We start from the raw sequence: 57,671 nt of genomic DNA, 5'->3' as shown, positions 1-57,671 counted from the left end.
CTTCCTGACCTAAATCATATAGCAATTCGGTTTGGGAAGGAACCAACGAAATAATCCTTTTGGGTGCAGTTTCAAAAGAATGGGAAATTCCGAGTTGATCAATTAAAGTTTTCATGATTTTTGTTTAAAGTTTAAAATGTTTAAAGTTGCTCAACCTGAAACTTCAAACAAATATTAACTTAAAATAGCTGCCATTTCCTGTTGCATTTTCAACGCTTCTTCTCTTGCTTTTTCGGCAAAATCTGTTCCGTTGGATGCATAAATTATTCCACGTGATGAATTAATCAACAATCCCACATTTTCATTCATTCCATATTTACAAACTTCAGAAAGGCTTCCGCCTTGTGCTCCTACTCCTGGAACTAATAGAAAACTATCGGGAACTATTTTACGGATTTCGGTGAAATATTCGGCTTTGGTTGCTCCTACTACATACATTAGGTTTTGGCTATTTTTCCACGTCTTGGAAGTTTCCAATACTTGTTTGTAGAGTTCTTTTCCATCTACATTCAAGGTTTGAAAATCGAATGCACCTTCGTTGGAAGTTAAGGCTAACATAATGGTATGTTTATTTTCGAAAGCAAGAAAAGGTTCTACACTGTCTTTTCCCATGTAAGGAGCAACAGTCACACTATCAAAGTTTAAATCTTCGAAGAAAGCTTTCGCATACATGGAAGAGGTGTTTCCGATATCGCCACGTTTTGCATCGGCAATGGTGAAGATTTCGGGATGGTTTTCGTTGATGTAACTGATGGTTTTTTGTAAAGACATCCAGCCTTTGATTCCGTATGCTTCGTAAAAAGCGGTATTGGGTTTATAGGAAACCGTTAAATCGTGTGTGGTATCAATTATCGCTTTATTGAATTCGAAGATGGGGTCTTCGAGTTCCAATAAATGTTTTGGGATTTTATTTAAATCGACATCGAGACCGATGCAGAGAAATGATTTTTTTTGTTGAATTTGTTGGTGTAGTTGTTGTGTTGTCATTTTTTTTATCAGGCTCTGAGGTTATAAGACACAAAGGTACAAAGAGTTTAGAAGTTTGTATAATTGTTTTTCAAACAGTATTTTGGTATTATGAGTACAATCTTTAAACACTCATAAAAATTTAAATGATTTGTCTTTTAGCCCCGATAGAAGGGAAAATCCTTTTGTGTCGCTTCTTTAGCGGGACAAAAGATTGGAATGATAGCGGGAATAGGATTGATAAACATTCCTGAAATTTCGCTTCCAATCATAAAAAAAGCCTCAATAAATGAGGCTTATGTTTTTAGAAAGTTTCGCTGGCTTCTTTCAATTTCTCCATATTGTTTACCAATTGAAGTTCATCGACAAGTTTTTGAATTTTACCATTCATAACTCCGTCCATATCAAAAATATCCATACCAATTCTATGATCGGTTACACGACCTTGCGCATAATTATAGGTTCTAATTTTTGCAGAACGGTCTCCAGAGCTAACTTGAGAAGTACGTTTTGTAGCATCTTCGGCCTGCTTTTTAGCTAATTCTTGTTCGTATAAACGGGAACGCAAAACGCCAAATGCTTTGTCTTTATTTTTGTGCTGCGATTTTTGATCCTGACATTGCGCCACCAATCCGGTTGGAATGTGCGTTAAACGAACGGCAGATTTCGTTGTATTTACCGATTGTCCACCCGGTCCTGACGAACAGAAAAAGTCGACACGAACGTCGTTCATATCAATTTGTACGTCGAATTCTTCAGCTTCTGGCAATACCATAACGGTTGCTGCGGATGTATGCACACGACCTTGGGTTTCGGTTTGAGGGACACGCTGCACGCGGTGAACGCCTGCCTCGAACTTCAAAGTTCCGTAAACATCTTCGCCGGTAACTTCAAAAATAACCTCTTTGAAACCACCTGAAGTTCCTTCACTCACATCTACAACTGAAGTTCTCCAACCACGATTTTCACAATATTTAGTGTACATCCTGAACAAATCCCCGGCAAAGATACTGGCTTCATCTCCCCCAGTTCCGGCACGAATTTCGACCATCACGTTTTTGGCATCTTCTGCATCTTTTGGAATCAGCATGAATTTGATTTCATCTTCCAATTCCGGCAATCTTTCTTTGGCTTCGTCCAATTGCATTTTGGCCATTTCGGTCATATCTGCATCACTTCCATCGGCTATTATCTCGTTGGCTTCGTCAATATTTGCTAACAAAACCATGTACTCATCGCGTTTTTCAACCAGAGCTTTTATGCTTTTATATTCCTGATTCAGTAAGACATAGCGCTTTTGATCCATGATAACATCGGGCTGAATAATCAAATCCGAAATCTCATCGTAACGCTGTTTTACATATTGAAGTTTATCTAACATATTCTTATTCCTTTATTTGGAGTGCAAATTTACGAAAAAAATACTTTGTTTTTTATTAAAATTATGTGAAGGTATTTTGGAGTTTCTTCGAGTGCTTTATAAACAAAACTGAATGTTATAGTCTGAATTATAAAAAAAGTCCATTCTCTAAATTATTGAATTTCAGTTTTATAAAAAACGCTTTAAATTATTATTCATATTTAATCTAAATAAGTTTTGCGAAATCAAAATTGGATTATATATTTGCATCGTTATTTTTAATTATTCCAAATAAACAATCATGAAAAGTCGAATTACAATATTATTTATTTTATTATTTACCACATTGTATATAAATGCTCAGGAAAACGGTATCGTGGAGGGCAAAATAGTTTCCTCTGACGGATTTCCGCTTTCAGGAATATCGATTAAGTTAGGAAAAGCTTCAAACGTAAATAAAACCAATAATAATGGGGAATTTAGTTTCTTCAATTTTCCAATAGGAAATCACATCATTACTTTAGAGGGAGAAGGTTTAAAAAAACAATCGAAAGAAATAAAAGTTTTAGCCAATGAAACTACCTATGTAGAATTTAAATTAGTAGAAAATATTGAAGCCCTGCAGGAAATAGTCATTGTAATAAAAGACAGTCCCAACAAAAAAAGAGAAACTGTTTTATCCGGTTTGGAAATAAGACCTTTAGACTTACCACAAAGCGTACAAATAATTGGTCATCAAGTAATTGAACAACAACAAACTATTCGATTAAGTGATGTCGTAAAGAATGTAAATGGTGTTTATGTTGGTTCCGCACGTGGTGGAGCACAAGAATCCTTTTGGTCCAGAGGATATGATATGTCGGCGAATAATATGTTTAAAAATGGCTTTCGCTTAAATGGTGGTTCTATGCCTGAAGTTGCTACTTTAGAAAAAATAGAGGTTTTGAAAGGGAGTTCCGCGTTATTGTTTGGAAATGTTGCGCCAGGAGGAATCCTGAATATGGTAACCAAAACACCATCGTTTAAAAAAGGAGGAGAAATAAACATGCAAATAGGAAGTTACTCTTTTTACAAACCTTCAATAGACATTTATGGTCCTTTGAATGATATTATTGCATACCGATTTGTTGGTACTTATGAAAACTCAGAAAGCTTTCGAGATAATGTAACTAAAGAACGTTTTTATGTGAATCCCTCTGTACTTTTCAAAGCGAGTGATAAAACAGAAATTGTATTGCAAGGAGATTATTTAAAAGATAATTGGACACCTGATTTTGGAACCGGAGCCATTGGCAGAGCAGTTGCAGAGGTGCCACGTAATACCTATTTAGGCGCAAATTGGTCAAATGGACTTACTAAACAAGCCTCAGTTTCCGGATTAGTAAAACATAAATTCAATACTAATTGGAAATTAAATTTCAATACCTCTTTTCAAAATTACAATCGTACTTCTGAAGGAACGGAGCGTATTCAACCAGCAGCAAACGGGGACTGGAACAGACCTTTAGGAAAGAACAAAGCGCTTGAACAAATGACAAGCGAGCAGATTAATCTACAAGGAAACTTTGTTACCGGAAAAATAAAACACCAACTGTTTACAGGTATCGATGCTGACAATTCATTTTCACAAGCCTATACATATAAGTTCAATGAGGTAGATGAAAACGGTGATCCTTTATATCCAAACGGAATTTATGATACTATCAATATTTTTGATTTGGATCTCTATCCGCAAAATACCGAAATCCCTGAGGCAACTGCTACTAAAATAGTAAAAACAACCACTAACCGTTTTGGAATATATGCACAGGATTTAATTTCAGTAACAGAAAAATTTAAAGTTCTGGCAGGATTGCGTTGGTCTTGGCAAGAAGCAGAAGCAGTTACTTACATAGCGACAGCGGACCCAACGAAACGTAAAGATGTTGCCTTTTCTCCAAAATTAGGTTTAGTATATCAGCCAACAAAAAGCATGTCTTTGTTTACCAGCTACGCTAACTCTTTTACACCCAACTCAGGAATAACAATTAATAATGAACCTCTTGAAGCTTCAATTATTGACCAATATGAAATTGGAGTTAAGAAAGATTTCTGGAAAGGAATGATCAGCACTAACATCACACTTTATCAGATTGTTAACAGTAATTTATCTCAAACAGCAGAGTTCAATGCTGATGGTACAATTAATACCAATACCAACGTAAAAACTTTAAGCGGAGAAACGACAAGTAAAGGGGTGGAAATTGACATCAATGCAAAACCAATTGAAGGCTTAAGTATCATGGCCGGTTATAGCTACAACAACATGCGTTATACTAAAACTTCAGGATTAAACGGAAGTTTTATAGAAGGTGATCGTTTGGTAAGAACCCCGGAAAATACAGCAAATTTTAGCTTATTTTACACTTTACCTTCAGGCTCATTAAAAGGTTTATCTTTTGGAACAATGGCAAATTATATTGGAGAAAGATTGGCTGGTTGGAATAATACAAATGGGCAAACCATTCCAGACAGAACAATACCTTTGGATGCTTACACCACTATTGATCTTTCTGCAGGATATACTTGGAAACAATTTTCAATCTTATGTAAATTATCAAATGTTACCAATGAATTGAATTACACGGTTCATGAAAATTATAGTGTGAATCCAATTGCGCCAAGACAAGTAATGGCATCCCTAAAATATAAATTCTAAAAATGAAACCCATTAAAGCAAGAAATCTGCACCGTGACTTAGGCTATTTTTATATCGGATTAATTATCTCCTTTGCCTTTTCAGGAATTCTGATGAATCATAGAGAAGATTGGCATCCTGAAAAATACACCATTGAAACTAAAGCAATTGAAGTAAAACTTCCAGCTGAAGATAAAATCAACGAAAAATTCGCAGAAGATTTAGGCAAACAATTGGGTATTGACGATAAATTTCGTCGTCATAATTTGAAGAAAGGAACCTTTAAAATTTCTTTTGAAAAACACGATGTGGAAATTGACATGAAAACCGGAAAAGGTGAAATCGTGGCTTTCAATAAAACCCCATTCATCAGCCAGACCATGAAGTTGCATAAAAACACGTCTAATTGGTGGATCTATTATTCTGACATTTTTGGAATATCATTAATTACAATTGCCATAACCGGGGCTATTATGATTCCGGCAGGAAAGTTCACTTTTAAACGCAGAGGTTGGAAACTGGCTATTGCCGGATTAGTTTTTCCTTTATTGATTTTGTTTTTGTTGGGTTAAAATTCTTATTTTTGTTAGTTATAAAAACGCATCCACTTCACAGGGTTGCGTTTTTTTATTTCAAATTACATGGAATAATTCCTGAACATATAAATCCAAATCATCCTCGACAATCTAATATTCAAACAACTCATAAGAATTATAACTGCTCCAATTATGGGAATAATTCTGGGTTCGAAAGTTTCATCAAAAAAAAGACTTGCAATAGAATACGTCAGAATTCCTTCGGCTACCGTCAAGCCATAATTTACAAACATGGCTCCAAAAAAATAGCCGGGTTCTTTTTCAAATTTAAAATGGCAGTGACCGCAATTTTCATTCATTTTTGGAAATCCGATGCTAAAAAAGAAACTTTTATCCCTAAAAACTTTACCTTTATAACAATTCGGGCATTCATTTTTTAAAATATGATAGATACTGCTTAACATGATTTATTTTTTCACAAAGATAAAAGGTTTAAATTTGAAGAGTATTTTCTAAATTCGCCAATACTAACACAAAAAAGACATTTTGTAAACTGTGAAAAAAAATCCCGTATACGAAATCCAGCATTTTAAGCATCATTCACACCAAAATGAATTGTATGTCAATACGTTTAAAAGCCATCTCAAAGAACATAGTTTTATTGAAGAACCGCATCGGCACAATTTTTATGTCTTAGTATTGTTTACCAAGGGAACCGGAGTTCATGAAATTGATTTTGACACCTTTGAAATTAACGCCGGAAGTCTTTTCATAATACAACCCGGACAAATCCATAATTGGGAACTGTCAACTGATATTGAAGGTTATATTATTTTCTACTCTCAGGAAATTTACAATCTCTATTTCGGAAGTAAAAAAATTGAAGATTATCCTTTTTATCAGTCTGTTAAAAATAAACCCGAGATTCAATTGAATGAAATAGAGCTCCATCAAATCAAATCCTATTTCGATTTAATGATAGCAGAAAATCAGGGCAATAATCTCAAAAAAGAAGATAAATTATTGAATCTACTGGACATCATTCATATTGAGATTTCAAGAAAATATCTTTCCGAAAATGACCATGCGATTCCTACTTACAATTACAAAATAAAACAGTTTGAAAAGTTCTTGGAGCAACATTACAAATTGGAAAAATCACCGTCATTTTATGCTACCAAAATGAATATCACGCTCAAACATCTCAACCGGATTTGCAAAAATATCCTGAACGAAACCGCTACCGAAATGATTACCAAAAGAATCATTCTGGAAGCCAAAAGAATGCTAATCGACAAAAACAAAACGGTAAGTGAAATAGCCGATGAGTTGGGTTATATCAACTATTCCTATTTTGCCAAACTATTCAAAAAGTATAGTGGGCTTACTCCTACTGAGTTTCGAAGTAATTTAAAATAGACCCTAAATTTACCTTAATTAATTATCTTTATAAAAACTATTAACTTTACCATTTATGAAAAAAACAATTCCTTTATTATATACAGTTGCTTTGACCACAGCTTTTATTTCTTGCCAGAAAAAAGAAAACACAGAAACCAATACACAGGAACCGACTCCAAAAACTTTTGTCCTAATAGAAAAAGCCAGTTGGCTCATTGGAGAATGGGGAAATACTTCTAAAGAAGGCGTTTTAACCGAAACTTGGATGAAAGAAAATGACAGTACTTTTCATGGGAAAACGTATTTTATCACTGGAAAAGATACTGCTTTTACAGAATCTATCCAATTGATGCAAAAGAACGGACAATTGCTCTATATTCCTACCGTTAGTGACCAAAATGAAGGGAAGTCTGTTTCTTTCATATTAACAACCTCCACTGAGAATCAATTGGTTTTTGAGAACAAAGAACATGATTTTCCTCAAAAAATAACTTACAATAAGATTTCCACTGATAGTATCGTTGCTGAAATTTATGGAATTAAAGACGAAATAGAAAGCAAGGAAACTTATCCGATGAAGAAAAAGTAATTTTTTCAAAAAAAAACCTCGTTTATCGCTAAACGAGGTTTTTTTATATCAAAATTATAAATTTCTATTTCTTTACCGGAATATTTTTCAAGATTTCCAATACAAAGTTCCAGAATTTTTGAGAAGAGGAAATACTCGCTCTTTCGTCTGGAGAGTGCGCTCCGTGAATGGTTGGACCAAAAGAAATCATATCCATATCCGGATAATTTGTCCCTAGGATTCCACATTCTAAACCAGCGTGACAAGCCACAACTTTTGGTTTTTCTCCATTTTGTTTCTCATAAACAGAAACTAAAATATCTAAAATTTCCGACTTTACATTTGGTGTCCAACCAGGATAGGAACCTGAAAGGGTTACTTCGCAGCCGCTTAATTCAAAAGCCGAACGCAAGGCATTCGCCAAATCCATTTTAGACGTTTCCACTGAAGAACGTGTCAGACATCCAACAGATATTTCACCATCTTTGATGATTACACGAGCCACATTATTAGACGTTTCGACTAAATCTTCCATGTCAGCACTCATGCGATACACGCCGTTATGTGCTGTATAAATCGAACGAATAATCCCTTCCTGAACGCCTAAATCCATTACTTTTTTCGGCAAATCGCATTTCACGATTTCGATAGTCAGGTTAGGTTCGGTAGTTTTATATTCAGTTTTGATATCGTTGATGATTTCCTGCATATCAAAAATATAGGCCTCATCAAACATTTCCGCAATAATCACGGTTGCCACACTTTCTCTCGGAATAGCGTTACGTAAACTTCCTCCATTGATTTCCGCCACTTGCAAACCGAAGTTCTCAAATCCGTCAAACAACAAACGGTTCATGATTTTATTGGCATTCCCTAATCCTTTGTGGATATCCATTCCTGAATGGCCACCTTTTAATCCTTTTACGGTAATCCTATGTCCAACGGAACCTTCGGGAACTTCTTCTTCATTGTAGCTTCTTGTAGCAGTTACATCGATTCCACCTGCACAACCGATATCTATTTCATCGTCTTCTTCCGTGTCCATATTCAAAAGGATTTCTCCTTTCAGAATACCGCCTTTTAGGTTTAGAGCACCAGTCATACCTGTTTCTTCGTCAATAGTAAATAATGCTTCAATGACAGGATGTGCAATGTCTTTTGACTCTAAAATAGCCATCATCATAGCAACTCCAAGTCCGTTATCGGCGCCAAGTGTTGTACCTCTGGCACGAACCCAATCCCCATCAACATACATATCAATTCCTTGTTTATCGAAATCGAAATTGGTATCAGCATTTTTTTGGTGTACCATATCCAAATGACCTTGCAAAACAATTGCTTTGCGGTTTTCCATTCCCGGAGTAGCTGGTTTACGGATGATTACATTACGGATATCGTCTTCAAAAGTTTCAAGTCCTAAATTGTTTCCGAAGTTTTTCATAAATTCAATGACACGATCTTCCTTTTTTGAAGGACGAGGTACTGCATTTAAATCGGCAAATTTGTTCCAAAGTGGCTTTGGTTCAAGGTTTCTTATTTCCTGGCTCATATTTTTTTGTTATGTTTTAACAAAGGTACATTTTTATGAAAAATAAATGACTTAAATTTGTTACTTTACTATTCCATAAATAAAAAATGAAACGGAAATTTATTCTTCCAATTTTACTCCTGCTTCAAATTATTGTTCTGAAAATCATTTCGTTTTTTCCAGAATCAGTGGAACAATTTTATAGTAATGGTTTGTATGTCTGGATTTCCAAATTATCGAGAATCACCTTTGGTTTTATTACCTTTTCTATCGGAGACGTTATTTATTTTATAGTCATCTTTCTTATTTTGAAATGGCTTTGGAAAACCTTCAATTTGCAAAAATCATCAGGACTCTCTTGGAAAACTGAATGGAAATCGAATGTATTACGAATTTTAAGTTTTGCCTCGGTATTCTATTTTTTGTTTCATTTGCTTTGGGCGATGAATTATCACCGCGTTCCTTTATTCGAAAAAATGAATATTGAAAGGGAATATTCTGATGCTGATTTATTAAATTTTACCAAAAAATTAATCATAAAAACGAATGCTGTTCACCATCAGATTGAAAAAAACGACAGTTTAAAAATTGTGTTTCCTTACACACAAGAGCAGGTTTTTGAAATGAATTTAAAAGGGTATCAATCCCTGTCCAAACAATATCCTTTCTTTGAATATGAAAACTCAAGCATTAAAAAATCATTGATTAGCTTGCCTTTGACCTATATGGGATTTGGCGGTTATCTGAATCCGTTTACCAATGAAGCGCAGGTAAATTATATGGGACCGATGTATAATTTTCCAATGACTACGTGCCACGAGATGGCGCACCAGTTGGGCTATGCCTCCGAGAGTGAAGCGAATTTTATTGGTTTTTTAGCTTCCATCAAAAATGAGGATTTGTACTTTCAATATTCGGGTTACAGTCAGGCATTACGGTATTGTTTGCGCAATTGGCAAATTCGTGATGAAAAGGTTTTGGACGAATTACTAAAAACTGTTCATCCAGGAATATTAGCCAATTATAAAGAAAGCAAGGATTTCTGGAAACAATATGAAACTTTTATTGAAACGGGCTTCAAGATATTTTATGACAATTTCCTGAAATTCAACCAGCAGAAAGACGGATTGGAAAGTTATAGTAAGTTTGTGGATTTGATGGTGAATTATTATAAGGAGAGGGAATTGTAAATAATTAAGAAAGTGGCTGCATACACCAAATAAAAACTCCTAGAAATCTCAAAATTTTTAGGAGTTTTTATTTGGTAAACACTTTTAATTTAAATTTAGTATTTACTTAATTTCGGTTACAATTACTGTAAAAGGCGTTGTGCCCGTATTTGTTGTTTTGTGTGTTACGGCATCTGACCAACCCGCTTGACCCGCTTTTAATTCAACAATAGTAGCATCCTTTCCTTTTACTTCTGATTTCATTTTTACATTGGTTACTGCATAAACTGAGTACGATGGATGAGAGTGCCAATCAGCAACAGCTCCCGGAGCAAATGTCACTTCCGACACATTAACCTTACTATTGTCGGTCAAAACTTTGATGGTAACTCCAGGCCATTCTTCCTTTGTCTCTTGTGCATTTACGGATTGTGCGTTTACAAAAAACGTAAACGAAACCACTGATAGCAACATCAGAATTGAATTTTTCATTTTGTTTAAATTTAAATTTCGCCTACTCTATATGGTTTTCGGCTTCCCATTAACTTTTAATAAAATCAAATGTTTGTAGGCTATTTAAATTCGTTTAATCGCTAAATGATATCACAAAGCGTCCTTCTTTGGGAGTTAAAGGAAATGTATGCTTGAATTTAATTTATTAAACGAGATTAAAGTTACAAAAAAAATAAAAGCCCAAGTAATTGATTTTAAGTTTTTTAGTATTTTATTTTTATGACTTATTCTTATTTATCTCTAACTAAATCTCATCACTTGTAAACGATGTAAAACTTTTCTTTTTATAAGGTCGAATAATCAAACGTCCTTCACGGTCAAAACGGATGTAGTTGTATACCCAATTCAGAAAAACTACGGCTTTATTTTTGAATCCGATAAGTGAAAATAAATGCACAAACATCCAAACGAACCACGCAAAAACGCCATTGAAATGAAATCTTGGTAAATCGACCACGGCTTTGTTTCTTCCGATGGTCGCCATAGATCCTTTATCGTTGTAAACAAAGGGCTCCATTTCCTTATTGTTAATTTTTTTGATAATATTTTCTCCTAAAAGCCAGCCTTGTTGTAGTGCGGCCTGTGCTAACATAGGATGTCCGAGAGGATTGTTTTCATCTATCATACAAGCAACATCGCCAACAGCGAAAATGTTTTCAAAACCTTCAACTTGATTGTATTGATTGACTTTGAAACGCTCCACTTTGTCTATAAGGGAGTTGGAATCCAACCCTGGAATCGTAGCGCCTTGAACGCCTGCGGTCCAGATTACAGTTGCGGTATCGAATGTTAAGTCTGTATTAGTGGTGATTATTTTTCCGTCATAACCGGTAACGCGAACATTTTTGTTGACTTTTACGCCTAATTTGGTTAGGAATTCTTCTGCTTTTTGAGAAGATTTTTCACTCATCGTGTTGAGGATTCTGTCGCCGCTTTGGATAAGATTAATTTCCATTTTGTTGATGTCGAGATCGGGATAATCTTTTTGCAGAATGGCGTTTTTCATTTCAGCCAAAGCACCGGCAAGCTCCACTCCTGTTGGTCCGCCACCTACAAGGCAAAAATTTGTTAGACTATGGCGTTCATTCGCATCATTGGTCAATAAGGCTTGTTCGAAATTCTCGAGAATCAGGCTTCGGATATTGAGCGATTGCGGGATGGTTTTCATCGACATGCTATTGTGCTCAATCTCTTTGTTGCCAAAATAATTGGTTTTGGAACCGGTGGCGATAATTAAATAATCATAGGTTAATTCGCCGATATCGGACAGAATTTTATTGTTTTTGGTATCCAATTCCGTAACACGACCCAGACGAAAATAGAAATCATTGAATTCCTGAACTACTTTACGGATAGGATAAGCGATTGATCCGGCTTCGAGGCCGCCAGTAGCCACTTGGTATAATAAGGGTTGAAAAGTGTGGTAGTTGTGTTTGTCAATCAGGACTACTTGAGCTCCCTTGTTTTTTAGTTTTTTTGCTAATGCAATTCCGGCAAAACCACCGCCAATTATTACTATTCTGGGTAAACTCGAATTGGGAATATTCATATTTTTTTCAGGTTCAAAGTTGCAAAGTTTCAAAGATACAAAGGTTTGGTATTTAAAGTTCAAAAGTTTTTTTACATAATTCCTTGACAAGCACTGCCATTTGTCCTTTAGCCCTGATGGAAGTGGCATCCTTTTTCTTGTGATTCCGACAAAGGAGGAATTACAAGAAAAAGATATAGCGGACAGCAGGAACGGCATTTAAAAAAATGCGGGAATTGTTGCTTCAGGAAAATAAAAAAGTGGTATTTTGTAACATAATTAAGTTTAGGCACACTACTCTTTTATGGGCGAAGATTTAGAACAATCATTTGTACAGCAGTTGGGGGAAAACCAGAATATCATCCACAAGATTTGTAGGCTGTATACTTCTGGCGCTGATGCGCATAAGGATTTGTTTCAGGAAATCACGATTCAGTTGTGGAGGGCTTTTCCGAAGTTTCGTGGCGAGGCAAAATTTTCGACCTGGGCCTATCGGGTGGCCCTGAATACGGCGATAACTTTATATCGCAAAAGTACCCGGTCGGTTTCTACGGTAGATTATGAAAAACATCAGTTTTTTATCAGTCAGGAAGAATATAATTTTGAGGAAGAAGAGCAGTTAAAATTGATGTATCAGGCGGTTTATCAACTGAATGATATTGAAAAAGCATTGATTTTTATGTATCTTGAAGATAAGGATTATCGGGAGATTTCGGAAACTTTGGGAATTAGCGAAGTGAATGCAAGGGTGAAAATGAACCGAATTAAAGGGAAATTAAAAAAAATATTAAATCCTTAATGATTATGAAAGAGCTGGATTTATTGAAAAAAGACTGGAAAAAGAATACGAATTCTTTTGAGCAGGTTTCGGAAACGGAAATTTATAAAATGATACATAAAAAATCGTCTTCGATTGTGAAGTGGCTTTTTATTATTAGTATTATTGAGTTTTTGTTTTGGACTGTGATTTATGTCTATCAAAATGATGCGAAATATCACGCGAAATTACAAAAATATGGTGTTGAGGAATTGATGTTTTGGATAAATGTATTTAATTACGTGGTCCTCATTGCGTTTATTTATTTGTTTTACAAAAATCATAAAACCATTTCCACTACGGACACGATACACCAATTGATGGAAAACATTCTGAAGACGAGAAGAACAGTAAAATATTATATCTGGTACAATTACGCCATGTTATTTGTTAGTTACGCGATTACCATTGTGATTGTTATGAAGTTCAGCAACGAAGATGTAAAAGTGAAAAATATAATGACTCTTTTAATGAAATTTATGCTGTGGTCATTGGCATTTTGGGTATTTTACCGAATTGTTTATGGTATTTTATTAAAGAAACTTTACAAGAACCATAGGGAATTAGAGAAGATTGAATTGTAAAGTTTTTATATTACGATAACGTAAGTTTAGCATCTAAAAAAACTTAAACTAATATTCCCATTTTCTCAAACGGTTTAATTCTTTTTGAACTTCGATTTCTTCGGCAGGGATCACTTTTAAAAACGAAGCATGTTGCTCGATGGCATATTCTACTTTTTCAACAATTTGCTCTATGGTATCATTATCATAATCGATTTCAAGCGGTGCTTTGATGATGAACGATTGCAGAATACCTTTCTTTTTCATCCGTAATCCTTTTTTATCAAACGAACGGCGGAAACCATCAATTACGATTGGAACTACAATAGGCCGGTGCTCTTTGATGATATGCGCTGTTCCTTTACGAACGGGTTTGAATGATTTTGTAGTTCCTTGAGGAAAAGTAATAACCCAGCCATCTTTAAGTGCAATTCGAATATTTTCGGTATCGTTTGGATTCACATCCCTTTTTTCAGTTACGTCTTTTCCTTTGGCTCGCCAGGTTCTTTCTACAGTTATGGCACCGGCGTAAGCTAAAATTCTTGGTAATAATCCGGCTCGCATGGTTTCTTTGGCCGCTACATAATAGATATTTAACTTGGGATTCCAGAGATACAAAACATTTTTGATATTGTCTTCACGGCCTTTTAAACTGGCGTTAAAAACGTGAAACATCGCCACTACATCCGCAAAATAAGTCTGATGATTGGAGATAAAAAGTACATTGGTATCAGGAAGTGCTCTGATGATTTCGGAACCTTCGATGTGTAATTCGTTAAAACCTCTATAACGTCTATGTGTAATACCTCCAAAAATTCGGATTAACCATTTTTTTATAAAAAGTATATGACCAAAAGGATTTCTTTTGAATAAACCCATAGTAAGCTTGTTAGGAAAAGTAAAGCGCAAATTTACAAAAAGTTACAAATTAAAGGACTCTTTTCAACACTTCTTTCAATTCGCTCATCATCATGGCAGTGGCTCCCCAAACATAATGCTCGTTGATTTTAAAAGCAGGAACCTCAATATCAGTAGCATAAGACGTATTCATCCGTTTCATTACGATATTCTCCTCATTCAGAAAATCCGCAATTGGTAGTTCAATAATTCCGGCGACTTCATCTAATTGTTGGGTAAAAGTCAATTCGGAATGAGATATTCCCATAAAGGGTGCTACCAGGAAATTACTTGGTGGAATATAAATCTCTGTAAAAGCTTTAATTACCTGAATTTTTTCGGGATGAATTCCTATTTCTTCATGGGTTTCACGCAAAGCGGTATGCTTAAGCGACGGGTCTTCGATTTCGACTTTCCCGCCAGGAAATGCAATTTGCGAGGAGTGTATACCAGGATAAGAATTTCTGACAATCAGCACCAAATGGGTTTGGTTATTTTTAGGATAAAAAAGCATCATTACTGCGGCTTTTCTTGGATTTTTATAGCTATAATCGGTTTCTTCCAAAGACAAAACACGTTCTAAGGGCGCCATTTTCAGATGTGCGTCCGCTGCCAGAAGTTTTTCTTTTTCTATTTTTGGCACATATTTTATAAATTCGAGAAAATCCATAATCTTAGCTTATTTTTACACTCAAAATAACTATAAATATAGTTCAGAAAATAATCATTTGCAAATTTTTGAAAAATCAATCTAAAATATAATTCTATAAAAAATGTACAGTAAAGAGGAAAACCAACGGTTAAAGAGAGAATTCTGGGTTGCATTTGCTGATAAATATCCTAGAAAATGGGTACTGTATGATACGAAAATCAAGGATTTTTCTTTTAAATTTTATGTAGAAAATACCAAAGCACAAGTGTTAATAGATATTGAAAATAGAAACGAATTAAAGCGAATCCAATATTTTGAAAAACTGGAATCTTTAAAAAACATTCTGGAAGAGGAATTTGTTCCCGGTTTGGTTTTCGAAAAAAACTTTGTTCTGGAAAACGGAAAAACAATCAGCCGCATTTGGGTTGAAAAATTAGGGGTTAGCGTGAGCAACAGAAAATATTGGGATGAAATTTTTGATTTTTTCTTTGAAAAGATGAATGCTTTGGAATTGTTTTATTTGGAGTATGGAGATTACGTTCGTGATTTAGAAATTAACACATAAAATTTTTATTCAATTTCTTACAAATATTTAATAAAAAATCTATATTTGATAAACTTAAATTTGTAATGAAAAAACTACTTCTTATTCTTTTTATTGGATATTTTTCAAAATCCTATTCCCAAACAGACTATGCTTTTGTTTATAATAATGATTCTATAATCCGCAAAGGAAATTCATTTAGTGAAAAAGAAAAATATATCGAAGCCATAAAGGAATTTGAAAAAATTAGCGAAACGGATCCGAAATTTCTTTATGCCCAGCATGAAAAAGCTATAGCACTTTCTTCATTAGAAAAAAAAGAGGAGTTGAAAGCTTTTTTCGAAGATTTATACAAGAAAAACAGAATGCCCGAACTTCCCACATTATATACTCTTTATGGGAGTTTTTTGAGCGATGAAAAGGATTATGTACAATCAGAAAAAATTTTCAAAGAAGGAGAAAAATACCTTTCAAACTCCTCCAATTTCCTATACAACTTTGCTGTTTTATATATTAGAAAAGAAGAAGTTCAAAAAAGCGTTGATATATTAAAACGAATTATTTCAAACAATCCAAACCATGCGACTTCCCATTATTTATTAGGCACACTTGCCTTTGAAAATGGAAACATAACCGAAGGAACCTTGGCTTTATTAAGCTATTTAATTATTGCACCCAATGGACGATTTGCAGAAAAAGCAATCTTAAAACTGAATGCTAAATTCGGACAAAATTATTTAGAGAAAGGCAAACTGGTTTTTTCTACATCAGGTGATAATTTTGAAGAAATTGAAATCATTCTTAGAAATCAATTGCCGTTAAAAAGTGCCTATAAAGTAAGATCAGAAATTGATGATGTCATCATTCGTCAAGTTCAAGCTGTTGCAGAATATTCCGTAGAACATAAAATGGGTACAGGTTTTTTTGAAACTACCTATCTCCCATGGATTAAAGATGTTATTGAAAAGACACAATTTGAAGGTTTCTCCTATTACATTCTATTGGGAATGGAAGATAAAATTGGCAAAAAACTTACTTCACAAAAGAAAAAAATTACCGCTTTCTATAATAATTATATCCTTACTGATTTTTGGGATTCGTTTGCTAAAAGGAACCTAGACCATTTTGGGAATCAGCAAGAAGTTGTTGTGCTTATAAAAAACGGTATTCCATATTTTATCGGTCCGAAAATTAATGGCAAAAAAGAGGGTAAATTCAAATACCTAAATGAATATGGAAATCTGAATGGCGAATTGAACTTCAAAAATGATGAATTAAACGGGTTACAAAAATATTATGATGAAAATGGTGATATAACCGAAGAGAAAACTTTCCTAAATGGAAAAATTGATGGTACAAGAACTACCTACTTTTCTAACGGATTAATAAGTATTATCGAAAATTATAAAGACGGAATTCTAAGTAAAACAAGTGCTTCTTATCATGTAAATGGGGGAAAACAATGTGAAATAAATTTCACTAACGGGGAACGTGACGGAAAATTGATTTGTTTATATTCAAATGGAAGTAAAAAATCAGAAACAAGTTATGTAAACGGAAAATTAAACGGGCCTTATTCAAGCTATAATGAAGCCGGAGATTTAATCGAAGCCTGTAATTATAAGGATGACCTGATTAACGGGAATTACTTTGAATATTATGATGGGAAAACAGTAAAAACGGAAGCTGTTTATATTAACGGAAAAATCCAAGGTACTTTTAAACGTTTCTTTAGCAATAAAGTTTTGGAGAGAGAAACTATTTACGAAGATGGAAAAATAAAAAAATCAATCTATTATTTTGCTAATGGAAAAAAATCTTCTGAATCAATCTATAATGATAAAGAAGAACTTGAAACTTACAGCTATTTTGATATTAAAGAGATTAAATATTTTGAAGAAAAATACAGCTCAGGAGAGTTAAAGTCAGGACTTCAGTACTCGAAAAACAATCCAAAACCTGTTGAAATTAATTTAACGAAAAAATCTTTCGTTATGAATAATTTTGATGGGGATTTAATGGTTACGGGCAATTTTGAAAAAGGCAGGAAAATCAAAGAATGGAATTATAATTATTCATCCGGAATATTAAGATTAAAAGAAATGTATTCGCAAGGAAAACAGAATGGTTTAAGCCATGATTATGACCGAAACGGATTAATCGGTGCCATAAAAAATTATACTAATGATACTATTAATGGCCTTTATGAAGTTTATGAAAACGGTAAATTGGACAGGGTTTTTAGTTATGCAGATGGAAAACAGAATGGACCCTATAAGACATTTTATCCCAGCGGTTCAATAAATACAAAAGGATATATTGTTAATGGGTATGTGAATTTTGAAAAAAATACTTATTGGCAAAATGGTGCAATTTCAAGTACGGATAAATTTATCGCCGATATTACAACTTATGTTGAAACCTATAATTTAAAAGGGGAAAAAGAAAATACCATTGATTATAAAAACAAAACAGGAAAGTTTACGACCAGTTATAATAATGGAACTACTGTTCAGGTTTATGAAATGGTAAATGGGGAATTTAATGGTAAATTTATTGCAAAAGACAAATTGGGGAATCCGGTTTCCGAATCCGAATATATTAATGGCGTAAGACACAATTCGTATAAAGGATATAGCCCTCTGGGAACAGTTTATACCGAATACAGCTATTATTCAGGGAAATTAAATGGTATAGGAAAACATTATGATTTAGTTGGTAATTTAAAGTTATTGGATGAAAGTGCTTTTGGTGATGAACATGGAAAAACAACCCGTTTCTATTATAATAAATCAAAAATGCTTGATTACAACAAATTAAACGGATCAATTGACGGCGAATACAACTATTTTAATCAAAAAGGAGAATCCATTTTAACCATTGGATATCAAAATAACAGTATTAAATATTATATCCGAAAAAATAAAACTGGTGAACTAAACGAAAAAGTAGAAATAACTGGGGAAACTGCTGAAATCGCCTCATACTATCCTAACGGAAAAACTGCTATAAAATTAAATTTTGTAAAAGGAAGTCTGGAAGGAAAATTGATCATCAATAATATGGAAGGAAAGCCGGAATTTGAATCCAATTACACGAAAAACTTATTAGACGGTGAGCGTATAGAATACTATGCCAACGGAAACGTTTATAAAAGAGAAAAATTAATAAATGGGAATTATGAAGGAATCCAGGAATATTTTAAAGAAGACAAAAAACCTTGGATTACAGCAGAATATAAAAATGATCAATTACACGGAAATACATTAATTTACAATAACGGTACTTTAATACTCACAAAAAAATATGATTCATATGAATTGGTTGGCATCGTCAAATAAACTTGTTTATTGTATCGCTTTTTTTTGGTTTTGTTCCACTATTGGTAGCGCTCAAAATCTACTTCAGGAGTATAGAAAAGCATATCCGGACATTAATGAACTAATCCTGAATGATTTTCAATCGTATGATTTTTCCATCCAAAATAAAAAAATAAAAGTCATTCAGGACAATCATTATGAATCCATAATTCTTTCGGAAAATGGGATTCAAAACAATCAGGAATCCTTCTCCTATTCTGAATTGGTGCAATTAAAAAGCTATGACGCTTATTCTGTTGTCAATGACAACAATGGTAAGGAAAAGAAGATAAAAGTTACGCAATCCAATGAAAAACAATCCAGAGAAAGTGCCATTTTTTATAATGATGTAAAAGAACGTCAACTTATTTTTCCAAATCTGGAAGCAGGAGCGAAAAAAGTGTATGAGTATCAAACCGAGTTTTTAGACCCCTATTTGCTGCACAAATTTATCTTTGGGAATAGTCTGCCTATGAAGAATTCAACCTTAGAAATCAAAACAGAAAAAAACATCAACATTGGGTATAAAATTTTTAATGACCCTAAGAATGCCATTGAATTTTCAAAAACAGAAAGAAAAGGAAAATGGATTTATAAATGGACCCTACGAGATGTTAAACCTTTAAAATTCGAAGCAAATTCCCCTGGTTTTTTATATAGTATTCCACATATAGATGTTTACATTAAGGACTACAGCATTAATGATGAAAAAATTGAAGTATTGGACGATGTCAATAAATTGTTCAACTATTATAAAGGGTTTGTCAAAAATTTAAATACAAAAGAAGATGCTGATTTAAAAGCAATAACCCAAGAAATTGTTGCAAACCAAACTAGTGATGCCGATAAAATTAAAAGCATTTTCTATTGGGTAAAAGATAATATCAAATATATTGCTTTCGAAAATGGGTACGAAGGTTTTATTCCCCGTGAAGCCAGTTTTGTATTCGAAAGAAAATTTGGTGATTGCAAAGACATGGCAAGTATAATCACAGCGATGGCTAAATATGCCAATATCGACAATGTTTTCATTTCATGGATAGGTAGCCGGAGCATTCCTTATACGTATAGCGAATTATCGACTCCATCTGTAGACAATCACATGATTGCCGTTTTTAAAACCGGGGAGAATTATATCTTCCTGGATGCGACAGATAAAGAAACCCGTTACGGGATTCCTACTGCTTTTATCCAAGGAAAGGAAGCGCTCTTTAATGAAAATGACACTTATAAGATTATTAAAGTTCCTATTATTGCTGCTGAAAAAAATGAAGTTAGAGAAGAAGTCAAATTAGCAATTGTAAAAGATAAACTGACCGGTTCCGGAAAAATTCAGTTTAACGGATTTAACAGAAGTCACTATTTATCACAAATTGGAGACGCAACCAATAAAACTAGATTTGAAATGATCAAAAGCCTTGTTTTAAAAGGCAATAACAAATTTAATTTAAAAGATTATACCGAAGAAAATCTGAAAGACAGAGACAAACCCTACATAGTGAACTTCAATTTCGATTTAGACAATTATATTGTGAAAATGGAAAAAGAAATTTATGTTAATTTATTTTTAGATAAATATTATGAAAAACTTAGTATCGAAAAAGACAGGCTTTCCAAATTTGAATTTGATTTTTTAACTTTTACAAACACACAGTACGAATTAGATATTCCACAGAATTATACGGTTAAATATCTGCCCAAGAATTTTATTTTAGATAATGATTTAGTAAAAGCTAATTTTATTTATGAAGTAAAAAACAATAAATTATACTTGAATATTCAAATAAAGCAAAAGAAACTAATTCTTGATAATACCGATTTCGAACTTTGGAATGAAACTATCAAAAAACTAAAAAACAACTATACCGAAACCATAATTTTATTAGAAAAATAATGAAAAACAAACTCTTAAAAAAAATCTTAACTTTTACGGCAATCCTTCATTCCTCTTTATTTTTTGCTCAGGATTATTCTTTTAAAAATTATGACTGGAAGGAAAAAGAAACAACTGTTGAAATTCCGGAGCAATATAAAAATCAAAACGAGGTAATCTTAGATCGTACCATAAAAATTGAAGTTTTACTTGTTGGTAACGTCGCAAAGCAGTATTATTTATTACATGAAAAAATTTATATTAATGCCGATGATGCCATCGAAAGAAATAATAAAATTTACATTCCTTTTAATCAAAATGAAACAATTCTTACTAATAAAGTCAGAGTGATTTTAAAAAATGGAAAAATCATAAAATTAGATAAAAAAGACATTAAAGAAGAAATTGACGAGGAGAAAGGAGTCAAATTCAACTACTTTGCTATCAACGGACTTGAAAAAGGCGCTGTAATAGAGCGAATTTTGGTAGTAGAAGAAGGACCTGAATTAGATGGCAAAACATTTAAAATGCAAGACGTACATCCCATTGCGAACCTTAATTTTGAATTAATTTATCCTGAGCACCTAATTTTCAAAACTAAATCTTACAATGGATTGGTCGAACCTACAATTGATTCTGAAAAACTAGACAAAAAAGTTATTCTAGCTCTTTCTGAGAAAAACATCCCTGCTTTAGACAATGATGAAAAATACTCTAATTGGGATGTTAAATTAAAAATATTTCGATACAAACTGGACACAAATTTAATTAGTGGCGCGAAAAATTTATACAACTTTAAAGAATTTTCAACAAATTTTTACGAACGCATTAATCCGGAACTTGACAAAAAACAACTAAAAGCAATTGATGATTTTTGCAAATTGATTCCAAAATCAAATGATTCACAAGAGCAAATTTGGAACATTGAAAATAAAATAAAAAAAACCATTACCTATAATAGATATATAGATTCTAAAGAAACATTATCCGATATAATTAAAACAAAACAAGCCAATCAAGGTGATATTTTGAAATTATATTTAGCCATCTTCAAAAACTTCCAGATTGAAAATAATGTGGTTTTTACTTCCAGTAGATACAAAATTCCATTTGATAAGGATTTCGAGAGTTATGAAAATCTGAATGATCTGTTATTTTATTTCCCGACAATCAAAAAGTATTTAACACCTACAGAAATAGAATATCGCATTCCATTAATTCCCGCAAATTTAGCAGACAATAATGGATTATTTATTAAAGGAAAAATGTTTGCCGGAGTGGCTATGGGAATTGGAGAAATTAATTTTATAGAAATCCCGGGAAAAGAGATTACACATGATTTAATGGATATAACCGTTGATTTCACAAAAGACATAGAAAACCCAACCATTACAAACAAAATGACTTTTGGCGGTTATTCTGCTATAAATTTCCAACCCCTCAAAGATTTTGCTTCTGCCGAAGAATATAAAACTATTTTGAAGAGTGTTGCCGAAAATTACACTGTTGATACAGAATATAAAACTTTAAGGACGGAAAACGACGGAACAGAATTTATTGGTAAAAAACCATTTATCATGGAGGTAACTTTTGAAGGAAAAGATCTAATTCAAAAAGCGGGTGACACTTATTTATTTTCAATTGGTCAAACCATTGGAAAACAAATGGAACTTTACCAAGAAAACAAAAGAACGTTACCCGTAGAAATTGATAATCCCCATTCCTATTTACGTAAAATTAAAATTTTATTGCCAAAAGGATATTCCGTAAAAAACCTTGAAAAATTTGTAATGGATTATAAAACGCAATTAAATGGTAAAACCGAAGCTGCATTTACCAGCAATTACAATAAAAACGACACTGAAATCACGATTGAAAATACCGAATATTATAATATTATAAACTATCCTCTGGAGAAATTTGATGAATATAAAGCGGTAATTAATGCCGCCGCCGATTTTAACAAAATCGTCATTATTCTCAACAAAAACAATATTTAATAAATCGAAGTCCGCTGAAATGCCAGACTTTTTCTTTAAATAAAATTATTTAGAAAATACCGAAACACAAGTATTGATTGACATCGAATACCAAAACGAATTAAAGCGAATCCAATATTTTGAAAAACTGGAATCTTTAAAAAATATTCTGGAAGAAGAATTTGTGCCGGGTTTGCTTTGACAAATTAGGGGTTAGCGTGAGCAACAGAAAATATTGGGATGAAATTTTTGATTTTTTCTTTGAAAAGATGAATGCATTGGAATTGTTTTATTTGGAATATGACGGGTATGTTAAAGACATTGGGTAAAAAACTTAGACCTGATTTTTAGATTTGATTAATTAATTTCTCAACCAAACAAAAAAAAGCTCCTGTCTAACAGACAAGAGCTTTAAGGACATTACATAAAAATAAAACTATAATTAATTATACCACTATTTTTCTTAGCACCAAACCAGACTATGCAATGTCTTTACTATATTTTTAAGGTGTATTATTATTAAATATTGCTTACTGTTTATTAAAATAAAAACGCTCTTTTTAAATTTTATATCAAGAAAAAAGAACCCAGAATAGCAATCAAAATCAAATAGGTACAACAATTAATGTACACTCTTTGCGGATGTTCATAATATCCTTTTTCTCCTCCGGAAAAATTACCAAGAAAACTTGAAAATTTATTTTGTCCTTTATCCGGTGTAATATGCATTGTTCCTTCCAAAACATAATTGAAAAAACCCAAACCGGCAGATTTTGAAACCCCGTGCTGCAATTGATCCAATCTTGGTTCAACATCTTCATAAATCATATTTTGAGTTTCTCTTACAAAACCTCTATCCTCATTTTTCTCATCCTCATTATTTTTTATTAATAAGAACCATGTGGCACACAAAGTACTTATAAGTATAAAATACATGGCGAAATCAGTTCCTAAATAACTATTGATTCCCAGAAAACTATCGATACTAAATCTGTAAAGGAAAAATCCCAGATTTGAGAATAACAAAGATTTATAAGGCGTATTACTTTTTTTACCCATAAAAAAACTCAAAACAACAATTGTTAAAGCCAAATAGGACAAAAAAGTAAAATTTTGTAGGTTTAAAAAAATTTGTTCCATGATTTGTAGGTTTACTTACTATAAATTTTTCGGGCGGTGATTACTGAAATTCGCGGGCAGACTCGAAATTCAGGAACTTTTAGTACCGTAATATTTACTAGAACAATTAGGCATCTTTCTGATTTCTATTGGATGATTAATTAATTTCTTAATCGAAAATAAAAAATCTCTTATAATCAAATTATAGAATCTTTTAAAAGCACCATTTTAAGCTATGAAAGCATCCTTTTGGTTTTTTTTAAAATAAAAAAGCTCCTGTCAAAACAGACAGGAGCTTTTTTACAGACAGAAAAAAACATTACACCTTCAAACGGATTGTGACTGTGGTTCCTATATTTTTATCATGGAAAATCGTAATTGGATTAACTATCGGATCTTGTAAAAGCGATAAACGCTCTTTCGTTAATTCAATACCTTTGGACTTATGTCCGATTGAATGCTTTGCATCGTTCATTCCTTTTCCATTGTCAATAATTTTACATTGTAAAAGGTTTTCTGAAATCATATTAAAAGAGACAATCAACTTTGGTGATTGATGTGAAGCATCAAAAGCATGCACAAAAACATTCTCTACAAAGGGTTGTAACAGCATTGTAGGGATTTCATGAAAATCCGTATCCACTTCGGGTGAAATTTGGAATTCACAATCAATTCGATTGTCAAAACGCATATTTTCAATGGTAATGTAGGTTTTCAAATAGTCTATTTCCTCATTAATGGTAATGGTTTGTCTAGACGAATTTTCTAAAGTTTTTCGCATCAGTTTGGCAAATTCACCAATATAAAATAACGAATTATCAATGTCATTACTGATGATATAATATTGTATGGCGTTCATCGCATTAAAAATAAAATGCGGATTCATCTGGCTTAATAAGGCTTCCAGTTTGGTTTCAGCGATACGTTTTTGAATATCAGCTTTCTCTTTTGCTCTCTTTTTTTCAGCCAGAATAAAGTGAAAAGAAGTGCCCAATATTCCTAAAATTAAAATGGAAACAAACCACAGGCTCAGCCAAAAAGGGGGCTTAATAGTGATTTTCAACAACTTAAAAACAGTTGTTTTTCCGGCATTCAAATCAGATACTTCTACCTCAACATCATACTTCCCATAGGGCAAATACGGTAAAAATAAATTGGTTTTTTCACTATAAGGACTCCAACGATTGGTGTTTTTTAATCGGTAACGGAATTTCAGTTTGTTAGCAATTGCATGCCCTGTTGGAACAAAATCAATTGAAAATGAATTGTGTTTATAATCGAAAATCAGCTCTTTTAATGTAAACCTAAACCAATTGAAATTCGCCTTTTTTATTGGAATATTATTCACAGCGATGTTACTGATTTCTAACTTTGAAACGGTGATTGGCTCCTGAACCAATTGTTTTAAATCAATTGTATAATAACCTTTTTTGGTCCCCAACCACAATTCATTATCAAAAATTTGGGAGGTGGTTATGACACAATCTTTTAAGCCTTGCTCCTTGTCTATCAATCTTATTTTCCCGTTTTTATAGATATTGATTCCCTTTTCAGTTCCAATGAAAATAAAATCTTTATAAGCTTCGAGAAATAAAATGGTATTTCCAATAATTTCTTTTTTAGAAATAGTTTTTAAAACTTTAAACGAATTCGAATCATCTATTATAAATACATCACCAAATTCGGCGGATAAAATAAGTTGTCCTTTCTGGTTAACCGTGATGTTTTTAAATTTATTTTCTTTCCAAATGCCATCAGCTAAGTAGGATTGAAATTGGTTGTTTTTATGCACATACAATCCATTAAAAACAGACAAAAGATAAGTTTTATCCTTATGATTGAGAATTTTTACAATGTCTTGAGGTGTATGTTTTTCAAACTTTGAATAATGTTTTCCTTTTAAATGATACACATCGTCATAGACATAAACACCAGCGTATGGAATGGTTTCTATAAATTGATTCTTAGCTGTAAAGCCAATTTTGAGACTATGTTTTGGAACATAATTAATGATTTTCCCTTGACTATTAATTTCAAATATTCCAATATTGCTGCCTATCCAGAAAGAATTTTGGTTTTTCACCATTTCATAAAACTCAATTCCGCTGGCAGGTATATTAAAATTGAGTTCAAAATCTTTTGATTCACGATATTGAGCAGCAATTTTATTCTTGTTTTTGTTTAAAAAATCGGTTTCAACGTTTTTAAAATCAGATAAGGAAATGCTTTTCAAAACCGTTTTGTTTGGATTTAAAATAGAAATTCCTTTATTATGCAATACCAATTTATTTTTTCCTAAACTCTCAAAATCTATGATGTATTTACTATCAAACAAATCATAATCAATCATTTTATCTAAACGAACTTCATAAATACCTTTGTCATTGGAACCTACATAAAGAATATCTTTATTTTTGTCATAGACTACATTTAATAAAATTTTAGACTCAATTCCGAAATATTCAGAAACATCAATCATTTTATCATTTTCTATGCGATACAATCCTCCATCAGGATTGTAGATTCCCCAAGCTGCGGCAAAAATGGTGTTTCTTTTGTCTCTTGCATATTGCCAAACAATAGATTGTCCAAATTTTGAAGAAGAAAAATCCCCTTTCTTTATATTTGAAATATCGAATTTATCAATAAAACCTTCGTTACTGCTGTAAAGTGTCGAGCCAAAAAGTCCCAAACTATAAGTATTCTTATGCATTACTACAGGTATAACTTTAGGAACAATACCAGATTCATCTATTTTGAATAAACCTTCAAAAATTGTAGTAAAATAGACTTCTCCCAGGTATTCAAAAAGAGAAATAGCAATAAAATCATCTTTGTGTGGGGGAACTTTAGGCGAAACAATTTTATTCGTGTTGATATCGATAATGGAAACCCCTTGTTCGGTACCTACATATATTTTATTTTTATATGGAAATACTTTTCGGGTTCTATCGGCAAGCAAACCATTTTTTGTTGTAAAAACTGTAAATTTTTTACCGTCAAATTTACTCACCCCGCCGCCATAACTGCCAAACCACATGTTTCCGTTTGTATCTTGAGATATGTCCCAACAACTGTTATGACCTAATCCATCCAATTCATTAAAATTAGAAAACGTACCGTTTTCCATTCTTGAGACACCATTTTCAGTGCCAATCCATAATATGTTTTTTGAATTAAGAAATAATGCTCGAACCGCATTATTAGGCAAACCATCTGTAGTAGTGTAATTTTTAGAAGGCAAATATTGCCCGAATAAGGAACCCGTGAAAAAAAATAAAAAATAAAGAAAAAGACTATTTCGTAATCGCATCAATCAATTTCTTTTTAGTAAATGATTTATCTGAAACGAGAACCTTAGCATCAGTAATCATTTCTAGAGTATAATCTACTGAATTAAAGCTTTTTATATAATTAACATTTACCAAATAACTTTTGTGGACTTTAATAAAAGTGGGTTCTACAAGTAGCTCACATATTTCTTTAAATGATTTGGAAGATAGTAAATCATCTTCTATTGTATAAATATTAGTGTAGGATTCTTCTGCCTTACAGTAAACAATAGTATTGGCTTGGATAACTTTAAAACCATTTTTTGTCGAAAAAATTATCCGTTGTTTGTCTGCAAATTGGTTATTGATATTCTCTGATAATAATTTAAATCGATCTATACCTATATTAGTATTTGTTTTAGAATTATATTTATGGATAGCATTCTTAAAATCATCAACACCAATAGGTTTAACTAAAAAATCCAGTGCACTGCACTTAATTGCCTCTAATGCATGATCTTTATATGCGGTGGTAAAAATAATCTCAAAAGGAATCCCGTCAAAATAGTCAAGCAAGTGAAATCCATTTTCATTAGGCATTTGAATATCTAAAAATACCAAATCCGGCTTATATTTCCTAATTGAAACAACCGCACTTTCAACCGAAATGCATTCATCTACTACCTCAATGCGATCTATATAATAACGTTCGCAAAGTTTTCTTAAAAAACTTCTGGCGTGCAACTCATCATCAACAATAATAACTTTCAATTTCATCTAAGGTCAAATATTTAACGCTAAAGTACAATAAAAGATTTAGAATATTTTAACATTACAGCATCTCTGAAAGTTGAAATATTAAAAAACTTCTGCTTATTTTTTTCAAATTAACAACTTTTACATTAGCGTTGAATTTTTACTTTAAAATGAAATGAATTTAAAAAATAAAAACCCTAAAAATCACACGATTAAAAGGGTTTTTATTTTTTTTTAGTATATCCAAGATTAGGTTAACCCATATTTGGCAGTTATAGCTTAGTGGATTTACCTACAGTTAAATAGATGCGGCTATTTGGATATAGGAATTCCATTTTTGTGTGCTGTTTGTTTACTTTCATCTCAATTTGGCCTGACTTATTTTCTAAAGTATAGCGCGTGTAATCAGGATCGGAAGAAAGGACACCAGAGCTAACAATTTTATATTCCAATCTCGTATCAGTGAGAAACAATACTACATCATTCTTTTTGGTATCTAAGAACACGAAAGAATATTCATTTCCTAATATATCACATTCTCCTTTCTTAAAAGGGATTTCGTCCACGCAATAACGCTGAACGTTAAATACTTGTTCCTGAGCATACGCACTGCCAGTTAGCAATAGCATTAAAATCAATTTTTTCATACTTTTTGGCTCTTTTATATTATAAGATATTGAAACGCTACTTTCTACAATACAAAAGATAAGCCAAAGATGATGTCAAATTGAAAAGATTCAATTTTAGATAAAGTTCCTATATTAAATGACGTCTTGCTTTGTATAATTTCTTGACGTTTTTTAATTATTTTAAAGCCAATCTCATCTTTATCTGCTAGTAATGATACTTTCATCATGTATAATAATGATTAAATTAACTATCTTTATTGTAATAAATTACACTAATAATTCATTCATAATGAAATGATTAAAGTCATCTTTAATAGGCAATTCTATTGCGCAAGAGGAGACTTTAATCCCAGACCCACTTCCAGAACTCGAAACAGCATAAGTAGTTTGAGATAAAGCTGAACAATTAGTATCTACCAATGCAATAAACTTTAAAACATGCAAAGAATGAAAGCAACAATGAAAGGTCTTGTATATGGAGGGCCGGGAAAAATTGAATTGAAAGAAATACCTGTGCCGAGTATTGAAAAACCAACAGATGCTTTGGTCAGAATTTTAAAGACCACGATTTGTGGAACTGACTTAGGTATTTTGCACGGAAAGACACCTTCCTGCAAACCAGGAACCACACTGGGACATGAAGGAGTGGGCGTTATTGAAGAAGTAGGCGAAGGCGTTAGAAGTTTTAAAAAAGGAGATCATGTGATTATTTCCTGTATTACATCAGATGGCACCTGCGAATATTGCAAAAAACAAATGTATTCCCATTGTGAAGACGGTGGCTGGATATTAGGCCATTTAATTAATGGTACTCAAGCAGAATATGTACGTATTCCGCATGCAGACAACAGTCTCCATCATATTCCTGCCGGATCAGATGAGGAAGCATTAGTAATGTTAAGCGATATTTTACCAACAGGACATGAAATTGGCGTACAAAACGGACAGGTTAAACCCGGAGACACCATTGCTATTGTAGGCGCAGGACCTATCGGTATGTCAGTATTGCTGACCGCTCAATTTTATTCACCCGCAAAAATATATGTGATTGATCTGGATGAAAACAGACTGGAATTAGCTAAGAAATTCGGCGCTACAGATACCATCAATTCCGAAAAAGAAGATGCCGTAAAAAGGATTATGTCAGAAACAAAAGACGGTGTAGATGTAGCCATTGAAGCAGTGGGAATGCCGGCTACTTTTGATATTTGTCAGAAAATCATACGCCCAGGCGGACATATTGCCAACATTGGCGTGCACGGTAAAAGTGTGGATTTACAAATTCAAAACCTCTGGATTCAAAATATTACAATAACCACCGGTCTGGTCAATACCAATACCACACCCATGTTGTTGAAAACAGTTACTTCTAAAAAAATAGATCCAAATAAGCTGATAACGCATCATTTTAAACTCGATGAAATTTTGCAGGCATATGAAGTATTTGGAAATGCGTCCAAAGAAAAAGCCATGAAAGTGATTATTGAACCATAAATATCTCTTTACATTCTATTTTATGATGTTACAAAACCCGTCTTATTGCAATATGAGACGGGTTTTGTATGTTTTTAAAGTTGTGGGCCAATTGAACTAAAAGAAGTTCGACTCCAAATAAAGTTTATTGTTTTATAAACTCACAATCTGCTTTTATCTTTACAAAATCACTTAGCATGGCCTCAGTAAAACCGGAGCCAATACCAAAATCACTGCGTTTTAAAGTTCCTGAAATCTGAAAACCCGAAATCATAGCCTTTGACTGTGGATTTTCAACAGTTCCCCTATACCAAAGAGTCAGGTTTACCATTTTAGTAATTCCGTGCATGGTAAGATTACCTCTCAATTTGTATCTGTTTTTAGATTTCTTTTTTATTAAGGTGCTTTTAAAGGTCATTTTCGGATATTTTTCAACATCAAAAAAATCGGCACTTCTTAAATGCTTATCTCGCTGTTCTACCTGAGTATTAATGGAAGCCACTTCTGTAGAAAGTTCAAAAACAGCATCACTGAAATCCGCTTTGGTAGTAGTTGCTGAAGCGGTAAACGTATTAAATAATCCGTCAATGTCGGAAATGCCCATGTGCGTAATGCTAAAGGATAAATTGGAATGCATTGGATCAGCGTTCCAGGTAGTTTGTGCAAATAAAGTCGCATTACATAAAACTACAATCAAAAGGAAAAATAATTTTTTCATAATTTAAATTTTTAATGAATAATTCTTCAGTAATATATGAAATATTTAGTTAAAACGTATTATTTGTAATGCTGCGACATTACAATTAAAACAATTGCTATTAAAGCCAGAAAAAGACCTATATAATTCATTTTGGTCAGTTTCTCTTTAAAAATGAAGATACCTGTCAGGCTTCCTATAATAATTACGCCCATATTCATCCCGGCAAAAACGGTTGAAGGGTTATCGGCAAATTCCTGATGTGCTTTCAGGTAGAAAAGAATATTTCCAAAGTTGAAAATCCCGACCAAAGCTCCAAAAAGAATGCTTCTGATGTTTAATGGTTGTTTACTGATGAGCACTTCATAGACAACGACTCCAATCATAATCACCAATGCAATACCAAAAACCACAAATAATGAGGTCGTATAAGGCAGACTTGTATAGGTGGCAATTTGTTTAAAAAGAACATCAATAACACCATAACCAAGTAAAACTGCTGCAGGATAGCCCCATCTATTTTTAGTACTTTCGGTGTATTTGGAGAGAATAAGCACCAGTGCCGGTAATGCTACCATAAAGGCCGTAATTTTAAGAATATTGAATTCTTCTCTAAAGATCAACCACGCGGCCAAAATAGGAATAAACAGGGAAAGGCGCTGAGCGGCATCTGTTTTTACAATACCCATGTGTTTTATAGAGGCAGCCATAATAAGAAATACAGCGGGTAACAAAACACCTATCGCTATATAAATACTCCAAGGTGCCTCAGCTCCTATTGAGTTAACATCTGGCGGAAATGACAGATAACAAAGTATAAGGGCAAACACATAATTTGAAGCAACAATTTGTATGTTGCTGATAGTATATTGGCGTGCGGCTTTAAAGATTGCCCCCACGGTTACACTGCATAGAATGCTCAAAATTAGAAATAGCATAGGTATTTATTTACAGTGTAAATTTACTATTTATATGTTTTTGAAACTGTTCTATTCCCAAAATATGAATAAAGTATTTTTTAAGAAGAAATCAAATAAAAAGAGATTGCACAAAAACAATTGTACAATCTCTTTAAAAATAAACGTTATTGTTTATAACTTATTAACTTATAGATTTATAACATCTAATGTAACCGTAGCACCCGCAACAACTACAACATTTAATTGAGTAACAGGAAGCAATGGTAATGCTGGTGTAACAGTAAAAGTGTAAGTTCCTGATGGAAGTCCTGAAATTTGAAATTGACCAAGTTCATTTACATTACTGGTATATACAACACCAGTGGATGAAGTTGCACTTACTGCAGCCACTGTTCCTGCTGGAGTGATATTTCCTTTAATGTTTCCACTTATAGCAGTAACCACTGTTCTTAAAACCGGTTTTAATTTATAAGTTCCATTTCCAGTTTCAACAATTGAAGTATTAGCATCAAAATCAATAAGAATTTCATTTTGAATATCTGCTTGAAGTGTTTGATTTACTAATAATTTTAAACCTGACTGATCAGCACTTGGCGTGCTCAAAGGATAACTTATTCCATCAATAACAACTGTGTTGTTAGTTCCAAGAATCAATCTGATTTGTGCCACTGTGGCATCATGTAAAGTACTCGTAGCAATTAAAGCGCTTAAACCGTTAGATAAATCTATAAGATTATAAATTCCAGCTGTAGTGTTTAAAGTAACCATTTCTCCATTAGAACCAGTAACTTCAACTCCTTGCAAATCAATATTAACCTCATCATAAGGTCCCGGAGCATCTGTCATTCTAACTTTATAAGGATAATTAGAATTTGAATCACTATCATTACAAGAGTTCAACGTAATTGCAAATACAACAACAGATACAATAAAAATTAACTTTTTCATATGAATATAATTTAGATTGCGAATGAATTTTCACAACGAGACAAAGTTCTATAATCTTTTGTACTAGATTGTTACAAAATTTTATATATAAGTTACATAATTACCATTAAGTATTTAATTATCAGTGGGGAAATAATATGACTCAGCATATCAAAGTCGGAAACCAAAGTATAAATAAATCGTCTTCGGTTTTTTACTGCATTTTTCACAGACCATTAAACGAGTAGAAATGGTGAAGTATTCAAACCATCATTTACTTTTCTTCAACGCAGTCATCAATTCTACCATATCCACCACGCCATAAGTAGAGGAATAGTCTGATACGGCATAAGGTAATATCAGGCTGTTGTTGTGAATAATCGAGCCGCAAGAATACACTACATTCGGCACATAACCTTCTCGTTCGCCTTCCAGTGGTTAAAGCAAGGGCTCTTTAAGCCTTCCAATTTCCTTCGAAGGATCTTCAAGATCAAATAGCGATGCGCCCAGGCAATATCGCCTCATGGCACCTACCCCGTGCGTAATAACCAACCAGCCTTCTTCGGTCCAAAGTGGTGATCCACAGTTTCCAATTTGTGTAAATTCCCAAGGATAACGAGGTTCCTGAATCATAACTGGATTATTCCATTGTGTTGGCCTGTCGGAATACATAAGGTAATTGTTAACACCATCAATTCTGGCAAGCATGGCATACTTACCTTTTATTTTTCTGGGAAATAATGCCAGATTTTTATTTTGAGCACCTGCACCATGTAAAGGCATTACACGGAAAGTATAAAAGTCTTCGGTAGAAATCAATTTTGGAAGAATGGTATGACCATTATAAGCTGTATAAGTCGCGATTATTCTGTCTGAGTTATCTTCATCATCAACAAAGCGAACAAAACGGGCATCTTCAATACCACGACTTTCAGAATCGGAAATCGGAAATATAACTCGTTCAGTAATATCTGAATCGTGTTTGAATTGCAAATCATAAAAGGAATCCGCCAACCAGATCACTTCTTCGAGTGCAGTTCTCCGCTCCTGGCTGATGGTTTGATCTTTTAAAGCTTTACATATTACATCCTTTAATGCGGAATACTCAAATTCTTCAGGCAGATCCTGCATAATACTAGTGGAGTATTTATCTGAAGTATGCATTTCTGTCAATTTCAGGACAAATCTTTTTTTGTTGTAAAATTTTTTGTGTACAATCTCTGCTTTATCAATGTTATCACCGATTTTCATCACGTGAAGATCGTTATTCTTATCCAGGATTCCCCTTCTAAAAACGATTGATGAGATATGACCTTCCCCGGTGGCACGGAAAGAAATGATGACACGCTTCTCTCCGATTTCGAGATCCGATTGGTCGAAATCTTCCACAATGGAAGGGTTAAAAAAAGCAGCAGATTCTATTGCATATTCCATTGTACAGTAAGAACCGATAAGCATTTTTCGTTCATTTGACAGGCCATCATAGTTAATTTGCATGCCTTCAATTAAACCCCTGATTTTTTCACAATGCTTAAAAAATATATGTGAAATATTTCGATGTCGTCTGGCAAACTCACGAAGTGTATGTTCTAAAGTGTCTGTAACTTGTTTTTCATCCAATATCATTATACGGCTTACCATTTTTTGGGTTCGCTGATCACCATTCATAAAATACCGGGCAACAACCCTGCTGCAATCAGGGCTAAATATTGTATTTTTTCGGATTACAGGAACTCGCATAGATTTATTTTTAAATTATAATAAAATAAGTGCGTTTTTTAAATGTTTAGATAAAAGTCGTTTAGCATTATTATAGGTCCTTCTGATTTTAGATAAAATCCCAAAAGAATCTTCTGCTGAAACGCATCCATAATTATTTTTCTGGCTCGAGCTGCTTCTATCTCTAAACCTGTCTAGAGAGTGTTGATGCCCAAGCCAAGTGGATAATGAAGAAGATTGAATTATTGAAATGCTAACGTAAAAACTTTATTTTTATGTTCTAAATTTATTTTGCTGACGTTTTAAGTGTCAACCGGTTTCAGAACGTATCACTTTAAGAAGTCGATAATTTTTGAAGCTCAGACTTCAATTCAGTAATAATATCAAAATTACAAAAAAATATTTACAATGAGTATAAATGTTTGGTTTTCAGAACAAAAGATAATTTTTAAAAAAAAATATGATGATTAAATTTTAAACAATCGTAAAACTGATTTTTAATATCTAAATCACATTGCTATATTAGTTCAGCAAGAAATTATGTAGGTTTAGAAAATGAATTGAAGGTTATTGCATTAGATTTGCATTGAAAATAATAATGCAATCTTTGTAGACCACGAATTGCAAATCGCTATCGGGGAATCTAAAAAATGATATAATTGAAGAATTATGAATAAAATCGTAAATTTTATCGACTTACATAACGGTGAGGAGGACAAGAATAAGGTATTAGATAATGTAAAATCCAATATTTCTTTCAGAGGTTCTAATTTATGGATTTTGGCTTGTGCTATTGTAGTGGCATCGGTTGGGTTGAATGTAAATTCAACGGCTGTAATTATTGGTGCAATGCTTATTTCGCCTTTGATGGGTCCTATTATTGGAGCTGGTTTTGGATTGGGGATTTATGATTTTAATTTGCTGAAAAAATCGTTAAAAAATCTTTTCATTGCTACAATTGTTAGTTTACTGGTTTCTACAATTTACTTTTTTTTAAGTCCTTTTAAAGATGTTCAATCGGAACTGTTATCCAGAACTTCACCAAATATATATGATATTTTTATTGCTTTTTTTGGTGGACTTGTTGGTGTAATTGCCACCACAAGAGTTGAGAAAGGGAATCCTATTCCAGGAGTTGCTATTGCAACAGCACTGATGCCACCATTGTGTACCGCGGGATATGGATTGGCCATGGGTAATTTTAAATTCTTTTTTGGCGCCATGTATTTGTATACCATCAATTGTGTTTTTATTTGCATCGCAACTTTTATTATTGTGAAATATTTGAAATATCCTATTACCAGACAAACCAATCTCAAAAGAGAAAAGCAAGTTAAATATGCGATCACATTTTTAACTATAATTTTGATTGTACCCAGTATCTATTTTGCTTTTCAATTAGTTGAAGAAAAAAAATACAAACAAAAAGTAGAACTTTTTTTAAAATTAGAGTTTATTGAAAAAGGCTACACTATCCTGTATAAAAAAACGCAATTTACTTCAAGTCCAAAAAAAATAGATATTGCTTTTTTGAGAAAGAGACTTGATCGTAATGAAATTAAATCACTTAACGAAAAATTAAAAACGTATGAATTGAAAAATACGGTACTAAATATTATTCAAGATACCACCGACCTGAAACAGGATATTTTGAATGAAATTAGTTTTAATACCAAAACGATGAGTGAAAAAGATTTGGTTATCGCCAAATTACAAAGTCAAATTACAGCCTTAAAATTTGATAACAAAGTCATATTGGCCGAAACAAAAATACTCTTTCCTGAGATAAAAAATATTGCTATTGCCAATCATGCATTTACCGAAAATAAAGAAAGTAAAAAAGTAGTTACTGTCATACTCTATGAAAGTAAAAATGATCTGAATTCTTCCGAAAAGCAGAAATTAATATTATGGATAAAAAGTAAATTTAAGTCTGATGCGGTAGAAATTTATAAAAGAGAGTAAATAAATTATACCCTTTTTTTCCAATCTTGAATAAATTAGCATTTACCATTTGATTCCGTTTGAAACATTATAATTCAATTAACACCGAAGAACATAAGCTTTTGGCGTAAATGATTAATTTTACTCAAAATCTGAAATTTACAATGGCAAACAATATTCCAATTTCCATATTAGAATTAGCAATAATCACCCAAGGCAGCAATGCTGGCGAAACATTGCAAAAAACGAAAGAAATTGCCCAACTTGCCGACAGTTTGGGTTATAACCGATTTTGGTTGGCCGAACATCATAATATGGCTCATGTTGCTAGTACTGCAACAGTGGTTCTGATTGGTTATATTGTTAGTCAAACTCAAAATATCCGAGTAGGTTCTGGCGGAATCATGTTGCCGAATCATTCGCCCCTTATTATTGCGGAACAATTTGGAACCTTGGAAATCCTTTATCCCAATCGAATTGATTTAGGCTTAGGAAGAGCGCCTGGAACCGACTCGCTAACGGCACAAGCCATACGTAAAGACTTCTATGAACAGTCACAACAATTTCCACAAAATGTGTCTGCTCTTCAGGACTATTTTTCTGTCGAGAATGCTACTGCAAAAGTGCGTGCCTTTCCGGCAGAAGGAACAAAAGTTCCCATCTGGATTTTAGGTTCGAGTATGGACAGCGCTGCTTTGGCTGCTTCCAAAGGTTTGCCCTATGCCTTTGCCGGACATTTTGCACCCAAGCAGATGTTACAGGCATTTGAATTTTATCGTGATAATTTTCAACCTTCAGAATTTTTAGAACAACCCAAAACTATGGCATGCGTAAATGTAATAGCGGCCGACACTAATAAAGAAGCTGAAATACTTTCCACAAGTTTGTTCCAAATGTTTCTAAATTTAATTCGAAACGACAGAAAACCATTACAACCACCCGTGGATTCTTTGGAAGGTCTTATGAGCGAAGAAGAACGTTTTCATGTAAATCAAATGACAGCTGGTTCGTTTGTAGGAAACAAAGAAAAATTATCAATCGAATTGAAAAAATTTATCGATTATACCAAAATAGATGAGTTGATGATTACCAGTCCAATTTTTAATCATCAGGATAAACTCAAAAGTTTAAGAATTATAAAACATATGATAGACGCCATGAAATAGGATAATTGGCTTATTCCATTTTGAGGAAAGGTAGAAGGAACAACTGATTGAGAAGATTCCTGGTTGATTGTGTTTTAACATAGAATCTGCTTTCGGTCATTATGCTTGCAGATGACAGCGGGAGTTCAATCCAAAAAAAACGGAAACAACTTTTAAAAGTCATTTCCGAATTTACACTCAACCCCCAAAGATTCAGCATTTTATCTATAAGAAAAAGAAATTAAGCCCTGGTATACACCATAATTACACCATTAGCATCTTTTAACTTTAATTCTGTAAGCGTAAGGTTAACAATGTCCTGAACTTTAGTTACACCATCTCTAACAGTTGTTAAATCGTTATGAGACCTGGAATAAACTCCCGTGTTAGTATCCAATGCACATGGACTAGTACTTGAATCATAATCTCCATCTGTCAGCGTATTATCAAGCTTTAGGTCCAGATAATCTTTTTCGCAGCCGTCTTCATTTTGTGGGGGATCAACCAAAAATTCTTGTCCACTAACTGTGGTACCTACTTTGGTAATATTCCATTTTCCGGCTAAAGGAGCTAGGGTTTCTCCTCCATTATCATCATTACTACAAGAAGTTGTAAATAATCCGATGCTTAATACTAAGGCGAGTAATATACTTCGATTTTTCATTTTGATATATTTAAGATTGTTAGATGCGAAATTAGGGGTAATGCTCTAGGGAGGTCTTACATAATTATTGATTTTATTTACATAATTATTTATTATTTAGTGTAGATTGGGTCTTTTGTGCACTAGAAATCTTAAAAGTAATAGAACTGTTACAACAAGGTAATCCTTGTAAATAAGAGGCTTTCGCAATTTAATTTTACTATATCTGATGTAATGTAAAAGATGATTTTGGTATATTTTTAAGTGTTTATAATAATTACAATAAATCACTAAAAACTTCATAGACCCCTTAAAACACAAGTGAATTCATTACTTTACAAATGAGTTAATTATTTTACATACTTTTGTATAGATGTTTAAGAAATCGTTAGTCATATCATTTCTTTTTTTGGCTTGCTTCCTCCAACTAGGGCACAGCCTGTTTCCGCATACCCATATTAAAGAACATAATCATAACGGAAAACATCACCATCATCACGAAGAGCATTCTGATGAAAATAGCTTATTCTTTTTATTCTCTCATTTTAATCATACTTCTGATGCTTTTTCAAACAGTCATATAGAAGATATTGTTAAAATCGTCAAAGCAGTTTCTAATCAAATAGTTGTTTTAGAAAACAATTTGTCTTATTCGAAAGCGATAGGTTTTTATAATAAAAAAGAATTAGTGAGGAATAAAGAACCACTAATTTTTATTTCTCCTCATTTACACTCCTTACAGTTTCGAGGGCCTCCCACACTATTTAGCTAAACTATTCAATCTTTGAATTACAGGACGTTTATTGCCTTATTTGGGCTATAAGTTATTTTCATATATACTAATTTAAAAACAAAATCAATGAAAAAATTATTGCTTTCGCTGGCAGTTGCAGGCATGCTAATTACTGCTTGTAACGATAAAAAATCCGAAGAACACGGACATGACCACAATGATGGAGCACACCAGCACGCAGATTGCGAAGCTCATGCAAACCACGAAAATCATACTGTTACTCAGGAAGAATTTACCGTTGGACAAGATAGTGCCGCTACAAAAGAAACACACGACCACCAGCATGAGGATGGTGAACAACACCAACATTAATATTTTTGATGCCTATAATTGTTAAAAAATTATAGGCATCAAATTAACATTTGCGTTATATGAAAATAATTACGAAATCGTCAGTTAGCCTTTTAGGCTTATGTCAAAAAATACTGCTACTTGGTTTATTCGCTATAGGATTTACAAGTTGCAACAATAAAGAGGAAACAAAAGAAGGTGCTTCGCTTGAACCATTAGCTTACACACTATATACAGAAAATTCAGAATTATTTGTTGAATTTAAGCCCCTGATAGTTGGTGAAACTTCAAAATTTGCTGCGCATTTTACTGTGTTGGGCGAAAATTTTAAAGCATTAACCGATGCTAAAATAACGGTTAGCTTAATTATAGCTGATAAAGGCATCAAACAGTCTGTTGATGCACCAAGTTCTCCTGGAATATTCCGTTTGGCTTTAAACCCAAAAACGGCTGGCACAGGAACTTTAGTATTTGATATTCAAACCAAAAACTTTACTAATAAAATCACGATTGAAAATGTAATAGTTTATCCGGATGAAAAAACGGCTTTGGCAAAACAGCCTGAGCACGCTGAAAGCGGTGATATTTCGTATTTGAAAGAACAAGCCTGGAAAGTAGAATTTGCAAACCAAGCGATAAAAAAGCAGACTTTCAATGATGTTATCAAAACAAGTGGGCAAATCCTTTCTGCTCCAGGGGATGAAATAATTGTTACTGCAAAAGCAAGCGGTGTAGTTGTATTTTCAGGCAAAAATACTATTGTGGGTTCTGCCGTAAATGCAGGAAATTCCCTCTTTACTATTACAGGTGGCGATATGACTGAAAGCAATATAGATGCTTCAGTTAAAGACGCTAAAGCCAATTATTTAAAAGCTAAAGCAGATTATGAGCGTTCCAAATTATTGGTCACTGATAAAATAGTTTCAGAAAAAGACCATCAACAAGTAAAATTACAATTTGATAACGCGAGAAATGCCTATAACACTGTTTCTAAAAATTATAGTTCTAAAGGTCAAAACGTGTTATCTCCAATGTCAGGGTTTGTTAAAAATGTATTGGTAACCGAAGGACAATTTGTACCCTCCGGAACACCATTAGCAACCATTTCAAAAAACAAGAAATTGCTTGTGCAAGCCAATGTATCTCAAAACTATTTTAGCAGATTATCAAGCATTACCTCTGCTAATTTTAAAACGCCCCAAAATGAGGTTGTTTATAATACTGCTGCCTTGAACGGAAGAATTGTTTCCTATGGAAAAAGTGCTTCTGCTTCCACTCCTTTTATCCCTGTCACTTTTGAAATTGATAATGCTGGTCAATTGGTTTCGGGATCGATAATTGAAATTTATCTTAAATCTTCTGCTATTGCTGATGCTTTGGTAGTTCCTGTTTCTGCCCTAATTGAAGAACAAGGTATTTTCTATGTGTATGTGCAAACCGGTGGCGAAAGTTTCCAAAAAAGAGAAGTGAAATTAGGTGCCAGCGATGGCTTGAATGTACAAGTTATTGAAGGTATTTCAGAAAATGAAAGAGTGGTTACCAAAGGTGGTTATCAAATCAAATTATCTAGTGCATCGGGTGCATTGCCTGCTCATGGACACGAACATTAATAGCTGACTTATGCTAAATAAAATAATTAAATTTTCACTGCAAAATCGATTTTTTGTAGTGATAGCATCGGTTTTATTACTGATTTTCGGAAGTGTTGTCGCTTCCAAAATGGAAGTTGATGTGTTCCCCGATTTGACTGCTCCTACTGTTGTTGTACTTACTGAAGCTCACGGAATGGCACCTGAAGAAGTAGAAAAATTGGTTACATTTCCTATCGAAACTTCTGTAAATGGGGCAACCAATGTAAGACGCGTCCGTTCTTCTTCCTCCGCAGGTATTTCTATTGTGTGGGTTGAATTTGAATGGGAAACTGATATTTACAAAGCACGACAAATTGTAAATGAGAAAATTACCGCTGTAGCAGAAAAATTACCGCAAGGTGTTGGAAATCCAACAATGGGCCCACAATCATCTATTATGGGAGAAATTATGTTGGTTAGTGTAACAGCGGATAAGACTTCTCAAATTGATTTGCGAACCATTGCCGATTGGACTATCAGACCCAGATTATTAGCCACCGGTGGTGTATCTCAAGTTGTTGTCATTGGCGGAGAATACAAGCAATATCAAATATTAGCTTCTCCACAAAAGATGAATTATTACAATGTTTCACTCAATGAATTATTAAAAGCTAGTGAAGAGGCCAATGGTAATTCGTCTGGTGGTTTTATGAATGAGTATAATAACGAATATATCGTTAAAGGTATTGGCAGGACTAATGAAATTGAAGCTTTAGGCAAATCTATAATTAAAATGCAGCAAGGAAACCCCATCAAAATAGAAGATGTTGCCGAAATAAAAATTGGCGCTTCTTTAAAAATTGGTGATGGCTCTTTGAATGGGAAACCTGCTGTAATTATGACAGTAATGAAGCAGCCTTCAACCAATACTTTGGAACTTACTGAAACTATTGATGCTTCGATTGCTGATATTCAGAAGAACTTGCCTAAAGATGTTCATATTAATACTAAAATTTTCCGTCAGGCCGATTTTATAAACGCTTCCATCAGTAATATTCAGAAAACTTTATTGGAAGGAACCGCTTTTGTAATTATCATTTTGTTTTTATTCCTGATGAATTGGAGAGCTACATTTATATCCTTATTGGCAATACCTATTTCATTAATTGTTGCAATACTTACTTTAAAATGGCTAGGTTTTACTATCAATACCATGAGTTTAGGAGGTATGGCTATTGCTATTGGTGATTTGGTGGATGATGCCATTATTGATGTGGAAAATGTTTTTAAACGACTTAAAGAAAATGCACTCAAACCCGAAGCGGAGCAAAAAGACAAACTAACCGTTATTTTTGATGGTTCGTTTGAAATCAGAAGTTCGGTTATTAACGCCACCTTTATTATTATAGTTGCCTTTTTGCCCTTATTCTTTTTATCAGGAATGGAAGGTAAATTATTAGCTCCGCTTGGCATCGCTTTTATTGTAGCTTTGTTTGCTTCTTTAATCGTTTCTATTACACTTACGCCTGTATTAGCAAGTTACTTATTGACTAACGACAAAATGCTTTTAAAACAGCATAAAGAAAGTTGGTTGGTGGAACGCCTGCAAAAAGTGTATTCCGATGCTTTGAATAGAGCCATGGAAATGAAAAAAACAGTACTTGTAATTGCAGGGGGATTATTTTTGGTTTCCTTGTTAGTAATGAGCCAATTGGGAAGAAGTTTTTTACCGGAATTTAACGAAGGTTCGTTAGTAATTAGTGCAGTCAGTTTACCCGGAATATCATTAGAGGAAAGTAACAAAATAGGCACACAAGTAGAAAAAGCATTACTAGCTGTACCCGAAATTAAAATTACAACCCGTAGAACAGGAAGAGCTGAACTTGATGAACACGCACAAGGTGTAAATGCTGCTGAAATTGATGCTCCTTTCACTTTAGACGAAAGAAATCGGGAAGAATTTATGGCAGATGTCAGGGAAAAACTGGCAGGGGTTTCAGGAGCCAATATTACTATTGGTCAACCGATAGGTCACCGAATAGACCATATGTTATCGGGAACAAGAGCCAATATTGCCATCAAAATTTTTGGCAACGACCTGAATAAACTGTTTATGCTTTCCAATGAAATCAAAAATGAAATCCAGAATGTAGAAGGATTGGTAGATTTAAGCGTCGAACAACAAGTCGAAATTCCGCAAGTTCAAATAAAAGCCAAACGGGATGTTTTGAACCAATATGGAATTACTATTGGTCAGTTTAATGAATTTGTTGATGTGGCTTTTGCGGGTGAAAAAGTATCAGAAATTTACGAAGGCAACAAGACCTTTGATTTGGTACTTCGTTATGATGATGCCAACAAAGGTAAAATCGAGAACATTAAAAACGCTATGATTGATACACATGATGGTAAAAAAATACCATTGTACTATGTGGCAGATATCGTCAGCACTTCTGGACCAAATACGATCAATCGTGAAAATGTACAACGTAAAACAGTGGTTTCTGCCAATGTATCGGGTCGTGACCAAAAAAGTGTGGTAGCTGATATTCAAAAAATAATCGCTGATAAAGTAAAATTGCCCGAAGAATATCATATTGAATATGGCGGGCAATTTGAAGCTGAAGCAGAAGCCTCCAAAACACTGGTTTTAACTTCACTTATTTCATTATTGGTTATATTCCTAATTCTGTATCAGGAATTCAAAAAGGTCAAAACTGCTTCTATCATTTTGTTAAATCTACCATTAGCTTTGATTGGTGGTGTATTTAGCATTTATTTCACCAGTGGCATTTTAAGTATTCCGGCCATTATTGGTTTTATTACGCTTTTTGGAGTAGCTACCCGAAATGGAATCTTATTGGTTTCACATTATGAAACTTTAGAACAAGAAGGATTATCGCTTTACGAAACAGTTATTCAGGGTTCAAAAGACCGATTAAGTCCTATTTTAATGACGGCTTTAACAGCAGGATTGGCTTTAATTCCATTAGCAATAGCAAGTGATTTGCCAGGGAACGAAATTCAAAGTCCAATGGCTAAAGTTATTTTAGGAGGTCTGTTGACTTCCACATTATTGAACATTTTTATTGTTCCAATAGTATATTATTTATCTAATCGAAAAAAAGCAGCAAATGAAAAATAAGTTATTGATTTGTCTTGCCATTATAACTTTCAGTAATGCTACTGGGCAATCCAACATGGATAAAGTACTTGCTGAAATTGGCAAAAACAATAAAACCATACAGTCGAATAAGCAGTATTGGAATGCACAGAAGATACAATACAATACAGGTAATTCTTTATATAATCCAACGGTTGAGTACGATTATTTAAAAGGAAGTCCTGCCAATGCCGGAAACCAAACAGATATTGTTGTGACGCAATCTTTTGATTTCCCGACTGTTTACGGAAAGAAAAATCAATTGGCCCAGCAACAGATTCTGCAAGCTGATTTATACCTTCAAGCTGCTAATCAAGAACTGCTTTTGGAAGCCAAAAAGATTTGTATTGAATTGGTTTACAGAAACAAATTACAAATTCCATTGGCTAAAAGAAAAGAGGCTACCGAGAAATGGCTGGGTCATTTTAAAAAGAAACTGGAATCTGGTGACGGAACCATTTTGGAAGTCAACAAAGCCGAAATACAATTATTGGAAATCAAGAAGCAGTTTTTAGAAAATGCTTCTTTTATTGTGAAACTCAATGAACAACTTACAAGTTTAAACGGTGGAACTGCTATAGCTTTTAATGATGTTACTTATTTTGATGTGCCTGTTATTCCAAATTTTGAAACATTAGAAAAAGAAATTGAAGCGCAAGATTACATCAGAAAAACATTAGAGCAGGAAAAAGTGATTGCTCAAAAACAAATAGATGTCAGCAAAGCATTAACCTTACCAAAAATGGAAATAGGCTATCATTATCAGGGTATTTTAGGACAAACTTATAATGGGATTCACACCGGTATCACTTTGCCGCTATGGGAAAGTAAAAACACGGTAAAGCTTCAAAACGCTAAAATGAATTTTGCTGAAACAGCTTTAACTGATCATACTAATGAACATTATTATGAAATAAAACAGCTTTATGGTCACTATGAAAGTCTAAAAGGTATTATGGAAGACTACCGAAAAATAAATAATTCGGTTGAACCAATTAAACTTTTGGATAAAGCATTGTCAGCAGGTCAAATTTCGGTATTGGAGTATTTTGTGGAATTGAACTATTATAATGCTGCTTTTAATTCTTATCTGGAAATAGAAAAGGAGTATTTTGATGTTGTAGCAACTCTGTTGAAGTATAAATTATAGTCTATTAATTCTGTGAAAGCATCCATTATTTCAAAACGATTTAATGGGTGTTTTTTTTAGTATTTAAGAGTTTTGAAATAATGAACTTTCTTAGATGTAATCATAAGCTCATGTATATCTCATCTAATTCGTCCTGTCTTACAATAAATATCTTTCCGATGGCTGTAGATAAATGGTTAAAAAGTTCACTAAAATACAACAATGCTTTATGCGTCTAATTATTGTTTGACCATATTTGTTGCCCAAATGTTTTTCTAAGTGAACAGGGACTTTCTCCATTGTTATTAATCTTTTCAGATTGAATGCAAAAAAAATCTATAACAGCCTTATTTTTGGCTTAGTAACCTTTTTCCGGATTAATAAGAAAGTCTGGTCGTGAGATCAGGCTTTCTTTATTTTAACGTCCCCGCAGCTTTGCTCGTTGGGATTAAATACAGATTTATCTTTCGGATTATCACTTTTAATTCAAACACAAGACCAACTTCAAATTTAGCTGAAAACCCAAATCCGAAAAAACCGATGTTGCGCGTTCGTCTTGTTTGTATTTTTCATGTTGGATTATTTTTTTCTACTGCTTCTATAGTTCTTTTCGCAGCAGTCAATCTTATTTGGGTATTTTTTTCTACTAGTTTATTTGTTATCCAATGCTCTAATTTGTGATGTAATGGAATTAAAAGCGCTGCAACAAATACCATCAGGCATAACATCAGTATTGGTGAGTGATGTACAAATTCACCCAAGTATGGATGTAGCAACAAATTGATAAATTCAAATACAATTAATAAAGACAGAATTCCTAAAAAACGGATAATCGACTCATTCACTAATATCGAATGACTCAGTAACAGAAATACAATGATGAAAAGAATTAACGTGGCAGCAATAGCAGAATACTGCAGATTATGCGACCGTTCTTCCTTAAGTTTGACTTCATTTTCAGCGTTTTCTATTTTTTGCAGGCGTTCATCAAATACAAGATTCTGAATAGCGGATTCCTCTTTGTTGCTTTGAATGGTATCTTTGATTACCATAGCAAGTCTTAAATATTTGAGAGTGCTATCCGATTCTTTTAACCGGGTATAATTGTCAGACAGAATTACAGCAGCTTTTTGTGCCTGATGCAGAAATTTATTTTCTGCCAGCATAAGCGCCTTTTTACCATATACAATGCTAGAATCTGTTTGGTGCTCTTTGAGATAAAGTTCTGCCAACGAAACATAATTAAAGCATAACCATCGCGGCTTATCATACTCATTGGCACTTTTCACACCCATGCGGTAATATTCCAAGGCAAGCGGAATATTATTTAACTTATATTGTAAATCTCCCAGACGATTATAGGTAATGGATATACCTTCGTTTTTTGATTTTATATGTTGTTGATAGACCCTTTGCAGGAAATCCATGGCTAAATCGGTTTTGCCAGTCTCCAAATAACATATTCCCAACGTAGATATAATAGGATCGCATGGAATACTTTTATCGGCATCACAAATGTCTTTGGCAAGCAAAAGATTTGTAACAGCGCTTTTGTAAGCACCTTGTCTTCTGTAAATATTGCCTATAATATTGTAAGCCATAACCTGGCCTCTTTTATTCTTTAGTTTTTGAGCTAATTTTAGTGCTTCTAAGGAAGTCTTCAATCCTCTTGAGTAATTGCCAATAACAAATAATGAGAAAGCTAAACTATTCAGACTGCCCATTTCAGCTTCTTTATGGTGATTTTTTTTGGAGAGTAACAAAGCTTCTTCTGCAAAATGGACTGACTTTATCGGATCATGGTCGGTATAGGCGATAGAAATTTTTACCAACAGCGCTAATTTACCAGTATCTGAATTTGCTTGAGAAAGACTTTGTTCAAGATTTTTTATTTTTAGGGATTGTCCGGAAACTGTTCCCATGAAAATAAAGAATAACAGGCTTAGAATATTTCTCATAGGGATTACATTTTATTTTTTTTGACAACTTTTCTACAAGTTGTTGCTTTTAGGTTATCAAATTTGTCCTTGCTCGTATATAATGAGGCACAACTTGCATATATCGCCAAATATATACAAGTTTTTTTAGTTTTTATATTTGGATGATGGTAATTTATTTAATAGCTGTAGTGAAACAATCAGACTGTTTTTCCTGTTTTTCTTTTTCATTAGCTGTTGATGGATACTTTTGAGAATGTGAAAAGAACGCTTTGTGTTTAGCTTTTTTACCCAAAATGAATGTTACGGTTTTTTAAATCTGGTAACATTGTATATAGGAACAGTTTGGATTCTTTTACCTCAATTTAAGTGTCTCCAATCTTGCACTGAAGCTCATTTAGTGGTATCCAAGAGTTATTTGAGGGGTCTGAAAGTGCAGTCAAAACCCATATTTTAGAATAATTGAAAATTAATGTGCAGCTTCCGCTTCAACGGCATCGACATCAATATGCTGTTTTTTGAGAATCCCTTTGACGGCAAATCCATAAAACGCGAGGTATGCGAAACAAATCACTGGAATAAAATACGATTCATGAATACCTATGATATCTGAAATCTTGCCTTGTAGCGGTGGTATGATTCCTCCGCCAAGAATCATCATGATAAGGAAAGACGAACCCTGAGAAGTGTATTTTCCCAGTCCTGTGATAGCAAGCGCAAAAATCGCCGGCCACATGATGCTGCAAAATAATCCTCCGCTCATGAAGGCGTAAATGGCTATAGTCCCTGTAGTAAACAAGCCAATCGTCATGGCAATCATTCCCATCAATCCGAAAATCATCAGGGTACGCGCGGGTTTATCCTGACCAAGGAAGAAGCCTCCAATTTGGAAAGCAACGACGGCAGCATATGCATATAATGGCGTAACGTCCTGTCCCGATATATGATTTACAAATAAAACAACCCCAAAGGCGATGTAAGGGACAACAATCAGTAATATTTTGCGGATTGAGTTTGAGGGATTGAAAACAGTGATGGCACCAGCCCATCGCCCAATCATCAGACTTCCCCAATACATCGAAATAAAAGGCGCTAAGGCAGCGCCGGTAATATTTCCGAAAGAGGGTGTTTGTAATAATTCTCCGAAATTACTCTGGATAGTTACTTCGACACCGACGTAGGTGAAAATTCCCAACATGCCCAATACCAATTGAGGATACTTCATCGCGCCCCAGCCTTCGGGATTTTTCTTTGCCGCAACATTAGAAAACAGCAAGCCGAAAACGATGACCAAAAGCGATAAAAACGCTAAGCTTAATCCTAAATAATCTTTTTCATTACTTTCGACAAAACGCCTGATGAATTCCGTGTCCTCGTATCGTGAAAAGATATAAGCAAAAATAATTACCAGAATTATCGTAATTGCTGAAAGTGCTTTTATGGCTTTATTAGCAGGTTCAAAGGTAGCATCGCTTTTTCCCGAAGGCAGTTTCTTCGAAAAATAAAACAAGGCTGCCGACAAAAGGAACAATCCACCGACAAACATATAAAGGATTTCCATTTTATCCAGTGAGTTGGCTTTTCGGGCAAACTCCTCAAGATTGGCGCCGGCAATTACGCCGAATAAAGCAATGGAAACCACGATTGGTCCGATGGTGGTTCCCAATGAGTTGATTCCTCCCGCAAGATTCAATCTGCTCGAGGCCGTTTGCGGATTGCCGAGAGAGGCGGCAAAAGGTTGGGCGGAGGTTTGCTGCAATGAAAACCCAAGCGCAACTACAAATAAAGCGCCTAATATCATCAGATAACTTCCCTGAGTAACCGCTAAAATCATAAAAGCGGCACCAAAAGTACTTATCACCAATCCGTTAATAATTCCTTTTTTAAAACCCCAGGCGTTGAGTATGTCTTTTTTTGCATAGCTGCTTAATATGAACAACAGCAACGCTCCTATATAATAAGCACCATAAAATGCAAAGTCTATCAGTTGGCTTTGAAACTGGTCAAGCCCGAATTTGATTTTGCAGAATGGAATAAAGACTCCATTCGACGCCCCTATGAATCCCCAGAAAAAGAATACGGTGATTAAAGTATAAAGCGCAGAATTATTGGTCGACGTTGTGCTTGCGGTACTGTCTGCGGTTTCAGCTTCAAATGAGGTTTGGTCCATATGTTTAATAGTTTAGTTTTTCTGAGGATGGTTTTTCTTCTTTTAATTTGAGTATTGGAAATCGGCTTCGATTGTCTGCGCAGAATTTGTTCCAATAAAGACTTTGAAATCCCCGGCTTCCGCTTCCCATTTTTGATTGGCAGTAAAAAATTCAATTGTTTTCTTATCAATGGTAAAAGAAACTTTTTTACTCTCTCCGGGTTGCAGTTCGATCATTTCAAATCCCTTGAGTTCCTTGACCGGTCGTGTGATGCTTCCCACTAAATCCCGGATGTACATTTGCACAACCTCTTTTCCTGTAACTTTTCCTGAGTTTTTGACCATAACCGAAACCTGTATTTGATCCTCTTTGGAAAAGGATTTTTTGCTCAGCTGCAAATTTGAATAATCAAATTTTGAATAGCTAAGACCATAACCGAAAGGATATAAGGGTGTGTTCTTCTGATCTCCGTAATGCGACCAAAAAACGCTTTCGGGTTCATTCATTGTTGGTCGGCCGGTGTTTTTATAATTGTAATAAATTGGCACTTGCCCAACGTTTCTTGGGAAAGTCATCGGCAGTTTTCCGCTTGGATTGTAATCTCCATAAAGTACCTGTGCTATCGCATTGCCGCTTTGGGTGCCCAAATGCCAGGCTTCAACGATGGCAGGGATATTTTCATCTGCCCACGGAATAGCCAGCGGCCGTCCATTGTTCAGCACAAGGACGATGTTTTTATTTACTTTGAAAACAGCTTCCAGCAATTCCTGCTGAACTCCGGGCAAATCCAAATTGGTTCTGCTACGGCCTTCACCAGTCTGCAAACCATGTTCTCCTAAAACCATGACAACCACATCGGCAAGTTTTGCCGCGGCAATTGCCTGTTCAAAACCGCTTTTATCGGTAGTATTGATTTTTGTCTCAAACATGAATTCTGTTCTTCCGATATTCACGTCGGCACCTTTTGTATAAGTCAGCTGGTTTTGTGGGTATTTTTGCAGGCCTTCGAGAACAGAAACTGCCGTATTGTCGTCGGCGCCAATTCTCCAGCTCCCCAACGGACTTGTTTTGTCATTTGCCAATGCTCCTATAAGCGCAATTTTCTGGCCTGACTTTTTTAATGGAAGCAGACTATTGTCATTCTTTAATAGAACGATAGATTTTTTGGCCATATCCAAAACTCCTTGGTGGAATTCCTCTTTGCCTACGGTTTCTTTTTCATGTTTTTCATCGCAGTATTTATACGGATTTTCAAATAGGCCAAGTTCAAACTTCACCTTCAGGATTCTTTTTACCGCATCGTCGATCAGCGCTTCTTTGACCTTTCCTTCTTTGACCAAAGCCGCAAGATGGTCCAGATATACATAGGATTCCATATCCATATCAGAACCTGCGTTCATCGCTATTTCTGCGGCATTTTTCTCGTCTTTGGCATATCCGTGATTCACCATTTCCTTCATTGATCCCCAGTCAGAAACGACAATGCCTTTAAACTGCCAGTCACCTTTTAGGATTTTTCTTTGCAAATAGCTGCTTCCTGTGGCTGGAATTCCATTTAGTTCATTGAATGAATTCATAAAGGTCCTCACACCCGCATCCACTGAGGCTTTGAACGGAGGAAAAATTACGTTCTGCAAGGTTTCTTCCGACACATCTACTGTGCTGTATTCTTTTCCTGACTCGGCGAAAGCATAACCTGCAAAATGTTTGGCGCAAGCCAATATCTTTTTGTTTGAATTGAAATTCTCTCCTTGAAAACCCTGGATTCTGGCAACGGCAATTTTGCTCCCAAGATAGGAGTCTTCGCCCGCGCCTTCCATGACTCTTCCCCAGCGCGCATCTCTGGACACGTCAACCATCGGTGCAAAAGTCCAGTTAATACCAACCGCTGACGCTTCCTCTGCGGCTATCGATGCCGAATTTTTTATCGCTTCTAAATCCCAGCTCGCGGCTTCTGCAAGTGGAATCGGACTGATTGTTTTGTATCCGTGAATCACATCGAAACCAAACAACAGCGGAATGTGTAGCCGCGTCTGTTCTACAGCAATTTTCTGCAAGGCACGAACGTCTTTCACGCCTTTTACATTAAGCATCGAGCCAACCAATCCCTTTTTTAAGTCTTCATATTTCTTGGCTGCCTGCCCATCCTTTGGAGCAGGTCCTGTTATTTCCCAAAAACCATTGTATTGATTGAGCTGCCCGATTTTTTCATCGAGGGTCATTAACTGTAAAAGCGAATCTACTTTCCTGTCAATAACAATTGTTTCCGATTTGGAAGTCACAATGCGGTTTGAGGTACTGCAACCGATAAAAATCAGAACGGTTGCAATTGAGAGGGTGGATAAATTAAATATTTTCATTCGATGAATTTGAACGGTTTAAAAAATAAAGGAGGATTGCTGTGCCTTCCAGTGGCCGACATGGGCCGGAGATTTGTTTATAAATACTAAGCCCTATTTTTTTATGATTTTTAGATTTTGGATGCCGTGTGAATTTTCAACTCTCAAAAAGTAGATTCCCGATTTATAAGAACTCATGTCTAAATTATGCGAAGAGGTAACTACAGATTTTAGCTGCATTCGCCCCAATATATCGGTCAAAAATATTTTGTTTTGATGGTCTGACAATTGCAAATGCAATACGTCTTCAACAGGATTGGGAAACGAAAATTGCTTCAGTTCTGAAGGAGTTGTTGTGCCCAATGCGCAATTGCTGCCAACTACATAAGAAATATATTTAGTAACTGATAACCCGCCTGCATAGGCAAATTTAACCGCATAGTTGATGGTTGAACCGGCTGTTTGACCGCTGATGGTTTTGGTAAATGTATTTCCTGAAACATTTGTCATTTGTGATTCAATGAAAGGACTTTGTTTCCACAAATAAGCAACAAGGCCCACTTTGTCTGTATCGAGCAATTCAAAAGTGATTTTAACATCTGTTCCAATGGTCTGGAAAGTGTAATTATAACCCGTCGAGAAGCTGCCCTGCTGTGCCTCAGAAGAATTGCCTCCACACTGAACCAGTTCACCAGTGGTGGCGTTGAGCACGATTGGGCTATTAGCAGCAGTGTTTCCCGCCAAATCATTTGCCGAAACCGTGAAAGTATAATTGGTATTTGGAGACAATCCTGAAATAACAACTGATTTTTGAACTCCTGACATACCCGATGAGGTATTGTTCAGCGCGCCATAAGCAACATTATATTCAAGCATTCCTGAGTTGTCCGTAGCATTTAACAACAACTGTACTGAAGAACCTGTAACTGCTCCAACGGCAGCGGTAAAATTAGCCGGTGCCTGAGTATCGACCGTAGTATTTTGATATACTCTCACGTAATCAATAAGCATCGCGTTCTGGGTGAAAGTTGGGGATATATTGCCCGCAATACCTCCCATCGCAATATTTAATAATAGGTATTGTTCTTTGTCAAAGGGCCAGGTACTGTCATTCTTAACTGCAGGATTATAGGTGTAATACACCACATTATCAAGTAAAAACGATATTTGGAACGGTGACCAGTTCATCGAATAGACATGATAGTTATTCGCTAAATCAGAAGCAATTGTACCTCCACTGTTTACTGAGTTTCCATAAGAAGAAGGCGTGTGTAAAGTACTCTGAATGTAGTTGATGGATTGTGACGGAAAAATACCGTGCTCCATAATATCGGTTTCCCCGCAGGCAGGCCAGTTTGTAGTTCCGTAAGCTGCCGAAAAGTAGGCTCCGGGTTCATTTACGTTTTTACCCAGCATCCATATTGCAGGCCAGGTGCCGGATTCCAAAGGCAGTTTTGCCCTTATATCTACACGTCCGTATTTGAATGCAAATTTTGAATTTAGGCGTGCTGAGGTATACGCTTTTGTTATTCCCTGATCGGTATATATTTCTTTTTTCGCAACTATATTCAGGAGCCCTGCGTCAACAAAAGAGTTGGTTTGTGAATCCGTGTAATGCTGCACTTCGCCATTAAACCAACTTCCGCCTACAGGCAGTTGGGTTTGATGAAACCAGTTTGTAGCGTTTACCGGGCCGTTGACCGAAAATTCATCTGACCAAACCAAATCACTGTAAACAACATCTACTTGTGCGAGACAACATTGCGTAAGAAAAAAGGAAACGAGAATTCGAAATGCAGTATTTTTTTGCATGATATTTTTTTTTGATTTCAATAGAAGCTGCCTGTAAATATGAAAATAACAATAAGCAGATTTAATTGATATTCAACTAATTGTAAACCCGTACATAATCAATCGTCATTTTTTGTGGGAATGGAGTGAGTTGGCTAGGGGCTCCAACAAAATTTCCGCCTACGGCAACATTTAACAGTAAATAAAACGGATGATCATAAACCCATTCGCCTTTTGCTTCCACTTCAGATTTTTCAAATCTTTTGAATAAGTAGTCATCAACATAAAAATCAATCTTGTTTTCATCCCATTCTACTGCAAAAACATGAAATTGATTGTCATACCTGCTGTTAATCAAAGTATTTGTGCCTGAAATGGCGTTTGCACCTGAAAATCCCGGACCATGAAGGGTGCTCAGTGATACGTTTGGCGCCTGTCCTCTTAATTCCATTATGTCAATTTCGCCGCACTGAGGCCAAGACACTTCATCGCTATCATTGCCCAACATCCAGAAAGCCGGCCATAATCCTTGTCCATATGGTGTTTTAAGACGTGCTTCAAATCGTCCGTATCTTTGCTCCATAAGTCCTTTTGTCTTGATTCTTGCAGAAGTATAAGAAGCGCCCTGATAACTTTCTTTGATAGCGGTAATAACTAAATTACCTTCCCCGTCCATCGAAATATTCTGAGGTCGGCTGGTGTAATATTCCAGCTCATTATTTCCCCAGCCATTATTTCCCGTCCCTATATCGTAAGCCCATTTGGTTGCGTCAGGCAAATCACCGGCAGCACCATTAAATTCATCGCTCCACGACAACTGATAGTCAGGTTTGTCAATGTTTTGCGAACTATCTGCGTTGCAACCTGCAGCCCCTACTAAAATAATCGCTGCGATATATTTACCTATATGTTTGATTTTTAAATTGCTCATACTTTTTTATTAATTATTTTTACTCAAATGGAATCATCGACAACCCTCAAGGTCTAATTGTGGTATAAGAAGATATTGTCAGCATAAAAATTCGGAAGGTTTGTGCCTGAGAAAATTATTTGTGCCAGGTGGTTTTTGTTCGTCATTCCCGTAAAACTTGATAAAGGAATATCCAGGCTAATCCAGTTCTGTGAAACCAGAGTCGGACTAGTATAAGTAATGATATTACTGCTAGTATTGTCTGAGCCGCCTGAACTTCCATCCGCTCCAAAGTCAACCAGCTGAATTTTAAAATTTGCTCCCGCTGCCAGAGTACCAGGAATAAAAATATCAAAATGTATGTGCGTCATCCCCGAAGCATTAATCGTCGGCTGGGCAAACTGTATCCCCACGAAATTAAAATTGTTGTAGTTCAGCACAGCATCTCCGTTCACATTGAAATCGGCGGATGTAGTGGTTTGATAGGGCTGCCAGTATCCGTTATAATATTCCACGGGAACATTTGTATAAGCATTGCTAAACACCGAAATCACATTGGCTGCAGGTTTGGTTGGTACAGGTGCCGCCGCAAAACTGCCCAATGATTGTATCGTAATCGAGCCATTCGCATTAATGCCGGCCAAGGTAGCCGTGATAACAGCAGTACCAGCTCCAACGGTAGTAATCACGCCCTGCGCATCGACCGTTGCTACAGCTGTATTGGAAGATGAAAAATTAAAGAAAAGAGGCGATGCGTTCACGGATTGATTGTATCCATTCGGCATATTAAATACTGCTGCCATGCCCGTTACAGTTGTAGAAACCCCATTGAATGAAGTTACTGTCGTATTCAGTCCATTATTGATTTCCGCCTGCTGTTGTGCAATGGTTCCCAGATTTTCAAACTTAACTTCGTCTATCCAAAATGTATAGCCGTTTCCGTTTGAGTCTGGTCCCGCGGCGATGTTGAACAGTCCTTTTTCAATCCTTAATTTTGAAGCATCTGGTATAGGAATAATATATTTTTTCCAAACCGTGCTCAACTGCAAATTACTTAAAGAAACCGGATATTTATTTTGGTCTAAATCTATTCCAAAACCGACCTCGCCTATGATGGCGCTCTGAGAAGATTTAGCCCAAAAGGTTAAGGCATTGTAACCGCTAAGGTCCCTGCCAACCGCTGTAAAGAAAGCGCCTCCGGCATAAGCGCCTGCGGGATCATTTACATTTGGCACATCAAAACGCATAGAAGCGCTTGTATTATTGTAGGCTACATCTTTATCGACCTGAAAAGAAGTAACCACCGTACCGCTAAAAGCCGCATAGATTAAACCTGAACTAAAGGTGTCGATAAAAACATCAGGGTTTGTTGAATAACTGGCTTGCTCTAAATCATTTGGGTCATTCTCACACCCTGAAAGCAACATAACAACCAACCCTAACGAAAGCAGTTTTGCAAAGCGTATATTAAAATTTGTTTTCATAATTGTTTTATTAATTGCCAATATTGATATTAATGTAGGTTCTGATCTCCCATTCCGTTCCATTAGAGAAACCAATGGCAGTTGGGTCAGGCACCAGGTTTCCGTTGACATCTAAAATTTGAACAGGGTTGTATCGCGGTGAATATCTGTCAAGCGAACGCCATGTCCCGCGAATTCCGATGCGTGTATTTGGAAGAATAAACCAGTCTGGTTTGCCAATTTCAGTTGATAGATCAGCCATTAACTGGACTGGGTAGGTAAGGTTAAAATCACGGTGATAATCGTAAGGTCCCCAATCATTAACTTTTACAAATGAGTTCAGTTTGATTTTTCTGTAAATCATACGCAAATCCACACCATAACGATTTATAATTCGCGCATCGCTGCCATTGGCTTGGGCTTCTCCGCCATAAAGACTGGCAATTATGCCAAAATCGCGATTGATTTTTGAAACGATTCGTACTTTCGATTCCCAAAGATCTGCTGCAGGGGCTGCTCCCGGAAAAGCGAAAGTAGTTCTTCCGTCAGGCAAGATACCAATTGCAGCATCTTGTGTCGTTGGCAAATGTCTGAAAACAACACCCGCACTTACAGCAAATCCGGCGTCTTCTGAACGGTCATTGTCCCAGTCATACATCCATGTTCCGGGTGTAGGATCAAAAGTCAATAACAATTCACCGGCAACTTGCTGTCTGTTTGCTCTTACAACAAAGGGGTCATCAAGAATATTTCTAGGTCTTCCCGGTGCAGGAGCATCAGAAGTCACAGGCCCTTCGAGAGGTTTTTGCCACAAGAAATTAGGAGAAAACTGAAGTTTGCCAACAGTATAATTTATACCACTTAAGAAATTGTATTGATTTCCGCTACCGCTGTCCTTTAAAGTCCAGCCGGTAAAAGTCTGCGTATTATCGGCTCCACCGTTTGCCACTAATCCCATTGCTGCAGATTGCGCATACCAGTTAAATTTTCCACTGCTGTAGGTTATCTTTACTTTTCCTCCCCAATTGTCTTTTGATTCAATCTGGTTTTGAAATATTTGATAATTCCCGGGCTCGCCTCTTTCCACCTGATAAGTCCTTCCATTTAGGGGTTGTCCGGCCCAGATTCCACCTATGTCAAAACCAAACTTACCAATCTTTCTGTTGATGTCAAGTGTCAATCTGCGGGTTTTTGGTTGCGGTATCGCAAAAGAACTCACCGTTGTACTTTGTTTGTCAATATCTTCATGAAAAATACCGGTAACATTAAAGTTGTTTATCTTCTTAGAATATTTAAGCAATAATGCCGGATTGGCTCCCCACCACAATTGTGGCCCAAAAGCCAGTTTAAGGCCGGCGAACTGTTTTTTACCTTCCATTTCAAAACCGGATGGCGCAGCGCCATTATAAATATCTATATTCGGCCCATAATTTGCTTCCTGATACAATCCGAAGAAATCTCCTTCATAGCCCCAATGGTAGTGCCCTGTGCGGTAAAAACCATTCAGGTTAAAGAACTTTTGGTTCCAACTGTAACTCGCTCTGTAAACCTGCACCCGGTTGTTCGATTGTAAAGTAACATCGCCATTATCGCTTGTGACAACCACAGGACGGCCACGGTTTTCATAAAATATTTCATCGATAGGATTTTGAGCTACATTTCCTAAAACATTGAATTCTACATTTACTTTTATGTTAGCGGTCGGATTGCCCTCAACTCCTATATAATAAGATTCCATGTGGTCAAAACCAAGTTTGTTTGGAAATTTCGTGTTGTTTGCAGGCGCTGTTTTAGGAGTGGTTATTAAACTTCCTCCTGTATTGAAAGTTGTGAAATCCGCTTCCAGTCTGCTGAACCTGATTTTATCTGTTTTCTTGGCACCCAAGGCTGCCTTATCTCCTCTTGCCTTTAAAGTGGCATCGATTAGCTGGATATTATCAAAGGCATTATCTATTGATGC

Annotated in this window: 46 protein-coding genes and 1 pseudogene (1 of these 47 running past the window's edge); 20 read left to right on the top strand and 27 right to left on the bottom strand. The window is 34.8% G+C overall.

The window, feature by feature from the left end; translation table 11 throughout:
• From VI621_RS01380 to prfA, 3 genes are all read right to left on the bottom strand, one after another.
• A protein-coding gene (locus tag VI621_RS01380; RefSeq protein WP_324216601.1) for a helical backbone metal receptor crosses the window boundary here: on the bottom strand, window positions 1-115 show its 5' portion. Its footprint begins 683 nt before the window's first position; the window shows 115 of its 798 coding nt (coding positions 1-115); the start codon lies at window positions 113-115; its stop codon lies beyond the left edge, outside the window.
• Between the two features lie 59 nt (window positions 116-174).
• Window positions 175-987, bottom strand: coding sequence for an orotidine-5'-phosphate decarboxylase (gene pyrF, locus VI621_RS01375; protein WP_324216600.1), 813 nt, complete (start codon window positions 985-987; stop codon window positions 175-177).
• A 283-nt stretch (window positions 988-1,270) separates the two neighbouring features.
• A complete protein-coding gene (gene prfA / locus VI621_RS01370) occupies window positions 1,271-2,347 on the bottom strand; it encodes a peptide chain release factor 1 (RefSeq protein ID WP_324216599.1) in 1,077 nt (358 codons plus the stop codon).
• Window positions 2,348-2,627: 280 nt separating this feature from the next.
• Between prfA and VI621_RS01365 the strand changes: the two genes are divergently transcribed.
• Together VI621_RS01365 and VI621_RS01360 are read left to right on the top strand one after the other, a co-directional pair.
• Window positions 2,628-5,024: a TonB-dependent siderophore receptor gene (locus tag VI621_RS01365; protein WP_324216598.1), complete on the top strand. Its 2,397-nt coding sequence runs from the start codon at window positions 2,628-2,630 to the stop codon at window positions 5,022-5,024.
• Window positions 5,025-5,026: 2 nt separating this feature from the next.
• The gene (locus VI621_RS01360; protein WP_324216597.1) at window positions 5,027-5,575 is read left to right on the top strand and encodes a PepSY-associated TM helix domain-containing protein; all 549 of its coding nucleotides are present in this window, start codon (window positions 5,027-5,029) and stop codon (window positions 5,573-5,575) included.
• A 65-nt stretch (window positions 5,576-5,640) separates the two neighbouring features.
• Here the strand turns inward: VI621_RS01360 and VI621_RS01355 are convergent, their stop codons facing one another.
• Entirely contained in the window at window positions 5,641-5,898 is a 258-nt protein-coding gene (locus tag VI621_RS01355; protein ID WP_324216596.1) for a DUF983 domain-containing protein, read from the bottom strand.
• Window positions 5,899-6,094: 196 nt separating this feature from the next.
• Between VI621_RS01355 and VI621_RS01350 the strand changes: the two genes are divergently transcribed.
• Window positions 6,095-6,958: an AraC family transcriptional regulator gene (locus VI621_RS01350; protein ID WP_324216595.1), complete on the top strand. Its 864-nt coding sequence runs from the start codon at window positions 6,095-6,097 to the stop codon at window positions 6,956-6,958.
• Between the two features lie 55 nt (window positions 6,959-7,013).
• The gene (locus VI621_RS01345; protein WP_324216594.1) at window positions 7,014-7,529 is read left to right on the top strand and encodes a DUF6265 family protein; all 516 of its coding nucleotides are present in this window, start codon (window positions 7,014-7,016) and stop codon (window positions 7,527-7,529) included.
• A 64-nt stretch (window positions 7,530-7,593) separates the two neighbouring features.
• On the opposite strand, the gene VI621_RS01340 is transcribed toward VI621_RS01345, so the two are convergent.
• On the bottom strand, window positions 7,594-9,057 hold the full coding sequence (locus VI621_RS01340) for an aminoacyl-histidine dipeptidase (protein WP_324216593.1): 1,464 nt from the start codon (window positions 9,055-9,057) through the stop codon (window positions 7,594-7,596).
• Window positions 9,058-9,143: 86 nt separating this feature from the next.
• On the opposite strand from VI621_RS01340, the gene VI621_RS01335 reads away from it, so the two are divergent.
• Complete coding sequence (locus VI621_RS01335) at window positions 9,144-10,226, top strand: DUF3810 domain-containing protein (RefSeq protein WP_324216592.1); 1,083 nt, start codon at window positions 9,144-9,146, stop codon at window positions 10,224-10,226.
• A gap of 102 nt (window positions 10,227-10,328) precedes the next feature.
• Here the strand turns inward: VI621_RS01335 and VI621_RS01330 are convergent, their stop codons facing one another.
• Together VI621_RS01330 and VI621_RS01325 are read right to left on the bottom strand one after the other, a co-directional pair.
• Window positions 10,329-10,697: a hypothetical protein gene (locus tag VI621_RS01330; protein WP_324216591.1), complete on the bottom strand. Its 369-nt coding sequence runs from the start codon at window positions 10,695-10,697 to the stop codon at window positions 10,329-10,331.
• Window positions 10,698-10,962: 265 nt separating this feature from the next.
• On the bottom strand, window positions 10,963-12,267 hold the full coding sequence (locus VI621_RS01325) for an NAD(P)/FAD-dependent oxidoreductase (RefSeq protein ID WP_324216590.1): 1,305 nt from the start codon (window positions 12,265-12,267) through the stop codon (window positions 10,963-10,965).
• Window positions 12,268-12,550: 283 nt separating this feature from the next.
• Here VI621_RS01325 and VI621_RS01320 point away from each other — a divergent pair, with 283 nt between their 5' ends.
• Both VI621_RS01320 and VI621_RS01315 read left to right on the top strand, forming a co-directional pair.
• Window positions 12,551-13,045, top strand: coding sequence for a sigma-70 family RNA polymerase sigma factor (locus VI621_RS01320; protein WP_324216589.1), 495 nt, complete (start codon window positions 12,551-12,553; stop codon window positions 13,043-13,045).
• Window positions 13,046-13,050: 5 nt separating this feature from the next.
• The gene (locus tag VI621_RS01315) at window positions 13,051-13,647 is read left to right on the top strand and encodes a hypothetical protein (protein ID WP_324216588.1); all 597 of its coding nucleotides are present in this window, start codon (window positions 13,051-13,053) and stop codon (window positions 13,645-13,647) included.
• Between the two features lie 48 nt (window positions 13,648-13,695).
• On the opposite strand, the gene VI621_RS01310 is transcribed toward VI621_RS01315, so the two are convergent.
• Window positions 13,696-14,505 (bottom strand): lysophospholipid acyltransferase family protein, encoded by an 810-nt coding sequence (locus tag VI621_RS01310; RefSeq protein WP_324216587.1) that lies wholly within the window; start codon window positions 14,503-14,505, stop codon window positions 13,696-13,698.
• Window positions 14,506-14,554: 49 nt separating this feature from the next.
• A complete protein-coding gene (locus VI621_RS01305) occupies window positions 14,555-15,193 on the bottom strand; it encodes a CoA pyrophosphatase (RefSeq protein WP_324216586.1) in 639 nt (212 codons plus the stop codon).
• Window positions 15,194-15,296: 103 nt separating this feature from the next.
• Here VI621_RS01305 and VI621_RS01300 point away from each other — a divergent pair, with 103 nt between their 5' ends.
• From VI621_RS01300 to VI621_RS14790, 5 genes are all read left to right on the top strand, one after another.
• Entirely contained in the window at window positions 15,297-15,740 is a 444-nt protein-coding gene (locus tag VI621_RS01300) for a DUF4268 domain-containing protein (protein WP_324216585.1), read from the top strand.
• 65 nt (window positions 15,741-15,805) lie between these two features.
• Window positions 15,806-19,060, top strand: a complete 3,255-nt coding sequence (locus tag VI621_RS01295; protein WP_324216584.1) for a hypothetical protein — start codon at window positions 15,806-15,808, stop codon at window positions 19,058-19,060.
• Entirely contained in the window at window positions 19,035-20,972 is a 1,938-nt protein-coding gene (locus tag VI621_RS01290) for a DUF3857 and transglutaminase domain-containing protein (protein WP_324216583.1), read from the top strand. The genes VI621_RS01295 and VI621_RS01290 overlap by 26 nt, the downstream gene beginning before the upstream one ends.
• Window positions 20,972-22,951 (top strand): DUF3857 domain-containing protein, encoded by a 1,980-nt coding sequence (locus VI621_RS01285; RefSeq protein ID WP_324216582.1) that lies wholly within the window; start codon window positions 20,972-20,974, stop codon window positions 22,949-22,951. The genes VI621_RS01290 and VI621_RS01285 overlap by 1 nt, the downstream gene beginning before the upstream one ends.
• A 197-nt stretch (window positions 22,952-23,148) precedes the next feature.
• Window positions 23,149-23,259: a hypothetical protein gene (locus VI621_RS14790; RefSeq protein WP_414655477.1), complete on the top strand. Its 111-nt coding sequence runs from the start codon at window positions 23,149-23,151 to the stop codon at window positions 23,257-23,259.
• Between the two features lie 238 nt (window positions 23,260-23,497).
• On the opposite strand, the gene VI621_RS01280 is transcribed toward VI621_RS14790, so the two are convergent.
• The 6 genes from VI621_RS01280 to VI621_RS01255 form a co-directional block, all read right to left on the bottom strand.
• Window positions 23,498-24,070, bottom strand: a complete 573-nt coding sequence (locus VI621_RS01280; RefSeq protein ID WP_324216581.1) for a hypothetical protein — start codon at window positions 24,068-24,070, stop codon at window positions 23,498-23,500.
• Between the two features lie 298 nt (window positions 24,071-24,368).
• Entirely contained in the window at window positions 24,369-27,362 is a 2,994-nt protein-coding gene (locus VI621_RS01275) for a sensor histidine kinase (RefSeq protein WP_324216580.1), read from the bottom strand.
• Entirely contained in the window at window positions 27,346-28,098 is a 753-nt protein-coding gene (locus VI621_RS01270) for a LytTR family DNA-binding domain-containing protein (RefSeq protein WP_324216579.1), read from the bottom strand. Before VI621_RS01270 ends, VI621_RS01275 begins: the two co-directional genes overlap by 17 nt.
• A 251-nt stretch (window positions 28,099-28,349) precedes the next feature.
• Window positions 28,350-28,706, bottom strand: a complete 357-nt coding sequence (locus tag VI621_RS01265) for a hypothetical protein (RefSeq protein ID WP_324216578.1) — start codon at window positions 28,704-28,706, stop codon at window positions 28,350-28,352.
• 62 nt (window positions 28,707-28,768) lie between these two features.
• Window positions 28,769-28,933, bottom strand: coding sequence for a hypothetical protein (locus VI621_RS01260; RefSeq protein WP_324216577.1), 165 nt, complete (start codon window positions 28,931-28,933; stop codon window positions 28,769-28,771).
• 40 nt (window positions 28,934-28,973) lie between these two features.
• Entirely contained in the window at window positions 28,974-29,126 is a 153-nt protein-coding gene (locus VI621_RS01255; protein ID WP_324216576.1) for a hypothetical protein, read from the bottom strand.
• A gap of 27 nt (window positions 29,127-29,153) precedes the next feature.
• Here VI621_RS01255 and VI621_RS01250 point away from each other — a divergent pair, with 27 nt between their 5' ends.
• Window positions 29,154-30,200, top strand: coding sequence for a zinc-dependent alcohol dehydrogenase family protein (locus VI621_RS01250; RefSeq protein WP_324216575.1), 1,047 nt, complete (start codon window positions 29,154-29,156; stop codon window positions 30,198-30,200).
• A gap of 124 nt (window positions 30,201-30,324) precedes the next feature.
• Here the strand turns inward: VI621_RS01250 and VI621_RS01245 are convergent, their stop codons facing one another.
• The 4 genes from VI621_RS01245 to VI621_RS01230 form a co-directional block, all read right to left on the bottom strand.
• Window positions 30,325-30,897, bottom strand: coding sequence for a YceI family protein (locus VI621_RS01245; protein WP_324216574.1), 573 nt, complete (start codon window positions 30,895-30,897; stop codon window positions 30,325-30,327).
• 59 nt (window positions 30,898-30,956) lie between these two features.
• The gene (locus VI621_RS01240) at window positions 30,957-31,814 is read right to left on the bottom strand and encodes an EamA/RhaT family transporter (protein ID WP_324216573.1); all 858 of its coding nucleotides are present in this window, start codon (window positions 31,812-31,814) and stop codon (window positions 30,957-30,959) included.
• 168 nt (window positions 31,815-31,982) lie between these two features.
• Entirely contained in the window at window positions 31,983-32,744 is a 762-nt protein-coding gene (locus VI621_RS01235; RefSeq protein ID WP_324216572.1) for a DUF4382 domain-containing protein, read from the bottom strand.
• A 417-nt stretch (window positions 32,745-33,161) separates the two neighbouring features.
• Window positions 33,162-34,463, bottom strand: coding sequence for a glycosidase (locus VI621_RS01230; protein WP_324216571.1), 1,302 nt, complete (start codon window positions 34,461-34,463; stop codon window positions 33,162-33,164).
• Window positions 34,464-35,111: 648 nt separating this feature from the next.
• Between VI621_RS01230 and VI621_RS01225 the strand changes: the two genes are divergently transcribed.
• Both VI621_RS01225 and VI621_RS01220 read left to right on the top strand, forming a co-directional pair.
• The gene (locus VI621_RS01225) at window positions 35,112-36,407 is read left to right on the top strand and encodes a TIGR00341 family protein (RefSeq protein WP_324216570.1); all 1,296 of its coding nucleotides are present in this window, start codon (window positions 35,112-35,114) and stop codon (window positions 36,405-36,407) included.
• Between the two features lie 143 nt (window positions 36,408-36,550).
• The gene (locus VI621_RS01220) at window positions 36,551-37,552 is read left to right on the top strand and encodes an LLM class flavin-dependent oxidoreductase (protein ID WP_324216569.1); all 1,002 of its coding nucleotides are present in this window, start codon (window positions 36,551-36,553) and stop codon (window positions 37,550-37,552) included.
• Between the two features lie 220 nt (window positions 37,553-37,772).
• Here VI621_RS01220 and VI621_RS01215 read toward each other — a convergent pair whose 3' ends face one another.
• Window positions 37,773-38,195: a lipocalin family protein gene (locus VI621_RS01215; protein WP_324216568.1), complete on the bottom strand. Its 423-nt coding sequence runs from the start codon at window positions 38,193-38,195 to the stop codon at window positions 37,773-37,775.
• A 388-nt stretch (window positions 38,196-38,583) separates the two neighbouring features.
• Here VI621_RS01215 and VI621_RS01210 point away from each other — a divergent pair, with 388 nt between their 5' ends.
• The 5 genes from VI621_RS01210 to VI621_RS01190 all read left to right on the top strand — a co-directional run bounded on the left by VI621_RS01210 (window position 38,584) and on the right by VI621_RS01190 (window position 45,142).
• Window positions 38,584-38,946: a hypothetical protein gene (locus VI621_RS01210; RefSeq protein WP_324216567.1), complete on the top strand. Its 363-nt coding sequence runs from the start codon at window positions 38,584-38,586 to the stop codon at window positions 38,944-38,946.
• Window positions 38,947-39,045: 99 nt separating this feature from the next.
• Window positions 39,046-39,279: a hypothetical protein gene (locus VI621_RS01205; RefSeq protein ID WP_324216566.1), complete on the top strand. Its 234-nt coding sequence runs from the start codon at window positions 39,046-39,048 to the stop codon at window positions 39,277-39,279.
• A 59-nt stretch (window positions 39,280-39,338) separates the two neighbouring features.
• Window positions 39,339-40,868: an efflux RND transporter periplasmic adaptor subunit gene (locus tag VI621_RS01200; RefSeq protein WP_324216565.1), complete on the top strand. Its 1,530-nt coding sequence runs from the start codon at window positions 39,339-39,341 to the stop codon at window positions 40,866-40,868.
• Between the two features lie 10 nt (window positions 40,869-40,878).
• The gene (locus VI621_RS01195; RefSeq protein WP_324216564.1) at window positions 40,879-43,974 is read left to right on the top strand and encodes an efflux RND transporter permease subunit; all 3,096 of its coding nucleotides are present in this window, start codon (window positions 40,879-40,881) and stop codon (window positions 43,972-43,974) included.
• Complete coding sequence (locus VI621_RS01190; RefSeq protein ID WP_324216563.1) at window positions 43,964-45,142, top strand: TolC family protein; 1,179 nt, start codon at window positions 43,964-43,966, stop codon at window positions 45,140-45,142. The genes VI621_RS01195 and VI621_RS01190 overlap by 11 nt, the downstream gene beginning before the upstream one ends.
• Before the next feature lie 548 nt (window positions 45,143-45,690).
• Here the strand turns inward: VI621_RS01190 and VI621_RS01185 are convergent.
• The 7 genes and pseudogenes from VI621_RS01185 to VI621_RS01155 all read right to left on the bottom strand — a co-directional run.
• Window positions 45,691-47,079 (bottom strand): tetratricopeptide repeat protein, encoded by a 1,389-nt coding sequence (locus VI621_RS01185; RefSeq protein ID WP_324216562.1) that lies wholly within the window; start codon window positions 47,077-47,079, stop codon window positions 45,691-45,693.
• Window positions 47,080-47,527: 448 nt separating this feature from the next.
• The gene (locus tag VI621_RS01180) at window positions 47,528-49,228 is read right to left on the bottom strand and encodes an MFS transporter (RefSeq protein WP_324216561.1); all 1,701 of its coding nucleotides are present in this window, start codon (window positions 49,226-49,228) and stop codon (window positions 47,528-47,530) included.
• A gap of 42 nt (window positions 49,229-49,270) precedes the next feature.
• Window positions 49,271-51,568, bottom strand: coding sequence for a beta-glucosidase BglX (gene bglX, locus VI621_RS01175; RefSeq protein WP_324216560.1), 2,298 nt, complete (start codon window positions 51,566-51,568; stop codon window positions 49,271-49,273).
• A 93-nt stretch (window positions 51,569-51,661) separates the two neighbouring features.
• Window positions 51,662-53,359, bottom strand: coding sequence for a family 16 glycosylhydrolase (locus VI621_RS01170; protein ID WP_324216559.1), 1,698 nt, complete (start codon window positions 53,357-53,359; stop codon window positions 51,662-51,664).
• A gap of 76 nt (window positions 53,360-53,435) precedes the next feature.
• Entirely contained in the window at window positions 53,436-54,269 is an 834-nt protein-coding gene (locus VI621_RS01165) for a glycoside hydrolase family 16 protein (RefSeq protein WP_324216558.1), read from the bottom strand.
• 53 nt (window positions 54,270-54,322) lie between these two features.
• Entirely contained in the window at window positions 54,323-55,732 is a 1,410-nt protein-coding gene (locus tag VI621_RS01160; protein ID WP_324216557.1) for a glycosyl hydrolase family 16, read from the bottom strand.
• 10 nt (window positions 55,733-55,742) lie between these two features.
• Window positions 55,743-57,671 (bottom strand): annotated as a pseudogene (locus VI621_RS01155) (glycosidase); the annotation flags it as partial.

The organism is Flavobacterium sp. (genome assembly GCF_035292545.1).
In the GTDB taxonomy this organism is placed as follows: Bacteria; Bacteroidota; Bacteroidia; order Flavobacteriales; family Flavobacteriaceae; genus Flavobacterium.
This window is presented reverse-complemented; position numbering and strand designations above follow the sequence as displayed.

Coding starts and splice junctions, on each gene's coding strand:
- pyrF (WP_324216600.1), bottom strand. CDS start 987: ATGACAACACAACAACTACACCAACAAATTCAACAAAAAAAATCATTT.
- prfA (WP_324216599.1), bottom strand. CDS start 2,347: ATGTTAGATAAACTTCAATATGTAAAACAGCGTTACGATGAGATTTCG.
- VI621_RS01365 (WP_324216598.1), top strand. CDS start 2,628: ATGAAAAGTCGAATTACAATATTATTTATTTTATTATTTACCACATTG.
- VI621_RS01360 (WP_324216597.1), top strand. CDS start 5,027: ATGAAACCCATTAAAGCAAGAAATCTGCACCGTGACTTAGGCTATTTT.
- VI621_RS01355 (WP_324216596.1), bottom strand. CDS start 5,898: ATGAATGAAAATTGCGGTCACTGCCATTTTAAATTTGAAAAAGAACCC.
- VI621_RS01345 (WP_324216594.1), top strand. CDS start 7,014: ATGAAAAAAACAATTCCTTTATTATATACAGTTGCTTTGACCACAGCT.
- VI621_RS01340 (WP_324216593.1), bottom strand. CDS start 9,057: ATGAGCCAGGAAATAAGAAACCTTGAACCAAAGCCACTTTGGAACAAA.
- VI621_RS01335 (WP_324216592.1), top strand. CDS start 9,144: ATGAAACGGAAATTTATTCTTCCAATTTTACTCCTGCTTCAAATTATT.
- VI621_RS01330 (WP_324216591.1), bottom strand. CDS start 10,697: ATGAAAAATTCAATTCTGATGTTGCTATCAGTGGTTTCGTTTACGTTT.
- VI621_RS01325 (WP_324216590.1), bottom strand. CDS start 12,267: ATGAATATTCCCAATTCGAGTTTACCCAGAATAGTAATAATTGGCGGT.
- VI621_RS01320 (WP_324216589.1), top strand. CDS start 12,551: ATGGGCGAAGATTTAGAACAATCATTTGTACAGCAGTTGGGGGAAAAC.
- VI621_RS01315 (WP_324216588.1), top strand. CDS start 13,051: ATGAAAGAGCTGGATTTATTGAAAAAAGACTGGAAAAAGAATACGAAT.
- VI621_RS01310 (WP_324216587.1), bottom strand. CDS start 14,505: ATGGGTTTATTCAAAAGAAATCCTTTTGGTCATATACTTTTTATAAAA.
- VI621_RS01305 (WP_324216586.1), bottom strand. CDS start 15,193: ATGGATTTTCTCGAATTTATAAAATATGTGCCAAAAATAGAAAAAGAA.
- VI621_RS01300 (WP_324216585.1), top strand. CDS start 15,297: ATGTACAGTAAAGAGGAAAACCAACGGTTAAAGAGAGAATTCTGGGTT.
- VI621_RS01295 (WP_324216584.1), top strand. CDS start 15,806: ATGAAAAAACTACTTCTTATTCTTTTTATTGGATATTTTTCAAAATCC.
- VI621_RS01290 (WP_324216583.1), top strand. CDS start 19,035: ATGAATTGGTTGGCATCGTCAAATAAACTTGTTTATTGTATCGCTTTT.
- VI621_RS01285 (WP_324216582.1), top strand. CDS start 20,972: ATGAAAAACAAACTCTTAAAAAAAATCTTAACTTTTACGGCAATCCTT.
- VI621_RS01280 (WP_324216581.1), bottom strand. CDS start 24,070: ATGGAACAAATTTTTTTAAACCTACAAAATTTTACTTTTTTGTCCTAT.
- VI621_RS01275 (WP_324216580.1), bottom strand. CDS start 27,362: ATGCGATTACGAAATAGTCTTTTTCTTTATTTTTTATTTTTTTTCACG.
- VI621_RS01270 (WP_324216579.1), bottom strand. CDS start 28,098: ATGAAATTGAAAGTTATTATTGTTGATGATGAGTTGCACGCCAGAAGT.
- VI621_RS01265 (WP_324216578.1), bottom strand. CDS start 28,706: ATGCTATTGCTAACTGGCAGTGCGTATGCTCAGGAACAAGTATTTAAC.
- VI621_RS01260 (WP_324216577.1), bottom strand. CDS start 28,933: ATGATGAAAGTATCATTACTAGCAGATAAAGATGAGATTGGCTTTAAA.
- VI621_RS01250 (WP_324216575.1), top strand. CDS start 29,154: ATGAAAGCAACAATGAAAGGTCTTGTATATGGAGGGCCGGGAAAAATT.
- VI621_RS01245 (WP_324216574.1), bottom strand. CDS start 30,897: ATGAAAAAATTATTTTTCCTTTTGATTGTAGTTTTATGTAATGCGACT.
- VI621_RS01240 (WP_324216573.1), bottom strand. CDS start 31,814: ATGCTATTTCTAATTTTGAGCATTCTATGCAGTGTAACCGTGGGGGCA.
- VI621_RS01235 (WP_324216572.1), bottom strand. CDS start 32,744: ATGAAAAAGTTAATTTTTATTGTATCTGTTGTTGTATTTGCAATTACG.
- VI621_RS01230 (WP_324216571.1), bottom strand. CDS start 34,463: ATGCGAGTTCCTGTAATCCGAAAAAATACAATATTTAGCCCTGATTGC.
- VI621_RS01225 (WP_324216570.1), top strand. CDS start 35,112: ATGAATAAAATCGTAAATTTTATCGACTTACATAACGGTGAGGAGGAC.
- VI621_RS01220 (WP_324216569.1), top strand. CDS start 36,551: ATGGCAAACAATATTCCAATTTCCATATTAGAATTAGCAATAATCACC.
- VI621_RS01215 (WP_324216568.1), bottom strand. CDS start 38,195: ATGAAAAATCGAAGTATATTACTCGCCTTAGTATTAAGCATCGGATTA.
- VI621_RS01200 (WP_324216565.1), top strand. CDS start 39,339: ATGAAAATAATTACGAAATCGTCAGTTAGCCTTTTAGGCTTATGTCAA.
- VI621_RS01195 (WP_324216564.1), top strand. CDS start 40,879: ATGCTAAATAAAATAATTAAATTTTCACTGCAAAATCGATTTTTTGTA.
- VI621_RS01190 (WP_324216563.1), top strand. CDS start 43,964: ATGAAAAATAAGTTATTGATTTGTCTTGCCATTATAACTTTCAGTAAT.
- VI621_RS01185 (WP_324216562.1), bottom strand. CDS start 47,079: ATGAGAAATATTCTAAGCCTGTTATTCTTTATTTTCATGGGAACAGTT.
- VI621_RS01180 (WP_324216561.1), bottom strand. CDS start 49,228: ATGGACCAAACCTCATTTGAAGCTGAAACCGCAGACAGTACCGCAAGC.
- bglX (WP_324216560.1), bottom strand. CDS start 51,568: ATGAAAATATTTAATTTATCCACCCTCTCAATTGCAACCGTTCTGATT.
- VI621_RS01170 (WP_324216559.1), bottom strand. CDS start 53,359: ATGCAAAAAAATACTGCATTTCGAATTCTCGTTTCCTTTTTTCTTACG.
- VI621_RS01165 (WP_324216558.1), bottom strand. CDS start 54,269: ATGAGCAATTTAAAAATCAAACATATAGGTAAATATATCGCAGCGATT.
- VI621_RS01160 (WP_324216557.1), bottom strand. CDS start 55,732: ATGAAAACAAATTTTAATATACGCTTTGCAAAACTGCTTTCGTTAGGG.